This window comes from Dysgonomonas sp., assembly GCF_035323175.1.
GTDB lineage: Bacteria > Bacteroidota > Bacteroidia > Bacteroidales > Dysgonomonadaceae > Dysgonomonas.
This window is the reverse complement of sequence record NZ_DAOKYH010000015.1, coordinates 1-57,671: the sequence shown is the minus strand read 5'-3', so window position 1 is coordinate 57,671 and position 57,671 is coordinate 1. Positions and strand designations below refer to the sequence as shown.

Here is a 57,671-nt window from a genome sequence, read left to right as displayed (position 1 = left end):
GCCGAGGCGGCAAATGAAGCTTGGGGGCCAACTAATGGCAACGGACATTCATACAGCGCTTACGACGTAATCAAGGCTATCCGTGCCCGTGCAGGTGTAGGTACTAATGGAGGAGATGCTTATCTTGAAAGTATTAAAAACGATAAAGATAAAATGCGAGAGTTGATACGTAATGAACGTCGTATTGAACTTTGTTTCGAAAACCGACGTTTTTGGGATTTGCGTCGCTGGAAAGCCAACCTGAATGAGGAAGCCAAAGGTATACAGATAGATAAAGTAGGTGGAGCTTTGGTATATAAAGTAATTCCGGTAGAAGAAAGAAACTACAAAGATTATATGTATCATGGACCTGTGCCTTATAGTGAAACTATAAAATGGAGCAACCTACAGCAGAATCAAGGCTGGTAAATGAATAATCAAAAAATATCTAAATATTGAAAAATATGAAACGATTCAAATTATTGCCTGTATTGTTTGCCGGAATTTTGATTGCATCAATGACATCATGCGAAAATCAAGGTGTTGAATTCCCAAACTATGAAGGCGGAACAACTGTTTATTTTGCCTATCAATATCCCGTGCGTACAATCGTATTGGGAGATGATACTTATGATACTACTTTAGATAATGAGCATCGTTGCGAAATATACGCAACAATGGGAGGTGTATATAAAAACCAAAAGAATATCAACATAGATATTGCCGTCGATAATGGATTATGTGATAACTTATTCTTCGAAGACGGTAGTCCGGTTCAAGCTATGCCATCCAATTACTACACTTTAGCGGGTAGTAAGATTATTCTTGATAAGAAGATTCAAGGATCGGTAGGAGTCCAATTGCAAGATGCATTCTTTTCCGATCCCGACGCTTTGAAAAAAACGTATGTAATTCCATTATTAATGACTAAAGTACAAAATGCAGACAGTATTTTGAGCGGTCGTCACTTGATACAGAACGCACCTCGTACCTATTCAGAAGCGTGGGATATTCAGCCTCAAGACTATGTCTTATATGCACTGAAATTTATTAATCCGTGGCATGCAAAATATCTGCGCAGAGGAGTAGATCTTGTAACCGAGAATGGTGCAACTGCAACGAATGTACGTCGCAAACCACATGTCGAAAATGACGAACTTTGTAGTTTAACGACTGCAAGTTTAAAGGTGACTAAGTTTCCGGTTAAAACTACTGTTTCTGATGGTTTAGGAGGTGTACAAACTCTTACATGTGATTTACTCCTAACTTTTAATGATAATAATGAATGTACTATCTCTACCGATACGCAAGGCTATACCGCTAGTGGCTCAGGTAAATTTGTAAAAAACGGAGAGAAAAATAGTTGGGGTAATAAAGACCGTAATGCTATGTATTTGGAGTACAATATAAACTTCGGATCAAAGCAATATGTGACTAAAGATACTTTGGTGGTACAAACCCGAGGGATCGATTCTGAATTGTTTGTTCCAACTTATAAAACTAATCATTTTTAATTTTACTAAAGATGAATATGATGAAGTATTATAATAAATTCTTGTTGATTATTGTCGCTATGATGGCAATGGTCTCTTGTGTCGATAATTTTGATAGCAACTTTAATGTTGATAAGCCGGCAGATCTCGAGAAATATGAATATCTGAATGAATATGATGTTCTGAAATCGTATGTAGACCGCAAGGCTAATCCAAATTTCAAATTAGGATCGGGCATTACTGTTAGCGATTTTTTGAAGAGAGACATGGTTTATAGTCTTGCCTGTTCCAATTTCGATGAATTAACAGCGGGTAATGCGATGAAATATGGTTCGATTGTAAAAGACGATGGTTCAATGGATTTCTCTCAGGTCGTAAAATTTGTGGATGCTGCTAAAGGTGCAGGTCTTAGTATTTATGGACATACGATATTGTGGCACTCTCAACAAAATAATAAATATCTGAATAATTTGATTGCTGATAAGGAGATTGAAGTAGATCCTAACGATGCAAATAATTGCTTGCATATAAATACAACCGAAGCTAAGGCTAATACATGGGATTGGCAAATTTATTACGAACCGGCAAGCCCATTAACGGTTGGTGTGACATATACATTAAGCATGAGAATTAAGGCATCTGCGGCGGCTACTGTTGACTTCTGGCCTACAGATGGCAGTAATGTTCTTTATGGTTTATCTCTTGCGGCAAGTAAAGAATGGAGTAATGTTACTATTCAGTTTACACCAAGTCATGCGTTTAACAAACTTCAGTTCTGTTTTGGTAAATTTGGTGGCGATTTGTATTTTGACGATATTACTTTGACAGCAGTTAATTCTACGGATAATGTAATCAATAATGGCGCCTTTGACAGTAAAGATTTATCAAACTGGGGAAAACCAAGCTGGCATTCCTATTCCTTCAATATTGAAGCACTTGCAGCAGGTCCAGCTAGTTGGTGGAAAAATCTTGTAAGCAATAGTAATTGTGAAGACAATGATGTATCCTGTTTCTATGCTACTGAAGTATCTAATGGCCCTAAAGCGGCTACATTTAGCGCTGCAGGTACAGGTGCCGGTGGTACGGGACGGGCAATTATTGTTCAGTCAGGCGATAATGCTACTCAGGATTGGGACACACAATTCTTTGTAAAGGTTCCTCACGTATTTAAGGAAGGTGAAAAATATCGTTTCAGTATGAAGGTCAAGGCTAGTAGAAATGTTAGTATTGATTCTCAGGCGCATAAAGAGCCGGGCGGTTATTTGCATTACGCTATGGTGGGCAGTCCTGATGTAACTACAGAATGGCAGGAATATACTAATTCAGGTTCTATCAATTCATCACAAGAAGGAATGAGTACTATAGCTTTTAATCTTGCAAAAAACAAGCTGGCAACTACATTCTATTTTGATGATATCGTATTTGAGATAGAAGAATCAGGCAATACCATTCCTTTGACTCCGGAAGAAAAGAAAGAAGTTTTGACCAATGCGATGGAAAATTGGGTAAAAGGTATGATGGAAGCTTGTGGCGGATATGTGAAAGCATGGGATGTAGTGAATGAGCCTCTGGCCGGTGCTGATAAAGATGGCGATGGTTGGTATGATTTACAATCTGTAAATAATGTATCGGCAGAAGACGCTAAGAATAATTTCTATTGGCAAGATTACTTGGGTGATGACTATGTGCGTACAGCTATCCAACTTACCCGTAAATATGGACCTGAAGATATGAAGTTGTTCATCAACGACTACAATCTGGAATCAGACTGGGATGATAACATGAAACTGAAGAGTTTGATAAATTGGATTGAACGTTGGGAGAAAGACGGAACTAAGATTGATGGTATCGGTACTCAAATGCATGTCTCTTATTATCTAAACTCTGCAACACAAAAGAGCAAAGAAGACCATGTCGTGAAGATGTTTGAACTATTAAAAGCTTCAGGAAAACTCATAAAAATATCTGAGTTGGATATGGGTATAGTAGATGAGAATGGTAATGAAATTAAGACAGCAAACCTTACTTTCGAGCAACAGCTATTGATGTCTGAGTATTATAAGTTTATTGTGAAAAAATACTTTGAAATTATTCCTGTGAGTCAACAATATGGAATTACTCATTGGAGTCCGACAGACAGTCCTGACGACAGCGGCTGGAGAAAAGGGCAGCCTATTGGGCTATGGAGCTTGAACTATAACCGTAAGCCCGTTTATGCTGGATTTGCAGAAGGTTTGAGTGGTAAATAATAATCTAATGTTTTTTAATGATATGAGATAATATCATATAGGCTTTTAGGTGATTCGTACTTTTTTGAGGAGACAGCGAAATCTTTGTATAAGGATTTCGCTGTTTCTCTTTACTATCAAATGATCTTAGAAGTTTCATTTATAGGCAGAGCAGATGTATGCATATCTTTTCACAATATTGTGATAGATATAGAGGGGTAGGAGATGAGGTATCTTTTGTATCTTTATTAGGTTAAATAAGATTAGTTCTCTTGTGTATAAGAAACTGCTTTTAGCTTTTTATAAAAGCTTTTTTGTAAAGTTTTTATATTTAATTGTTTATGATTGTTCTCTTTGTCTGTTTATAAATATAATTAAAGAAAGTTGCATAAACACAGAAGAGGCTGTCCAATAAGACAGCCTCTTGCTTTATTCCTTTATAAAAGTATTCTGTTGTTAAAAATTTATATATAAGTATGTTATTGTTTTACCAAAAGTATATGTAAAATGCAACACAAAGAATTACAACTCCCAGTGATGCGATAACATCCCATTTATTCCAACTCTTGCTAATAAGTTTCTTGTAATCGCTAGAGAAAGTGATAGCATCTATCTGTTGGGCTGTTGGCTTCGGAGTGAAGAACGACACTACTACCATTAACAACATAATGAATACTAATAACCATATTTCAAAAATAAGCCAGTTCGTTTGCCAGAACCAACTTGTGTATTCCCAATACCAGCCCGTCATTGCATCCTTGCCGGTGTTGGTAAATATATTGGTTAATAAGCGTACCATCCCAATAGCGAATCCCACTATCATACCAGCTTCTCCCGCCTTAGGTGTAATTCTTTTAGAAAAGATACCAAGAGCAAATACGGCTACCATAGCAGGAGCGAGTAATGATTGGATCCCTTGCAGATAGTCGTAAAGACTACCAAGGCTCATCATAACAGGTATCCAAACAATACCAAGTATTACTACTACAATTGTCGCAATACGACCTACTAAAACATAAGTAGATTCACTCTTATTTTTGAACATAGGTTTATAGAAGTCTTCCGTAAACAATGTTGCGCAAGAATTGAAGAATGCAGCCAAAGAAGCAATTAAAGCTGATATAAAACCTATGGTAACAATTCCTTTCACACCCGCAGGTAATACAAATTTAACCATTGAACCGAACGCTGTGTCCGGATCATCCAATGTAAATCCGCTATCGGGACGTGCAGCCAATGCCGCTGCTACCATACCCGGTATTAGGAACATAAACACAGGCAACAATTTGAAATAACCAGCAGCAATAGTACCTCTACGAGCACGTTTCATCACTACATCGTTGTCTTCGCCCTTGCGTTGTCCAAGTACACGTTGAACGATATGCTGGTCGGTACACCAATACCAGAAACCTATTATTGAAGCTCCGATAAATACCCAAAAGCCGGGGTAATCATCATATAACGGATCACCGGTATTGAAGTGAAACATGTGGTTTGTACCGTATGCAACACCATCTTCTCCTACATTCAATGTTTTTGCATAGTCGATCATTGCTGTCCAACCCTCAGGGATGCTGCCTCCTCCAAGAGCAGATAATCCTAGGAAAAGCACAAGGAATGAACCTATAATAAGTATCGGTGTTTGGATTGCAGATAGAGTCATAACTCCTTTCATACCACCGAGAACAGTAAAAATACCTGTTAATACTATCAAGCCGATAGCCCCATACCAGAAAGGCAGACCTAGAAGGCTTTCCATAAAGATACCTCCTGTAAATGCGGTTACACTCACTTTGGTAAGTACGTAGGCTATAAGTGTGATGATAGACAACCACGAACCTGTAGCAGGTGTATAACGGTATTTTAGGAAGTCGGGCATTGTGATGATTTTGCCCATCTTGTTATTCATCAGTTGATAGAATGGTACGAATAACCAACCTAAAATAAGTATCATCCAGCCTTGCATCTCCCAGTGTGCCATACCCACTCCGGCTTTAGCGCCTGTTCCGGCAAGTCCTACAAGATGCTCCGATCCGATGTTTGCTGCAAAGATAGCAGCACCTATTATGTACCATGGTTCGCCTTTTCCGAACAGATAGTCTTCGCTACTGGCACCTTGTTGCAGGCGTTTGTCTTTTTGTATCGAACGCCAGACAGCCCATGTTACTGCCAATATCCCAACTGCAATAATCACCCAGTCGAGCCAAATAAATTCGTGTGAATTCCAGTTCATAGTATGATATTATGTTTAAGAGAATAATTCTGTTTCAGTAAATTTTCCTAGTTTTTGATATTTTGCATATATCTGCATATATACCTCGTGTTTCTCCATATTAGGTTTGTATTCGTGAGCAAAACCTTGTCCCATCGCTTTCTGAGCAGCTTTAATATCAGGGTGAACTCCAGCTGCAACAGAAGCAAACATTGCTGCACCAAATGCGCATGCTTGTTCTGATTTAGCAACTTTTATAGGCATTGCCAATACATCTGCCAATGTTTGCATAACCAATGGCGATTTCAGGGAGATACCCCCTATACCAATTACGCTATTGATTTCAATTCCGTTTTCGAGAAAGCGATCTACAATCGCTTTCGATCCAAAAGCAGTGGCCTCTACCAACGCTTTGAAAATTAGAGGAGCAGAACTGGCTAAATTTAATCCTGTTATTGTTCCTTTTACCATTTGATTGGCATCAGGCGTACGACGTCCGTTCATCCAATCGATTGCTAAAATAGAACTTTCTGATACGGGAATTTTTTCAGCTTCTTTGGATAGGGTAGGGATTATCTTGTCAAGAGTTTCGTCTATTAGTTTTTGCTTTGTTTCCTGATCTATTAGTGCCGACCCTTTTAGTATATTCTCCAAAGGCCAAGCCAGCACAGATTTGAACCATGCATAAATATCACCAAAACCAGATTGTCCGGCTTCTAGACCTACCATTCCCGGAATAACAGACCCATCTACTTGTCCGCAGATACCAGGAATTAGTTTTCCGTGCATATCTTCATAAGGAGCAATCATTATATCGCAAGTAGAGGTTCCGATAACACGAACAAATGCTTTCGGTTCTATTTCGGCACCTACAGCTCCCATATGACAGTCAAACGCTCCTACACCAACAGCTACATTTGTTGTTAATCCAAGCCTGCCAGCCCATTCTTCTGTTAGGTTTCCTACTTTAACTTCGCTGGTGTATGTATCGTGAAATAGTCTTTCTCTATACCCTTTCAGTTCGGGTGCTATTTCTACAAGAAAATCTTCTGTTGGCAAGCCGTCCCATTCTTTCAGCCACATGGCTTTGTGCCCTGCAGCACAACGTCCTCTTATTATATCTGATGGTTTTGTTGTGCCTGTAATTAGTGCGGGCATCCAATCACAATGCTCTATCCAACTGTAAGCTTCTCCGGCTACGGCTTTATCTTCTTTCAGAACATGTGCCACTTTTGCCCAAACCCATTCGCTGGAGTATATACCACCTACATAGGCAGTATAGTCGATAGGCCAGCGTTTGGCTACCTCATTTATTTTAGCTGCTTCTTTGATCGCTGTATGATCTTTCCAAAGGACAAACATTGCATTTGGATTTTCTGCAAAATCAGGTCGTAATGCTAACACTTGTCCGTCTTTATCAATCAGGGCAGGAGTAGAGCCTGTAGTATCAAATGACATGCCTACTACTTGCTCTGCTGTACCTGCCGGAGACTTACTCAGAGCCTCCTTTACGGATTCTTCTAAAGCTTCTATATAATCGAGAGGGTGTTGTCTGTATTGGTTTTTTTGAGGATCACAGTATTTCCCCTGTATCCATCTTTTATAATATTTGACTGATGATGCAATTTCCTTTCCTGTTTCAGCTTCTATGATTACTGCTCGGCAAGAGTCAGAACCGTAATCAAGTCCTATTGTATATTTCATATATTTTATTTTTCATAAATAGTATGAAATTCACATTTCATTATAGTTGGCAACTATAGTATATGTTCCTTTCATAAGGTAGTTAACTTTTTAATGATAAAATAAGTATAGGGAATATCACTACTCCCCATACTTGAAACAATCTAACTCAGCTTAACGCTGTATTTAATAAGTAGTATACTTCATTTACTTTCAACTCAAACTTAAAGTTATTTATGGTTGTATTCTTGTCTATAGTTACCAGTTCTATACCAGCTATATCAGCATAGTCTTCCAGCATTTCGGTAGTGACAGAATAAGAGAAGCTTGAGTGATGAGTACCACCTGCCAATATCCATGCAGCGGCACCAATTTCAAGGTTCGGCATTGGTTTCCACAATGCACATGCTACAGGCAATTTAGGTAGTGGTTTTGGTTCTTCTACTACTACTTCATTTACAATCATACGGAAGCGATTACCCATGTCTACAATTGTAGCAGCAACACCTTCACCCTTATGTGCTTGAAATACGAGGCGCGAACAAGTGCGAGCATCGCCAATACCAAGGAAATGAACTTCGATTCGAGGTTTTGTTCCGGTTATATCCGGATTGATTTCCAACATGTGCGATTGCAGAATAGTACTGTTCTCTCCATCGAAATTGAGCGTATAGTCTTCAAGGAACGATTGACCACCGGGCAGTCCTTTTCCCATTACCCACATTGTACGGACAAGGGCAGCCGTTTTCCAGTCCCCTTCGGCTCCGAATCCGTAGCCTTCCGCCATGAGGCGTTGAGAAGCAAATCCCATCAATTGTTTCATGCCTTCAAGTTCATTAAAGCTGGTCGTGAATCCCTTCGCTCCCTTTTCTTGAAGAAAACGACGAAGCCCTATCTCCTGAGCTGCTGCATCACGTACAAATTGATGTTTTTCTCCTCCTTTTTTGCAATCAGCAGCAAAGTCATATACTTTTTCGTATTCAGTAATTAATGCATCTATTTCAGTTTCTTTTACGGCTTCTATATACGGAACTAATGTTGCGATAGGTGCATTGTCTACATGATAACCCAAACGCATTTCGGCTTCTACCTTATCTCCATCTGTTACAGCGACGTTGTTCATATTGTCTCCGAAACGAATGATAAGCATATCCTGAGCATCAGCCCATCCTGCACATACACGCATCCAAGAAGCTAGTTTAGCCTGTACCTTTTCATCAGACCAATGTCCGACAATTACTTTTCTGTTTTTGCGCATACGACTTACCATATGCCCAAATTCACGGTCGCCATGTGCTGACTGATTTAGATTCATGAAATCCATATCGATTTCATTCCAAGGAATTTCTTTGTTGAATTGGGTGTGAAAATGTAGCAGAGGTTTCTTGTAGTTTTTTAATCCCTGTATCCACATTTTTGCAGGAGAAAAGGTGTGCATCCATGTTATTACTCCAATACATTTGTTGTCAGAATTGGCATCAGAAAAAGCCTTTGCTATTTCTTTAGATGAATTGACAGTTCCTTTATAAACAACTTTGATAGGTAGTTTGCCTGAGCCGTTCAAACTTTTTACCATTTGAGTAGAGTGTGAATCCACAGCAACAACAGCATCGCCTCCATATAATAATTGCGCTCCTGTAACAAACCAAATTTCTAAATCTTTAAAATCCATGATATTATTTATTGTTAATGAATTATTAATTAAGTTCCAACATTACAACCGATTTGGATGGTAATGTTATCGATATTTTGTCTTTTGATAATTTTGCACCTTTAAATGCTTTCACAGAAACAACATCGGGAGTGTCGAAGGAATTGTAATCATTTATTTTGCCTGATGTCAATACTTGTCCCGAAACGTTTTTAACTTCTATTCCCCGCAAATCGGCATCTATACTTTGTTCTTTGTTCGGATCTATATTTACCAATGTAATATGAACTTTTCCTGAAGCGTCTTTTGATGCTGATACACTGATGGCATCAATCTTTTTCCCATTCAGCTCGTATTTAGCAGAAGATAGTGAAATAGGAAGCAAAGTTGCATCTTGATGAACTTTATAAAGATAATAGACCCAATAAGTCGGAGTCAATAACATCTTTTCCTTGTCGGTTAATATTACAGCTTGTAATACATTTATTGTTTGCGCTATGTTAGTCATTTTTACCCGATCGCAATAGCTATTGAATATATTCAAATTGATAGCAGCAATAATCGCGTCGCGCATAGTGTTTTGTTGGTAGAGGAATCCCGGATTGGTTCCAGATTCTACGTTATACCAAGTACCCCACTCGTCGGGGATAAGGGCGACTCTTTTTTGCGGATCGTATCGGTCCATAATGTTTGAATGTCTTTTTAACAAATCATTCATTTTTAGCGTTTTTTCTATAGTCACATAGTATTCCGCTTCGTCGAATTGTGTAGCGGAACCTTTGTCTTCCCAATTCTTTGGAATTGTATAATGGTGCAAAGACAATCCCTGCATTTGACGTGCTGCATTTTTCATTAAAGTCTCTGTCCAATTATAGTCGTCTGAATTAGCGCCTCCGGCAATAAGATAGAGTTTGTTGTCGCCATAGTTTCGGCAATAAGTGGAATAACGTTTGTACTGATCTGCATAAAATTCGGCAGTCATATTACCTCCGCAGCCCCAGTTTTCGTTTCCAACTCCCCAGAAAGATACTTTCCAAGGTTTCTCGCGGCCATTTTGACGACGCAGGTTTGCCATTGGGCTTTCTCCATCGAAAGTAATATATTCTACCCATTTAGACATTTCTTCCACCGTGCCACTCCCTACGTTTCCACAGATGTAAGGCTCACAGTTCAACTGTTCGCAGAGATCGAGAAATTCGTGCGTGCCAAAACTGTTATCTTCGACAACTCCTCCCCAATGAGTATTCACCATTTTAGGACGTTTATCGCGAGGACCAATCCCGTCCATCCAATGATATTCGTCGGCAAAACAGCCTCCAGGCCAGCGCAAATTAGGAATTTTGATATCGCGTAAAGCTTTTACCACATCGTTGCGGATACCACGCGTGTTGGGAATGGAGGAGTCCTCACCTACCCAATAGCCTCCGTAAATACAATGTCCGAGATGTTCAGAAAAATGTCCATAAACATGTTTGCTGATAACATCTTTCCCCTGATCGGCATTAATAACCAATTTATTTTGGGCTACTGAAATAACAGCGACACCGCTTAGAAATAGTATGGAAAGAATAACTTTTTTCATGGTATAATATTTAAACGTGTGTAATACTTTTATTGTCCGTAATATGCATCAGGACCATGTTTTCTGAAAAAGTGTTTTTTTATAAGCTCATCATTCATCTTTAGTTGCGGGTTGATGCTATATGCCAAATAAGCCATTTTAGCGACTTGTTCCAATACTACTGCATTGTGAACAGCATTATGCGCATCTTTTCCCCACGAGAAAGGGCCATGATTATTGACAAGAACTCCCGGTGTATAATCCGGATTTAGAGCGGCAAAACGCTCGATAATTACATTACCTGTTTCGAGTTCATATTTGCCTTCAATCTCTTCTTTTGTCATTTGTCTTGTACATGGTATCTCATCTTTAAAGTAATCGGCATGAGTAGTGCCGATATTAGGTATATCACGGCCTGCCTGAGCCCAAGATGTGGCGTAAGTAGAATGAGTATGTACAATTCCCCCTATATTTGGAAAGGCTTTATATAAAGCTATATGAGTTGCAGTATCGGATGAGGGTTTCAATTGTCCCTCTACAATTTTTCCATCTAAATCGAGTACAACCATATCTTCAGCTTTCATCTTTTCATATGATACACCTGAAGGTTTGATTATTACCAGATTTTTCTCTCTATCGATAGCACTAACATTTCCCCATGTGAATATGACTAATCCATGTTTTACCAGATCCAGATTAGCATCGAATACCTCTTTTTTTAATGATTCTAGCATGATATTATATATGGTTTAAAAGCTTATTTAAATCATAAGTGTTTACTGTACACTTATGAGTGCAATGTTAATAATAAGTGTAAATATATACACTTATTTTTGACATGTTTTAAAACATATATTAAGAGTTCTTTTGTCTAATTTGATCTATTTTCAAAAAGGATGGAAAATGAAATCTCGAATCTTTATTTTATATCTTTCGAAATGAAAGCCGACAAGGAGAATATGGTAGTATATTCTGTTGTTTTGGGTTTTATTATTTACGTAGTTTGTGTTTAAGGAATGGTCTTGTTAGGAATCCAAGATTCAATCTTTTAGTTGATATAGGTTAAAATAAGATTATTATAGAAGACTATAGAAATAAATGTTATTTGAATTGCTTTAAATTCTGTTTCTCTATATGTTGTACTCTTAATTATTTAAATAAAGAGTACATGGTAAAATAACTTTATATTGTCCTTTCTCACCAGCTTGTTTGCTTTTTTCCTGAATCTCTCCGAGTAAAATATCTACAGCATTTTTACCTATATCTGCAACAGGCATTTTTGCAATGTTAATTTTTGGTGCTAAAATTTTGAATAAAGATACGCCATGTATGCATGCCAGTTGAAATTGTCGATTAAAGTCGATTCCTTTGTTATCAAAATAAAGGAAGGCTTCTACTGCTAGAATATGTGTGGTGAAGAAGAATCCATCTACATCAGGTACTTTTTCAAATATATTATCTAATACTTTTACAATTTTATTATCATAATCTTCATATTCTATATTTCCCACAAGTGCTGGATTAAATTTGATACCGGAATCTGACAATGCTTGTTTATAACCCTCATTTCTTTCACCCATTGTAGTAAGATGAGAGTTTGTGGTAATAAGTGCAATGTTTTTGCACCCCATACCTATGAGATGTTTTGTTAACTTGTAGCTACTTTCCTTGTTGTCGATAATTATATAACTTGTTTGCAGTTCAGGGAAATAACGGTCGAATGTTACTAAAGGAAATTTTTCAGATATAAGTCGTTCTATTTCAACTTTCGATCGCTTTGTCGGTGCTATAATTATTCCATCTACTCCCTTCGATTTGAACATTTGTATAACAAGGTCTTCTTTATTGAAGTCAGATTCGGAACTTGCTATCATCAGAGAATATCCATGCATGTTGGCTTGGTTTTCTATTTCTCTGGCTATTGAGGAATAAAAATAATCGGATATGGAAGGCAGAATAAGTCCAATCGTTTTGGTCTGCCCAATATTAAGACTTCGAGCTATTAAATTTGGCTGATAGTTCAATTCTTTTGCACAATTCAGTACAATCTCTTGTGTATTTTTACTTATACCTTTTTTCTCTGCTTGTCCGTTCAGTACCCATGAAACTGTGGTTTTAGACAAGTTTAATTTTTCTGCAATATCTTTAAGTGAAACCCTTGTTTTCATATATAATACACAAATTGGTAATTTACTATATTTAACGGTTAAATATTTAATTGATCTGAATGATATATAAGTATATTAGATATTTATATGTGCAATAGTAGGTTTAGTATTATTACCAACTACATCTACATTATCTTAACTCTGATTAGGTTCGGATATCTATAGATAATTGTTTTAGTATTATTTCGCTTCATCTATACATATAAATACCTATTTATGTATCTAAAAGTATATATAAGGATACCAATTCCTTTTTATCATTCAAATATAATATACTATTTATATTTCTACAAATGTATATTATTTTACTTTCTCGTTAAAATAATAATACTTTATTTTTATCTTATATAAGAATCCTCGCTCTTGTTTCTTTCCTAATCGAATGTATATTAGATTCTATTTTATAATTATAATATATTATTAATGAGATGTTTGTTTGTTATTTTAATGTCTCTATTCTAAATGTTCCATTTTTTAACAATGGTTAATTATGAAAGATATTTGAACTTTTTATTGTGGTTTTTAAAATAAGAATTAAATTTGTATTGTTTAACCGTTTAAGTTGTGTTTAAGTATCTTTAAATGAGGTTTTGTTATATGTTTGGATCAATTTAAATAACAAATCCCATTTCTTAGGATAGAGGCGGAAGCATGATTATAATAAAAAAAACGATATTTAAATATAAATTTATTGGATTAATCAATACGGAATAACCAAATTAATATACATGAAAATATAATGAAACCATAATTTTATATGTATGTAATAGTTTGTTAATATGTAGTTTCTACTTTTGCAAACAGCTTTATCGAAAGCTTCTTCTATTTTTTTTGAATATTTTACTAAACCGTTAAAGTTATTCGTGATAAAATAATAATAACCATGCATAAATCTAGATTAACCATAACCATTTTATTATTGACAAGTCTCTTTATTATTCTAGCACAATCATGTGATACAAAGAAAGTCAAGATTAACAACTTAAGATGTGAGTATATGCACAATCCTATTGGAATTGATGCTGTTTCTCCTCGATTTACATGGAATTATGAAGCAATTTCAGGACATGACTTTAAACAAGGCAGCGTTCAACTTCTACTTTCAAGGAATAAGGAAGCTCTTTCAGAAAAGACTTCTAATGATATATGGCGTTCGGGAATAATCTCTACCAAGGAAATGTTCATTACCCCTGATTCCAGTTGTGTGCTTGAACCGCACACTACATATTATTGGCAAGTTACAGTATGGGACAATAATAAAAAGCAGAAGATTGTATCACCTGTCAGTCATTTCGAAACAGCTTTCATGCAACCTTCAGCCTGGCAAGCAAAATGGATATCAGACAATGAGGCAATGGATAGCCCTATTGCACCCATGCTACGTAAATCTTTTGAAATAAATGGTAGTAAACAAATAGCGAAAGCTAGGTTATATATTAGCGCCGCCGGGTATTATGACGTTTCTATTAATGGAAAGTCTGTTGATTCTTCCGCCTTTTTGGCTCCGGGCTACACCCATTATGATAAACGGAATTTGTATAACATCTATGATGCAACGTCATTGGTACAATCCGGTAAAAATGTTATAACATCTATCTTAGGAAATGGGTTTTACAATGCATTTGCACCTGTGGCAACGTGGAGCTTCGAAAAAGCCCGTTGGCGCAACCGCGCTTCTATGATCAGCGAATTACATATCACTTATAAAGATAATACGAAGGATATTATAATATCAGACTCCACATGGAAAGTTTCTTCGTCGAGCCCTTATGTGCAAAACAATATTTACAGTGGGGACACTTACGATGCGAATAAAGAAATTGAAGGATGGGATAAACCTGCCTTTGACGACTCTATGTGGGCTAATGCAAAAATAATGAATGCTCCGTGTAACCGTCTGGTTGCAGAAACAGAGCCCGTAATAAGGAAAGTGAAAAATATAAACCCGATATCACTAAAGTCTTTTGGCGATACTGTTTTTGTCTATGATTTTGGTGTGAATATGACAGGTGGATGTGAACTAAAAATAAAGGGAGAGAAAAATACAAGAGTAGAGATACAATATGGTGAATTACTGAAACCAAATGGGCGATTAGAGATGCGCAATCTCGACATCTATTATAAGCCTCTTCCGGGATTGGCTTTTCAAACAGATGTACTTATCCTTGATGGCAAGGAGTGTGTCTTTACACCTAGATTTTCATACAAAGGATTCCAATATGTAGAAATCCGTTCAAGCCGTCCGATAAAACTTGATGAAACAAATGTAACAGCACTTAATTTTCATTCCGACTTGAAAGAAGTAGGTCATTTCAGCTGTTCTAATGACCTGCTTAATCAGATATGGAAGGCTGCAAATCGGTCATATTTATCAAATGTGATGAGTATACCTACTGATTGTCCTCAACGCGAAAAAAATGGATGGACAGCGGATGCCCATATTACAATGGATTTGGGATTACTAAATTTCGATGGTATCCGATTCTATGAAAAATGGATCGAAGATATGATTGACAACCAGAATTCAGAAGGTCGTATTTCCGGAATTATACCAAGCTCGGGTTGGGGATACGATGACTGGATTGGCCCTGTATGGGATGCTGCGATGTTTATTGTCCCAATGGCTCTGTACGATTACTACGGAGACAAACAAAGCATAAACAGGATATATAACACATGCGAGAGATATCTTGCATATTTGGCAACCCGAGAAGATACTGACGGCTGTGTAACCTATGGTATAGGAGACTGGGTTCCTTACAAAACTCAAACGCCTACCGAATATACTACTTCGTGCTATTATTATCTGGATAATCTTTATATGGCTAAATTTTCGGAAATATTAGGCTACGATGGATCGATTTATAAAGCAAAAGCAAAAAGCCTTAAGGATTTGATTAATAATAAATACTTTGACTACCGAAAAAATATATATGCTAACGGATCGCAAACATCATTGGCCATAGCACTTTATTTAGGAATTGTTCCCGAAGGAATGGAACAAAAAGTAGCCGACAATTTATATCGGTTAGTAAAAGAAAATAACGGATACCTCGATTTCGGAGTATTGGGAAGTAAGACAGTACTGAGAATGCTATCGAAATATGGCTATGCAGATATGGCTTATCAGATGGCTTCAAAAGAAGATGAACCTTCGTGGGGTGCATGGATAAAGAAAGGTTTTAATACAATGCCCGAAACATGGACTTTGTCTCCCGAATTCAGAGATGCATCTATCAATCACATGTTTTTGGGTGATATCAATGCATGGATGTATAATGTTTTAGCCGGTATAAACTTTGATCCTGACAATGCCGGGTTCAAGCATATTCTCATACAACCTCATTTTGTAGAAGGTCTGGATTGGGTGAAAGGAGAGTACAACTCCGTAAAAGGACTTATACGATCTGAATGGAAGCGGCTAGGAGGTAGCATTCAATTAGATGTCGAAATTCCAATCAATACAACTGCTACTGTTCTAGTAGGAGATAAGGCGATTTCTATTGAAGGAGGAAAGCATAAATTCAACTTTTAAATACAACCTAAAATAAATCAATGAAAGGAGGAACGACCATGACAGAATAAGCATTGTAAATGCATAAATATTAAAGGCAAATTACATCACTGAAAATAAATTAAATAATCTTTATCAATGAAAAACAAACTTAATTATTATCAAAAGATATTTTTGATAATGTTTATGTCCCTTTTATTCATAAATATTGTACATGCTCAAAACATACAGACAGATGGCAATATAAAAGGATCCGTTTTTGACCAGAAAGGAGAGCCAATTATTGGTGCAACAATAATGAACAATACGACGAAGGTTGGTACAGTTACAGACCTTGATGGATTGTTTACTATTGCCGCACAACCCGGTTCAATGCTAGTTGTATCTTACGTGGGTTTTAAACCGAAGACAATTCAGATAGGAACTGAAAAAGAATATAAAATAATTATAGAAGAAAATGCTTCGCTATTGGATGAAGTCGTTGTTATCGGATATGCCACACAGAAGAAAAAACTTGTAACAGGTGCTACATTACAAGTTGACGGAAACAGAATAAAGGAGTTGCATACTCCAAATCCACTGACTGCTTTGCAAAGTATGTCTCCGGGTATGCAAATTACAAAGACATCAGGAGAACCCGGATCATCATACAAAGTCTATATTCGAGGAATGGGTACAATCGGCAATGCAGATCCACTTTACATTGTGGATGGTGTACCGGGGAATATATCGAACATAAACCCTGCAGATATTAAGTCGATAGATGTATTGAAAGATGCTGCATCTGCTGCAATCTATGGTGCTCGTGCTGCAAACGGCGTGGTGCTGATAACAACACATCGCGGAGAAGGAGAAGATAAAGTACGCGTTGCTTACGATACATATATAGGGATTTCAAATGCACCTGATTACAAATGGTACGTTGATGCAACAACACAGGCGATGTTGGATGACGAATACTCAAAAAACACTTACGGATATGGAATTAATTTTTCTCAGATGGTTCCTAATTGGGATAAAGTTCTTTCAGGAGAATGGAAAGGCACAAATTGGTATAAAGAAATAAAGAATAAAAATGCACCTACACAAAACCATTCGGTTACCATTTCCGGAGGGAGCAAGAAATCATCTTATTTTACCAGCTTTTCTTATTCATCTCAGGAAGGTACTCTGGGGAAACCTGTTCAAACAAAACAAGATAGATATACTTTTCGTCTCAATGCAGATCAAACGATTTTTTCGGCAAAAGGACGTGACATTGTACGCATGGGAGAGACAATCAATTTTATATATGCCAATAAAGATGGTTCTTTAAGCGGAAGGTCTACCGAAGGACTTGGTGCATTGGGTATGATAATGGGGGGAAGCCCGTTTATGCCGATATATGATGACAATGGAGATTATCATGGGCCGATAGCATATGCTCCATATGCGCCCAATCCTATTGCATATCTTGTCTATAACAGTAATAACAACAAAAAGAATTACCAATTAAATACAAACGCATTCATAACAATCGAGCCTATTAAAAATTTAGTATTTCGCTCAAATTTTGGATTAACAATGGATGCCGAAGAAAGCAGGGCTTATATACCTAAATATAATCTGGCGCCTGAATATACAAGCCAAGAAACAAAAGTAAGTCAGGATATATCATTAGGATTTAGTCGTTTGACATTCGAGAATACGTTGAACTATAAATTCTCATTAGACGAAAACAAGCATAACTTTGATGTGTTGGCTGGTACGAGTGCAGAAAAAGGAGGTTTAGGTTCAAGTATTTCGGGTTTCAATACCAATTCTATTTTCGAAGGTTTTAAATATGCTTACCTTATTAATACTCCAAAAGTTAGTGAAACATCCACTCGCTTAGGGGGCTCACCATGGAGTCGATCAGCATTACTTTCATATTTTGGTCGTGTCAATTACGACTTCAAAGAAACCTATATGTTATCTCTTATTGCGCGCTCGGATGGCTCGTCAAACTTTGCTCCGGGAAAACGTTGGGGATTCTTCCCTTCTGTTTCTGCCGGTTGGGTTATTAGTAATGAGTCTTTTATGGAATCTTTTAAGACCCATCTCAATATGTTTAAACTGAGAGCAAGTTGGGGACAGAACGGAAATCAGGCGATTTCACCATTTCAGTATCTCGCAAAAATGCGTGTCGGAGGTCAGAACTCAGGAGATTATTCAAGTGTAGAATATAGCTATTATTATCCGGGAGTAGATAAAAACAGTTATACAATTGCTTCATATCCGATTAATCTGCCTAATACGAATATAACTTGGGAAACCTCAGAACAGTTAAATGTGGGTTTTGATGCTTTATTGCTCAAGAACAGATTATCATTCAACTTCGACTGGTATCGCAAAACAACCAAAGATTGGCTTGTAGCAGCACCAGTTCTTGGTTCATACGGAGCTAATGCTCCCGATATAAACGGAGGAGATATCAGAAATACCGGTGTGGAACTGGCTGTAGTATGGAGAGATCAGATAAGCGATTTCAGCTATGATATAAATGTCAACTGGGCTTATAATAAAAACAGGGTGACTCGTATCGCTAACCAGGAAGGAATTATTCATGGTAGTGCTCGAACTGTAGGAACATGGAGTCCCGAGTTTTACAGAGCGCAGGTAGGATATCCTATCGGTTACTTCTGGGGATTGAAAACCGATGGCGTATTCCAAAATCAGGATGAGATAGATGCTTATCGCAATTCGAAAGGAGAACTTGTTATGCCAAATGCAGTACCGGGCGACATCAAATATGTAAATCAGAACGACGATGGTGAAATCAACGAGCAAGATCGTGTATTTATTGGTGACCCTAATCCTGATGGAATATTTTCATTTTCATTCGGCGGGGCATGGAGAGGTTTTGATTTCCGCGCTTCGTTCTCGGGTGTATATGGTAACCAGATATACGGAGGACAACATGATCCGATGGATCGTTGGCATGGAGAAGGCACATCTAATAAATGGCCAAGACTGGGACAATCGTCTTATACCAACATTGTTTCCGACCTTTACTTGCAAGATGGTGACTATATCCGCTTGAATGACCTTACTATTGGTTATGATTTTGCAACCTTGCTAAAGAAACAAAATATCTTTTCTCAAGTACGTTTTTATATTACCGGACAGAATCTAATTACTTGGACAAAATACAAAGGGCTTGATCCCGAAATTGGAGCAGGGCCTACAGGATGGATGAGTGGTATAGATTATGGATTTTATCCAAACTCCCGTACATTCTTATTTGGTCTTAATCTCAAATTTTAAAAATCTAAGGCAAAATGAAAAAGATAATTATAATATTAATTTCTGTTTTTACAGTTAGTTGTTCCGATTTTTTGGATACAGATCAATTAACGCAGAAAGATTCATCAAATTACCCTCAAACTCCTGAAGAAGCATATACGTCTCTTATGGGTGTGTATAATGCTTTTGGATCACGTGTGGGTGGGGGCGAAACAGAACATTCTTTTATTGTTCTCAACCTCATGGCAGATGATATGCTGGGAGGTGGAGGGAAAGACGACCTCACTTCTCATGCTATCGATTTGTTCAAGCTTACATCAAGAACGATGTACACCGATCTATGGGAATGTACATGGCGTTCGGTTTATCGGGCAAACTTGCTGCTTGGTTCTTTGGATAATATAAAGTGGCCAACTACCGAGTCAAGAAACAAAATAGAGGGTCAGGTACTTTTCTTACGCGCTTTTACCTATTTCCGTCTGTGCTCTATGTTTGGACCCGTACAGCTGATTACTACTCCCGAACCTGTAAACCTTCCTCGTGCTTCGGCAGAGGATGTATATGCACAAATGGGGGCCGATCTGAAGCGTGCAATTGAAATATTACCCGCTACTAAATTTCAGGATATTCCTAAAAGTGAGAATGGATTGGCTACACGTTGGGCTGCTCAGGCTTTAATGGCTCGTATATTTTTATTCTATACTGATTACTACAAGCAAGCCCAAATGGGTGATATTACAAAAGAGCAGGTAGTAGCATGGGTTGACGACTGTATAGCTAACAGTGGACATGATTTGATTCCTGATTTCAGAAACTTGTGGCCATATTCGATTGTAATGTCAGGAAAAACAAAATCTGATTACAAGTACGCAGCGGATAACAATTTAAAATGGATAGGGGAAAATGGAGATAATAACGAAACTATGTTTGCTATCAAATGTTCCACTGCTGCTCAAGGAAATAACTATGATCGTAGAAATACGGTGAACTTACACTTCGGATTTAGAGGTAATCAGGATTTATTGCCTTTCGGGTCAGGTTGGGGAAAAGGACCTGTCAATAGTAAATTCTATAACGAATGGCCTAATAATGATCTACGCAAACGCGGTTCGGTTCTCGATGTGTCTGATGCAACACACGAAGGAGAAGGTTCTACCTCAAAATATAAATGGGGACAAGCTTACCAATGGAATGAAACGGGTTATTGGTCAAAGAAATATATGCCGGTGAATGTGTATGACGACAAAGGAAATATTGTATCGTACAGTTCTATCTTATGGAATATGCCAAACGATCCTCAGTTTAATAGCACTCAGGATATAGTGCTTATCCGTTTTGCTGACCTCCTTTTAATGGGTGCGGAGTTAGGTGGTTCTAAAGCTCAGGAATATATGGATCGGGTACGTAAACGTGTAGACCTACCATCAGTTCCGGCAACATTGGAAAATATCAAGAATGAGCGTAAATACGAACTAGCATTTGAAGGTATAAGATGGCTCGACGTATTGAGATGGGGAGATGCTGAATCTACTGTTAACGGAATGAACGGTATAACCTTGAAGAATAATAGCCAGAATGCTACCTATAAGATAAAATTCCGTCCCGAAACCGGAGGATTCTTACCTATTCCGGAAGCCGAAATAACATTGTCTAATGGAGTCTTGACTCAAACACCGGGTTGGAATACCAATGATGCTATGTTGCAACCGGGTGAATAAGAAAGAGAAGAATTATGACTATAATTAAATATCGATTATTAATCTTATTGACCTCAGCCCTATTTCTGGGAAATATAACGGCTTTGTCAGGGAATATTTCTTTGAATGGGAAATGGCAGCTCTCCTACTGGAAACAGCCTTCTAAGCCGGTTGTTACTCCACAAGCTATCAAAGATATGCAAGTGGAAAAAATAGACGCTTCTGTTCCCGGAAATGTTGAATTAGACTTGATGGTTGCGGGCTTGATTCCCGACCCAATGATAGGTAGTAATGTGAACGCATTACGAAAGTATGAAAACTATCAATGGTGCTACACAAAAACATTCGAAGCTCCATTAGTCCAAGAAGGCCAACGGGTCGAATTGTTTTTTGGAGGAATAGATTGTCTTGCTGATATCTGGCTCAACGGAGAGAAAGTGGGAGAGGCTGCAAATATGTTAATCGAGCATAAATATGACGTGACAGATTTTCTGAAAAGAGGAGAAAATACTTTGCAAGTAATTATCCGTTCGGCTGTTATGGAAGCTCAGAAACATACACTTGGTACGATTAGTATTGGTAATTTTCCGGCAGAGGAGGCTGTTTATATTCGAAAGGCTCCGCACATGTATGGATGGGATATTATGCCGCGTTTGGTCAGTGCCGGATTGTGGAGAGATGTTGAACTTCGGGTACTCAATCCTACTCGTCTCAAAGATGTAAATTGGATGACCATCAACATCGATACAACGGCTCATACTGCACGTATTTTTACAGATGTACAGATGGTTATCCCCTTTGATAAGTTTGACAAAGTGAAGGCTCAATTTACCCTTCGTCGTAAAGGAAAAATCGTATATCAGAATTCGCAGATTGTAAGCACTCCGGCTTTTCGTCATATATTCGAACTTAAGAATGTTGATTTCTGGTGGCCTAGAGGCTACGGTGAAGCTGCGCTCTACGATGCAAGTGTGCAATTGATAGATTCGGATGGAAAAGAGCTGGATGTCAACAATTGTAAAATTGGGGTTCGCACTGTAAAGCTGGATATGGATGATATCAATCTCCCCGGAAAACCCGGACAATTTCGATTCATCGTTAATAATGAACCGATCTTTATTCATGGCACTAACTGGGTACCAATGGATGCATTGCATAGCAGAGATAAATCTCACTTGAATACGATGATCGACATGGTCGTAGACATCAATTGCAACATGATTCGCTGTTGGGGTGGCAATGTATATGAAGACACCAACTTTTTTGATCTTTGTGATCAAAATGGAATTCTTGTATGGCAAGATTTCGGTATGGGGTGTACATTCTATCCACAGCGTGATGATTTTGCAAGGATGATTGAAGAAGAGGTTACGTCTGTTGTGCTTAAGTTTCGAAATCATGCTTCTTTGATTCTCTGGTCGGGCAATAATGAGAACGATTTGGCTATGCGTTGGACGCTGCAACCACTGAATATCAATCCAAATAAGGATGTGATAACTCGTGAAGTTATTGCTAGAGTACTCTATGAATTTGATCCCACACGACCTTATATACCAAGTTCTCCATATTACAGTCAAGCAGTATGGGAACATGGCGGTGGTGACGAATTATTACCCGAGAATCATCTCTGGGGGCCACGAGGATACTATAAAGAACCATATTATACAAAGGCAGCCTGTTGTTTTGTTAGCGAAATAGGGTATCATGGATGTCCGAATGTCGAAAGTCTAAACAAAATGATGACTAAGGAAGGTGTTTACCCTTGGACTAAAGACAAAGAATGGAACGATGAGTGGGTTACAAAGTCGACACGTAGGTTCCCTTCTCAAGGAAAAACTTTCGATCGCAACAATCTAATGTTGAATCAGGTGAATTTGCTTTTTGGCGAAATACCAACCAAACTTGACGATTTTGTTTTTGCATCACAGGCAGTGCAGGCCGAGGCTATGAAGTTTTTTGTAGAGTTGTGGCGTGGGCAGAAGTTTAGTCCTAAAACAGGAATAGTGTGGTGGAATCTTCGTGATGGCTGGCCAATAATTTCGGATGCTATCGTAGATTACTACAACTCAAAGAAAATGGCGTATTATTTCATTAAAAATGCACAAACAGACCTTTGTGTACTCATAAATGATCCTGTAGATAATGGCTATCCTTTAATTGTTGCCAATGACACCCGTAATCTGCAAAAAGGACAGGTGATTGTGTCTGACATGGCATCTAATAAAGAAATATACAAAGGAAATTTCGAGGTTTTGGCAAATGGTATGAACAAGATAGCTTCATTACCTCTGCAAAAAGGGCAAGGGGTACTTCTCATCAAATATAAAGTGGGGCAAAAAGAATATAGCAATCATTATTTATATGGAGAAGCTCCTTTCAATTTGCAGGAATATAAAAAGTTATTAAAAAAGACAGGATTGTATCCTAGTATTAAATAGGAATATGAAAGATAATTTATTAGGAATTGACATAGGGGGCACTAAATGTGCCATCGTTTACGGAAAAAGAATAGGCTCTGATTTGCAGATAGTTGATAAAACAAAAATAGAGACTACTACAGTTGAAGAAACGATCAGAAATATAATGAGTGAAGCAAAAAGAATGATGGCACGCTTCAATCTTACCGCTCAAACAGTCCGTGCTGTAGGTATTAGCTGTGGCGGACCGCTCGACAGTAAGTCGGGAACGGTAATGTCTCCACCCAATTTGCCGGGCTGGGATAATATACCTATCGTGAAAATCATTGAGGAAGAGCTTGGTGTAAGAGCCGGATTACAGAATGACGCCAATGCGTGTGCATTAGCCGAGTGGAAGTTCGGTGCCGGGAGGGGAACTCAAAATATGATTTTTCTGACATGTGGAACAGGACTTGGTGCGGGAATAATTCTTAATGGTTCTTTATATTCGGGAACGAACGATAATGCCGGAGAAGTTGGGCATATTCGTCTAACAGATGACGGACCGATAGGGTACGGTAAAGAAGGCTCTTTTGAAGGATATGCCAGTGGTGGCGGAATAGCTCAATTGGCTCGTAGTTTAGCTGCAGAAGAGATAAAAAAAGGAGGCCATGTTTCATGGTGTCCATCTCTCGATGATATGGAAAATGTAAATGCGAAGCTCATTGCAGAAGCTGCCGGAGCAGGAGACAAACTTGCCCTGAAGGTGTACGAAACATCAGCTACTTATTTAGGGAAAGGCCTTGCTATGCTAATAGATATTCTAAATCCGGAGCTTATTGCTATAGGCAGTATATATGCCCGCAACAAGGATATGATGGAACCTTATGTCTTGGATCAGATATCGAAAGAAGCTCTGGAAGGAGCAAGAGATGTTTGCAAGATAGTTCCTGCGGCTCTTGGCGAAAATATTGGAGATTATGCTGCTCTTTCTATAGCTGCCAATCTAATCGATTAAAAACAATATTATGAAAAATTTGATAAGAGAAAGCTCGCAAGCAATATTAAAAGAGGTCGATAGTTTTTGGAACAATCCAGAAACAATAGAAGTCATTGAACGGGCTGCTATATTACTCTCCGATTCATTGAGGAAGGGGAATAAAATTATTAGCTGTGGCAATGGAGGATCTCTTTGCGATGCTACGCATTTTGCAGAAGAATTGACGGGACGCTATCGTAAAAACAGAACGTCTTTACCAGCCATTTCAATAAATGATCCGGCATACATAACATGTGTTGGAAATGATTTTTCGTTCGACGAAATATATTCCCGCTATGTTGAAGGTGTGGGATGCGAAGGTGATGTATTATTGGCTATCAGTACCAGTGGTAACTCTAGCAATATAGTGAAGGCAGTTGAAAGTGCCCATCTAAAAAAAATGAAAGTTTTAGCACTAACCTCTACCGGCGATAATCGTCTCTCTGCATTGAGTGATGTTGTAATTGCTGCACCGAAAGTTCATTTTTCCGATCGGGTGCAAGAGATACATATTCAAGTAATACATATTTTGATTCAAGCGATAGAGAAACAACTAGGTTTTGAATAATTGGATTTTATAAAAAAGTTAATCAATGAAAACACTGAAATATTTCAAACAAACATTTGTTATCGTGCTTCTTTTTAGCATGATGACTATTTCTAGTGCCTGTTCCAATATAGATGAAGGTTATAACCGTATTCCATCCAATTTTTACCCCACTCAGGTAAAAGAATCTACAGGTGTGAAATTGGTAGGGATAGGAGTCGAACTGGATCCTCATTTCTTCTCACAAAACTTAACCCGTCCAGAAGACGGATCTAAGGCTGAAGATTGGAACATCGTAAAAGAGCGTGTAAAGAAAATGGGTGTCCAAAATTTCCGGGTAATGGTACAACCGCATTGGTGGGAACCACTAAATGATAATGATGACCCGAATGTTGCGGATATGAGCAAGTTTACTTTCGATTCGCAGGAAATGCAATCATTATATAAAGTACTGGAATTAATACAGGAAAATAATGGAGAAGTAACACTTGTACTATGGGGATGTCCTGTAAACATGGATTTGATAGCAGGAACACCAACAGGGAAGCATTTTCTTTGCGATAGCAGACCGAATGCTCCGTGGGTATGCGGAACGGATAAGTATGAAGAATTTGCCGAAAACTTCTCGGTATTGGTCAAATATCTGATCGAGACGAAAGGTTTTACATGTGTAAAAGCAGTAACTCCATTCAATGAGCCTGATAGCCATACCCCCAATTATGGTAGAACGATGTGGCAAGGAGAGCCTGACAGCCATCCCGATCAGTATGCACCTATGGTAAAGTCTTTGGATGCAAAATTTAAGGCAATGGGACTTAGGGATAAAGTAGAGTTCAATCTATCTGACAATACAGATGGTAGCCCTAACTATTTAAAATCATGTGCAGAAGCTCTACAAGCAGAAACAAATTTACTGAATACTCATACTTATAAGTTTGGATACACTACTTCGAATGCCGATATCGTTAATTGGGAAAAAAATAATGTGACTCTATCGAGCGGGAAGAAACACTTTGTAGGGGAGTTCGGCTCTAATCAAACTTCGGGTTCTTCACGTCAGTTAGATATCGATAAATACGAACGAGGAGTCCTCTTGACTCGTATTGCTATCAACTTGCTTAACGGAGGTGCTGCTGGTGTAAGTTACTGGTCGTTGATAGATCAATACTATAGCAGAAATGGAAGTTATTCGGAAATGCAACAGCTCGGCTTATGGAAATATGTAAAAAAAGCATATGAGCCTGATCCGGAAATTTATAATGCAATAAAGGAAGACTATGAGGTCAGACCTCATTACTATGCATATAGTATGTTGACTCGTTTCATCAAAAAAAATGCAGAAGTATTTCCATTAGATTTGAACGAAAATCTTGTTGCCGGAACAGCCATTCTGAATGAAAATAATAAATGGGTCTACATCTTTGCAAATGGCTCGGAGCACAATAAACCTGTAGAAATTATCAATGACAAGTCTCAGGCAAATGGAGAATATGAGGTTTACAAATATGTAGAAGGAAATCTTCCTACCGGGGATAATCTCATTCAATCTACAGAAACTATAAATATTAAGGATAAAACTTCGCTTAGCATTTCGCGTTCGAGTGTCTTAATATTAGTTCAAAAATAAACAGTAATTAAAGCCTAATAAAATGAATAAGTTTAAATTATTAATATTATTGGTTTCGCTAACTTGCTTCTGGAGTTGCGATGATGTGACTGAGTATGATTTATCATTTGGTATATCCGGCGTTGTTATACCTAAATATGAAGAAGGTATCCAAGGAACGGAAGTTAAAATACAAGGACGGGGTTTTCAGTCTACCGACCACCTGCATTTACGTCCGTTACTGAAACCTCTGGACGGTTCTTTTGATATAGATGTTGAAATAAAAGAGGTTACATCTTCTTATCTCTCATTCTTGTTTCCTCTCAATGCAAAAGAGAGTGGCTATTCCTTGGTTCTTCTCAGAGGCGACAAAGAGATATCACTGGGTAGTATGCAGCAATGGTTACCTAAGGGATGGGTAGCAGATATAAATTTGCGTAATACACTTAAAGTAATCGGACCTCAGCTATTTGATGCTCAGGATAGTTTGAAACTTTCTGTAGCAGCTGATTTCGAATTCGAAAATGGAACGTTGAATATTTCGGGTAAAGGAATTACTAATTTGAGTGGTTTAGAGAAATTCCCTAAATTGAAAACTCTTTGGGCTACAGATAATAATCTTGGCAACATTGAACTAGTGGGAATGGATGGTATTGTCAGCATCTTTGCATGGAGTAGCAATATTACAAGTATGAATATACAGTCTAAAACATTGCAAACTTTATACATGGGCAATAATCCTCTCACAGAACTAGACTTGAGCAAATGTCCGGCATTACTAAACATTGTATTGGATAATATCAAATTCCGTAAATTAGATATCAGCAACTGTATGTGTTTTGGCTCGTTTGATAATTTCAAGTTCGATTTCGATACAAATCAGGAATGTCAGTTACTAGTGAGCAATATCTGGTTCTGGCACATGGATATGTTCAACAGATCGAGTGCTGTAAGAACAGCAGGTCTTTCGGGAGTGAAGGTAACTACAATAGGTCTTGACAAAGAAGTTGTATTTGATAAAATTAATTGGACTAATGCAGGTACAGCATCCATGCCGGATGCAAATCTGCGAGCCATAATGAAAGGTTATTGTCCTCAGGCTTTCAGTGGAAATGACATCATAATCAGTGAAGCCAGAAATGCTAAATTACCAACTAATCTGGCTAATAAGCTCGATCTTTCGGACAAAAATATTACATCTTTAGATGGTTTGAAATACTTCGATGATGTTTGGTATCTGGTATGTGATAACAATAACATAAGTGAGATTGATATGACAGGCTGGTACAATCTAACAACGATATCAGCGAAAAATGCAGGACTAACTTCTTTCAAAACGAAGGATCAACCATGGTTGAGAGATATAGATCTAAGTAACAATACTTCATTGAAATATATTGACATGCGGGGTATTTCATTACTTAGCAACTATAATATTCGTTTCATTGCTACAGGATGTCCGATAGAGTATCTTGATCTACGTAATGGTTATGCTTGGTCTACATGGGGACAAAGTGGAGATAAGTTGGCATTCGACTTTACAGCCGATACATCTAAATCACGGACGCTGAAAGTAGAAACTGCAGAAAACGGAGGTTGGAGTAGTGTTTGGAACTCAGGTGTAAACCCTGTTCAGAAAGCAATTGAAGCAGGTGTTCGTGTAGAGTACTATAACTGGACAAATGCGGCTACGGGTAACTATGGAGAGTTATTAAAAACGGTCAACTAAAAAGGATTATTAAACACAGTAAGCTATCCCGGATTAGGGTTCGGGGTAGCTTTAATCAAACGAATTTGTAAAGGATGAAAAATAATACTTCCGCCATAAAAATATTATCAGTGATGTTTGGATTTTTCATCATGGGATTTGTAGATATCATAGGGATTTCTACTAATTACGTAAAAAATGACTTTAGTCATCTTACCGATTCCATGGTAAATCTGGTATCACTATCCTGTTTTTTGTGGTTTCTTATCTTATCTATCCCCACCGGGATGCTGATGAATAAAATAGGCCGAAAAAAAACAGTGTTAATTAGTTTTGCATTCCATGTATTAGCTATGTGCTTGCCTCTGGCAACCTATGACTTCACCACTGTTCTAATTATGTTTGGGCTGATAGGGATTGGCAATACATTGTTACAAGTATCGCTCAATCCGCTCGTGGCAGACGTAGTAGGCTCGGGCAAACTAACAGGCACTCTTACTTTAGGTCAATTTGTGAAAGCGATAAGCTCCTTTGTTGGTCCTATTCTCGCAGCGTCGGTAATCGGTACTACACTGGGATGGAGAATGATATTTCCGATATATGCGGCACTTTCTCTTCTTGCTTTTATTTGGTTGAGCTTAACTAAGATAGAAGATAAACGAAATGACACTTCTAATATTTCAATTAAAAATACTCTTGAACTTTTCAAGGATAAGTATATCGTAGCCTTTTTTATCGGAATATTGGTGTTAGTGGGTGTTGATGTAGGAATGAACATGACATTTCCTAAGTTATTGATGGAAAAGGCCGGACTTTCGGTAGAAGATGCAGGTATGGGCAACAGTGTATATTTTCTGTCTCGTACCGTGGGGGCATTCTTAGGGGGTATATTGTTGATGAAGAGCTCCGAGTCGAAGTTCTTTACCTACAGTGTGTGGATAGGATTAGTAGGACTGCTTTTACTGTGCATCAATACGAATGTTTGGATAACGCTGGCTTGTGTTGCAATATTTGGTTTAGGTTATGCCAATTTATTTTCTATCATATTTTCGTTGGCATTAAAACGCATTCCTGAGAAAGCAAACGAAATATCGGCTCTGCTGATTGTCGGAGTTTCGGGTGGTGCTATACTGCCTCCTGTGCTTGGCGTTGTTACCGATATTTTCAAAACGCAGATATCAGCAATTGTTCTCATCGCTGCTATATGGTGCTACTTATTGTGGCTAATAAGCATTGTCAGAAAAACAAGTAAATAAAAACATTGAAACCTATATTAAAGCATTGCAGATTTCTTGTAATAAAATAAAAGTTCTATGATAAAAAATATTTGCAGTAAAGCAATCATCACGTTTCTTATTTTCATCTGTGCGACAATGAGTTCTCGCGGGCAAACTGTTACTAAGATGACCAAAACACCGGTAAATGTAGAAAATCAGATATCAACACTATTTGCCAAAGGTAAAACTCCTCCGTTTTCGTTTGTATACGGTGGTGTTTCTTCAAAAGAATTTATTCGCAAATGGAAACATACTATTGAGAAACAAAAGGTAGAAGAATCGGGAGTTGTCAGATATCTTGCGACTTATACCGAAGCCGGGACAGGGCTGAAAGTGGAATGTGAAATAAAAGGATATCCGGATTTCAAGGCTTTGGAATGGACGATTCATTTCACAAATATGGCTACTGCCAATTCGAAAAGCCTGAAACAGGTAAAAGCCATAGATATGGAGATGGATTATCCTGTCGAAGGCAATTTTAATCTGCATTATGCAGATGGTAATCATATATCCAAATACGACTTTCATCCTCGTACGCTTACTTTGAACCCCGGTGAAAGTAAATTGATGGAGCCAATAAACGGGCGTTCATCCGAAGGCGATTATCTGCCAATATTCAATATCGAATCAGCTTCATCCCAAGGTGTTTTTGTGGGCATCGGGTGGAGCGGTAGCTGGTATGCAGATATCAGCTGTAAAAATCAAAAAAGAATATCCATAGAGTCGGGAATGAAAACGATGGATCTCTACTTGTATGGAAAAGAAAGTATACGCACGCCAAGCATTACACTAATGTACTGGAACGGCGACGACCGAATGGAGGGACACAATCAGTTCCGTCGCTTTGTGCTGAATCATAAGACACATAAAATAAATGGGAAAAATGCTCCTTATCCATTAGCTACAGGCTTCAATTATAAAGACCCTGCTCCTTATACTGAGTATTCGGGTTTGACTGAAGAATACGCAATTGCGATGATGAAACGTTACAAGCAATTCAACATTATGCCTGAAGTATTCTGGTTAGATGCCGGATGGAATACCGGAGCTGCAGATTGGGAAAAGGGTAAAAGTTGGGCTAACACAGTTGGTAACTGGACGGTAGATACAACACGCTTTCCTCGTGGATTAAAGCCTATCTCGGAAGAAGCACATAAGCTAGGAGTAAAATTTATGGTGTGGTTCGAACCCGAACGAGTAATCAGAGGTACGCAATGGGCTGTAGAGCACCCCGAATGGATGCTGGATATTCCCGAACATAACGATGATACTTATCTCATGTTTGATCTCGGAAACACTGAAGCTTGCGACTGGCTGTGTAAATATATCGGAGACATGATAGAAGAAAACGGAGTAGATCATTATCGTCAGGATTTTAATATGCATCCCGATATTTATTGGGCTGCGAACGAAGAAGAAGGACGAGTAGGGATGAAAGAAATACGCCATATCGAAAATTTGTATAAGTTTTGGGACTATCTGCTCAAGCGTTTCCCTAATTTGTTTATAGATAATTGTGCCAGTGGAGGAAAACGGATCGATATGGAAACGATCCCAAGAAGTGCTCCTCTATGGCGAAGCGATTACTATCATTACGATGATCCTGATGGCTATCAATGTCATACTTATGGATTAAACTTTTTCCTTCCTCTGCATGGTACCGGAATTTTACAGACCGACCCGTATGCGTTCCGTTCAAGCATGAGCACCTGTTTGACCTGCAACTGGAAAATAACAGACAAAAGTTTTTCGATATATGAAATGCAAGCCCGATTAAATGAATTTCAAGATATCCGCCCTTATTATTATGAGGATTATTATCCATTAACGGGGATAGACGATACAACTCTCGATAATATCTGGTTGGCATATCAACTCAACCGACCTTCTGATAACAGCGGGGTTATAGTTGCTTTCCGTCGAAAGGCTTGCGAGAAAAACACTATTGAAGTGAAACTCTCCGGCATCAAACCCGAAAAGAAATATAAAGTAACAGATCTGGATAAAAACGAATCCATTATTATATCGGGAAGAGAGCTTGCCGATAGATTTGTCTTGACTTTGGATAAGCCAAATCAATCGCTGCTGATAAAATATAAGGCAGTGGAGTAGGGCAGATATATGAAAAGCAGAATACTTTATCTATAATAATACTAGAATAGCTTTTAACTGATAGTATAGAAAAAGTGACAGAAATAAAAAGTGTAAAAAGGTGTTACTTTTGTCACCTTTTATCAATGATGTTTTGATAATCAATAAATTGATAAAAATATATAATGAAAAAAAACATAGTTTATCTAATCCTACTGTTATTGGGATCTTTGTCTGTCGCAGGGCAGTCGACGGTACAAATAACAGGTAATAAAAATGATATCGGCAAATGGATTTCCGCTAATTTCAGAAAGGGAGTTACTCCTCCATTTTCGTTTGTATATGGTGGAAAACATTCGAGCACATTCATTAAGAATTGGAGCTATAGTGTGAAAAATATAACGGAAAGTGATCCTTCCGTTATTAAGCGTATCTATTCTTACAAAGACCCGGTGTCGGGGCTCACTGTAGAATGCGAAGTAAAAGGCTTCAATGCTTATAACGCCGTAGAATGGGTGCTTCGTTTTGTGAATACAGGAAATAAGAATACTCCCGAGATCTCATCTGTGAATGCCTCTGATATTACATTCACATATAAAGAGGGCGGAGCCTTGAAAATGCATTACGCGGACGGTAGCCATGTGTCAAAAGAAGACTTCCATCAAAGGCTAAAAGTGATGCAGCCTCACGACAGTCTGTATATGGAGCCATACGGAGGGCGTTCTTCTCAGAATGCTTTTCCATTCTTTAATATGCAAGCACCCAAAGGGCAGGGGGGCGTATTAGCAGCCATAGGATGGACTGGAACATGGTTTGCCAAAGTAAAGGCAGAGACGAGCAAGAGTACAAATCTGAAATCGGGTATGGTAAATCTTAAAACATACCTGTATCCAAAAGAGAGTATCCGTACACCAAAAGTATGCTTATTGTTCTGGAATGGTGAGAACCGCTTTGTAGGACACAACGCCTTCCGGCGACTTGTTCTCGAACATTATACATGGAAACAGAATGGTAAGCCTACGGTATATCCCGTATCTACCAGCTTCAATTACGGAGATCCTGCGCCATGTAATGAATATACATGCATGACAGAGGATTATGCTATCGCTCTTATCAAGCGCTATGCACAATATAAACTGGTACCTGATGTTTTCTGGCTTGATGCAGGGTGGTATATTAAAGCTGCAGATGTTGCCGGTAAAAAAAACTGGGCTAACACTGTCGGTAACTGGACTATCGATCCTGAAAGATTTCCTCGTGGATTTCGTCCTATAGCGGATGAGGTACACAAACAAGGGGCTAAATTTATGGTGTGGTTTGAACCTGAACGTGTTATGAAGAATTCGGATTGGGCGAATCAATACCCGCAATGGATGCTCGATGCAAAAGGATCAGTGAAACAGGAAGAATGGCAGAAAGATGGTGATCATGATGCTGTACTTTTCAATCTGGGAAATGCGGAAGCTTGTAAATGGCTTGGAAAATTTATAGGTGATTTTATGGAAACGAACGGAATAGATTATTATCGTCAGGATTTTAATATCGAACCGGCCGGCTTCTGGTATAATAATGATGAGGAAGGACGACGTGGTATTTGCGAGATACGCTACATCGAGGGTCTTTATAAATTCTGGGAATATTTATTGAATAGGTTTCCGAATACAATAATTGATAATTGTGCAAGTGGCGGACGTCGTATCGACTTGGAAAGTATATCCAGAAGTGCCGCATTGTGGCGTACAGACTATAATTATGGCGAACCTAACGGATCTCAATGTCATACTTACGGACTCGAACTCTATTTACCTCTACATGGTACAGGTATTCAGCAGGCTGACTCCTATACCTTCCGCTCAGGATTGGGAACATCTGTTATTTATAACTGGAAAGTAACAGAAGGAAACTACAATGTAGTTGATATGCGCAACAAACAGGCTGAGTTTAACGAAGTACGTCCTTACTTTTATGAAGATTATTATCCATTAAGTGGATCGGGTGATGTGGATATTACAGCCGATAATATATGGATGGTATACCAATTATATCGCCCGTCCGATGACAGCGGTTATATCGTTGGATTTCGTAGAGCTAATTCTCCCGACCAAACTTATCAGGTAAAGTTGCAAGGGTTAAAGTTGGATAGAGAATATACATTAACAAATAAAGATACAGGAGCTGTCCTTGTGAAAAAGGGAAGTGAGCTTGCCAAAGGCTTCGAGATTACGTTAGATCAACCTCGCTCTAGCCTTTTAATGAAGATTGAAATAAAGCCTTAATATTTATTGCAAAAGATAGTACCGGAATAATTGTTATTTGATAATGATTCATGATGGTACTATCTTTTTATTTCTAATTAAAGAATACTACTATGTATAAGAAGTTCTCTTCAATATGTAAAATGCTATTAATCTCTTTATTGCCCTTTTTTTTCTTATCGAATACTTATTGTTCAAAATCAATTAAACCTGATACCGGTAAAGAAGAAAAAAGGAAAACAATCGAGCTTACTCTGTTACAGCTTAATATTTGGGTAGAATGTACCAAAGTGCCCAATGCGGTTCAGGGACTAATAGATCAGATAGCAGGATTGAAACCCGATGTCGCCACATTCTGTGAATTGTATAAAGGGGAGGAAGATGATCCCGTTATGCCTCAATTGATAGACGCGTTAAAAAAACAAGGGCTTAATTATTACAGTGCGCGTATAGATGGTAGAGCTATTATAAGCAAATATCCGATTGTAGAACAGCAGCGGATCAACAAATGGCAGTTTAAGGCTGTGCTGAATGTAGACGGTAAACGTGTTGCGGTTTATCCCGCCCATTCCGAGTATAGATACTACACTTGCTACTACCCGAGAGGTTATAACGATGGCAGTAAAGACTGGAATAAATTAAACTCGCCTATTACTGATGTGGCTACAATATTGAAAGTATGTAACCTTTCGGGACGTATAGAGTCTGCTCAAGACTTTATAAATGATGCTAAAACCGAAATGAGCAAAGGTGGATTAGTTATTTATGCCGGAGATTTCAACGAACCGTCTCATCTCGATTGGCAAGCTGGAACAGCTAATTTATTCGATCATAATGGATGCGTGGTAAATTGGGGTGTATCGTCTTTATTATATGAGAATGGATTTAAAGATGCATACCGAGAGACATATCCCGATGTAGTAAAATACCCGGGATTTACATTTCCGGCTAACAATAAAGATGTTGTCCCGAATGCTATTACTTGGACTCCAGATGCAGATGAGCGAGAACGTATTGATTTTGTATACTATTATCCAGATAAACGGTTGACGGTAAAAAGAGCAGCGTTATTTGGACCAAAAGGCTATATAGTAAGGGGAAAGAGAAATGAGGATAAAACAAAAGATCGGGTTATTAAACCATTCAAGGATGTTTGGCCGACTGACCACAAAGGAGTTTTTATTACTTTCGAAATAAAATAGACTTTAATATTTATACACAGTCTAATACCTATTAAGTGTTTTTTTCCACATAAGAGAAAAAGATAATCCAGAGGAACATGGATTTGAGTATATGCGCTTTTATCTTCTTCAGGGCTACCGAAATATGTTTTTCCACCATCTTTTGGGATATACCTTCTTGCTCTGCAATTTGAGTGTAGCTCATACGGCTATAGCGACTGAGTTTAAATACAGTTTTGCATTTTGGAGTTAGACTTTCAATGGCTGTTTCTATACTTTTTTCAAATTCAGTCCTGTCTACGCAATCGTATGCTTCATCCAGTTCTTTTTCTTCAGATATCCATTTGGCGAGCAACTCTTCGTGAAGTTTTATATCTCTAAAATAGTTTAATATACGGTTACGGGCAGCGGTATAAAGGTATGCTTTTATATCATCTATTTGCAGCAATTCTCTATTTACCCATAAGCTACAAAATACATCTTGGGCAATATCTTTGATAACATGCTCATCTTTAGTATAAAGATTTAGGAAATAACATACTGGTTCATAATATGTGTTGAATATTTCCTCAAACTCAGACTCTATATAACTACGCATATCTTATATTCTTATTTGTAGAAGGAGTCACTATTCTTTCTGATAAATACGTACATAATCAATATCGAAGTAATGCGGAAACAACGTATTGTCTACACCTTTTATACCACCTAATCCTCCGCCTATGGCAAGGTTAAGCAATAAGTGAAATGGTTGATCGAAAGGCCATGCGTCTATTCCCTCTTGTTTGCTGAATGTAAAATAATGAATACCATCGATATACGATCTGATCTGATGCTCGTTCCATTCCATAGTATAAACATGAAACCTATCGGTAACTAGCGGAGCGTGAATTGATTTTCCTACCTGTGTACCTTTCGTATGGTTATATGTTTCGGTATGAACTGTAGAAAACACACTGTCTGGTGAAAAACCTACATGTTCCATAATGTCTATTTCACCACATCTGGGCCAACCACCGTATTTACTCTCTGTAGGCAACATCCATATTGCAGGCCAACTACCTTTACCTGTCGGTAGTTTTGCACTTACTTCTACCTTTCCGTATAGCCAATCTCCTTTCCCTTTTGTCCTTAGTCTTGCAGAAGTATATTGTTTACCATTAGACTCTTCTTTCACGGCAGTGATTCTTAATACACCGTTACATACACGAGCATTGTTTATATTTCTGTCGGTATACCATTGTAACTCGTTGTTTCCCCAGCCATATGAGTTTCCATGTGTATCGAAACTCCATTTTGTAGAGTCAGGTAGACCTCTATATTCAAACTCATCAGACCATACTAATTTCCAGTCACCGCTTTGAGAGGATAACGATTTGGGTAAAATAAATAAAATTAAGGCGATTAAGATTATTCCTTTTTGGATATAATGATTCATTTCTTTAATTTTTTAGTTATACTTCCTTTCTCCACTATAAGATTTTTTACTCGTCGTACTAAATCTTTTTTTTAGCGAATATATGTATCTCTATGGTTTCCTTTATCACAATCTTCTTTAGTCTCGTTTGATAACTATAAGAAAACCATAGAGCACATAATAATTATAGATGAAGATACAAAAACAAGCTGGATAATTGATAAAGTTTATAACAATTGTATGTTATTTAAGCAACCACATCAATTTATTGATTTCGTCATAGCCTTCGTACTGTTTATCCAGTGCTATTTTTAAATTATCACGATTGTAATTTGTTTCTGAACTTGGATACAACCAACGCATAGGTAATCCGTTTTTATTATTCTCATTCAAACTTGTTTCAGGGTTGATAGGGAAGTCAGGATAGTTATTACGTCTGTATTCAAAGAAACTACTTTGAGCTTCTTGCATAAAGTTAAGAATGTAGCGTTGCATCCATATCTGTTTCAATTGCTCGTTGGTAGAGCCTTTGAATTCTGCGTCACCAGTAAAGTAATTGTCAATATAACTCTGAGTAATGGCTTTACCGTGCGCATATTCAGCCTTAGTCGCCATAATAGAGGCAAGAGCAGATTTTACACCGCTTTCGTAATAAGATTTTGCATCACCTGTTGTTATCCAGCCTCTTACTCTTGCTTCTGCAACGATTAGTTGTTGCTCGGCATAAGTTAATACCATGCGTGGTTCACAAGCATCTTCTTTTAAGTAACGCTTGTTTAATAGCGAATATTTATTGGCGCTATGACCTGCATTCATTGCAGAATAATCCATTGAAACATCAACGCCTATATAGGCTTCTTCGTCCGATTCTGTTTTACCTGCAGCGATAGCTGCTCCTGCAGGTTCTGCAAAGTAGAATAATCTTCTGTCTCCTAAAGATTTCAAATTGTCGATGAGTAAAGAACTTACAATTGTTTTACTGGTAAACAAATCATTGGTACTTGATAGTGGGTGTCTGTTTAGACTTGAATAATTAAGCCCGAAAAATCCTGTTGAGGCTTCCAGTAGGTTGCCACTATTAACGATTTCAGCAAAACGTTTCTTTACTTCCAAAGATGCCACATTCTCTTTTTTGCTCAATGTTATCAAGACTTTTAGTGCGAGTGCATTTGATGCTCTGCGCCATTTAGCAGGATCACCATTATACGGAGTTGGGTCTCCATCGAAGTTTGTTCCGTCCGCAAAGAACTGATCTGCCTCTTTCAACTCGTTTAAAATACCTTTGAATACATCATCTTGTGTGTCATAACTTGGCTTGTAAACACCAGATGCACCTTTATTCGATTCACTATACGGTATATCCCCTAATTCCATTGTTAGTTTGAAAAATGCAGCTGCGCGAACAAACTTTGCTACACCTTTGTATGAGTTCTCCATCGGACTGCCTTGCGCATAGCCTAGCATTTTATCTATGTTAGGTAGTACTGTCAGTATTTCGAAGCTGCTACTTCCTATTGTGTTGTATTGCGTACTCATTTGTCCTTCGTTAGCATAGCCTACATATTTGGATAATGCGTTATCGGAGATCATTACCTTTGCGTCTCGTCCATCAAATCGGGCTACACGTAACACTACATTTGTGCATAGCAAAGATGCACTAACCTGAGATGTAGAGTCGGGGTTAGTATTCAAATCGTCGAAATTGCTACATCCTATAAATATTGATAAAAGAAGGATGCTTGCTATAATCGTGAATTTATTTATGGTTTTCATTTCGTTTCAGTTTAAAGTTTTAAAAATCTATTTTCACATTAAATCCAATATAACGCTGAGACGGGTCGCTAAAATTATCTATACCTCCGTCTGGGTCTGAATATTTAAAATCTTTAGCCCATAATAGCATATTTTGCCCTACAGCCGATACTGCAATATCTCTCGCTCTTAGTTTAGCCGATAGTGTTTTTGGAAGATTGTAGGTCAGAGCAATTTCTCGGATTTTGAAGAATGTGGTGCTGTAAGCATCCAACGAAGAAGGAGAACCTCCCCATGCTGTTCCTTTATGTAGATTTTCGATATATGTTTTGTAAGTAACGGCTACATCATTAGCAGCATATTCGCGAGTGTCGCTTGTAATGTTTCCGTATGTATCGTACGTTGCTTTCCCCGATATTACTTTTACACCTTGCCCTGTATAGTTTTTCGTTCCAGGCTGGGTTGCATCCAGATAACGTTCAGGAACTACTGAGTTAGGATGTGATCCGGCACGCCACATATACATTTCGGTAGTTGTTTGAGCAATACCACCTACACGTCCGTCCATCGTCATTCTAAAATGCCAGTTTTTGTACCTTACACTAGTGTTCATACCCCAAATCCAATCAGGATCGTAATTCCCAAACTTAGAATCGTATGCCGAGTAGAGTGGTAGTCCATTGCTATGTATTATATTACCTTGTGGATCTTTTTGATACTCTCTGATTATATAATGATCTACTCTCTCTCCAACTTTTACCCAAGGTTTATCTTGCGAAAATGTTTCATCCAGTTTTGTATAATAGCGGGCATATTTCGACCAATTTAGCGTTACATCCCATTCCCAGTCTTTTGTTTTGATTGGTGTTACAGTAGCTGTAATTTCAAAACCTCTACGTGTGATTTCTTCTCCCGAATTGATATAGTTGCTTTTATAACCAGAGGCTGGGCTTATAGGCGCTTGTACTATAAAGTCGTACATGCGTTTATTATAATATGCGACATCAAGCGAAGCTCTACCTTTGAAAAAATTGAGAGCTGTACCTACTTCGAATGTTGATGTAGACTCTGCTCTTACGCTTGTACTTCTGATAGATGTAGGATATGTAGCCGAACTTAGATTTCCCCAAGCATTTTGTGTAATCGCATAGTCTGAATTAATATCATATATGTTAGCGGGCTTTTTGGAAGTTGTCCATGATCCACGAAGCTTCCAGAATGATAGCCAATTCACCTCAGGTAGAAGTTCAGAAGCAATAAAGCTACTTGCTACCGATGGATAGAAATAAGAACGTTCTGATTTTGAAAGGGTAGAACTCCAATCGTTACGCATAGTTGCTTCTATATATGCCATGCTTCGCCAAGATGCCCCCACACGTCCGAATACACTGTTTACTTGTTTCTTATACAATCTTGAATTGGTAAGTACAGAATTAATAGATGCCTTCAATGAGTAGAATCCCGGTATTGAGAGTCCGCTTTGTGTGCGGGCTTCCATTCCTTCATCTTGGTTGTAGAAAATAGAACCTCCTACAAATCCGTCGAATCTGAAATCTTTATATGCCTTGTCTGCAGCTAAGATAAGGTCGTTGTTGATGCTGTAACCTCTGCCTACGCCCATATTGAATGAGCCTTTTGCTGATTCGCCCCATATCTCTGTCCCATTTTTTATTACGGTTGATGTACCTCCTCCTGTGAACGAACCTTTGGATATGCGTACATCCTGACGGTCACTATAACTGTCGAATCCAGTTCTTAATGTAGCTTTCAACCAAGGAGTAACATCATAGTTGAGAGAAAGCGTCCCGTTAAAAATATCTCTGTTTAATGTATGCAATCTCTCGTATCTGTCGAAGTATGGATTGTTATTTGCACTTTCATAACTACTATTTTGCTTCTCGTTTTTTATTAGCCAATAGTCTTTATAGTCTCTGATATCGTAGTCTGGAGCCGACCATACCAATAGACTGTACATAGGATCATATCCGGCATATCCATTGAATCCTAGATTGGGAGAGGTTTGTTTGTTGAATCCTAAGCTCGAAGACAATGTAAACTTATCAACTTTCATTTCTCCACCAAGACTATAGGTATATTTATTGAATAAAGAGTTGGGATATTGACCTTTATTTTGTACCCATGTCGCAGATGCTCGTAAACTACTATTTTTAGTTTGTTGTACAACATTTATATTGTTGTTTAGTATATAGCCCTGCACCAGGAAGTTTTTAAAGTTGTCTTTTCCTCTAGCAGTGTATGGCATTGGCGTCATTGTTTTTGAAATAGGGTCCCATTGTACTACTTCTTGCCCCTCCATTGGTACACCCCACGAACCGTCGCCTGTACGTGCATAGGTATTCGTTGCTGTATTCACAACACGTCCGTAAGTTGATTGCATCTCGGGTATGGCAAGATAACCCGCTGTAAACATAGTTCCACTATTTATAGATACAGATAAGCCTTGTCTTTCCGAACCTTTTTTTGTTGTAATCATGATGGCTCCTCCATCACCTTTAGATCCATAAAGGGCAGAAGCGGTAGAGCCTTTTAATACGTTCATAGACTCTATGTCGTCAGCCGGCAAATCGCGCAATGTCATATTTGTATAAGGAACACCGTCTATAACGATTAACGGGTTTTCGCCACGAAGAGTTATTTCGGGGGCAGCTCCAAATTCGGTACTGTTTAGTACATTCAATCCTGCCACTCTACCAGTCAGTGATGTTCCAACATCTAATGGGCGTACAGTCTGCAAGGCTTGTCCCTGTACTCCTTGTACAGCGTACCCAAGAGCCTTTTCTTCACGTTTGATGCCCAATGCAGTAACTACGACTTCTGAAAGTACTCTTTCATCTTCTATCAGAATAATGTCGAATGCAGATTTTGAACCCACCGTTACGGTATTTGTTTGAAAGCCGATGGATGTAATATTAATTTTTGAATCTTCGTTTACTGATAGTTCAAACTTTCCGTTGATATCAGTAATTGTACCATTTGTTGTTCCCACTTCTTTTATCGTGGCTCCAATAATAGGTTCATTGTTTGAATCTAATACGACTCCAGATATTTTCTTTTGAACGGTTTGTTGGTGAACCGTAATGGGTTTCAAAACTATTTGGTTGCCTTTTATTTCGTAGCCAACGCTTTTGTTCTTAAAGACTTCTGTCAATACTTCTTGTATAGACGCATTTTGGACATTCAGGATTACTTTTTGCTTGTCGTCCAAATCACTGTTGCTGTATATAAACGAATAGCCGTATTTTTTCTGGATGTCGCTAAATAGCTCTTTGATGGAGATATTTTTTACACTGATATTAATTGGTTTTTGAGCTAGAATTGCTGAGTGCGCCATTAGACACAAAATGAGTGTAAATAGCAATTTTCTGATTATTGTTTTCATGGTATTAAATAAAATGTTAGTAACTATTTCCCTTTTATTTTCACTGAGTTGTCATATATTTCATATTCTATTGGTGTTATCTTGTTAAATAGGTCGAGAAACTCTCGCAGCGATTCGGTATTCAAAAGGAATGTGTATCTTTTACTTTCATCTAATTGAGAGTAAGAGATATTAACTCCATACCATCGTTCGAGTTTCTTTATTGCAGTATATAGTGTCGCATTATGAATGAGCAATTTATTTGCAGTCCAAAGTTTTGCTTCCTCTGTATCTTCGTTTATTATTTCGTATTTCAGATTGTGTTTATTTATGTGTGCTCGTTGAGATGGTGACAGATTAAACATATGCTTGTTCTTTTTTGCATCTAATACTTCTATTTCACCTTCGATGAGGGATATTTCAAAAAAATCATCACCATCGTAATTGGAAACATTAAAGCTTGTGCCGAGTACGCGGATTTTGACCTTACCGATGTCTACAATAAAGGGTTTATCCTGATCATGAGCAACATCGAAAAAAAGTTCTCCATGCGCTTCGATTGATCTGTTCTCGTCATTGTAGTCGCTAGCAAATGATAGCTCTGACTTAGAATTAAGCCATACTTTTGTTCCATCAGCAAGTATTGCTTGAGACTTCTCGCCCCATTGAGTACTTATATGAGTAAAAGACTTGGGCCTGTAAGCATTATTAATCAAATACCCCGATATAGTGAGCAAAGACAGTATTAATACAGCAGTAAGTGCCCACATAGTATACGGAATAGAATGTTTCTTCCTTATGCCTGTTTCTTTTTCGAGATATTGCTTGTAATCTGTTTTATTACAGATTTGCTTCCATACAGCTTCTTTATCAGGAATAACATATGATGGCTGATTTATGTAAATCCATTCTTTCTGTAAGTCAAGAAAGGTATTTAGGTTGTTGTCATCAGCAGCAAGCCAGTCTTCAATAAATCGCTTTTCTTGGATATTGCATTCATTTTTGCAATATTTGATCAATATTTCGTAAGGAATCTCCATCTTCTAATGTTTTATACAACTATGACACATATGTTGAGGAAAACCCTACCTTAGAATGGAAAATATTTTTTGAATTTGTTTAGGGGAGGGGTTTTTTATTTAGAAAATCAATTGTTTCCATTCATATATGGAGTTAGTCTCTTACCCATTTTCTGCTTTTTTAAGATCAGTATCCCGATTATTTTTTATATATTTACGAACCGGAATCATTTATACAAACGCAATAGCATCCTTTTAGCTGTACCTGTGTTTGCTCCGGATATGATTAGACAAATATCGTTGTGGCATATTTTACAAACAGATAAGACAAATTTTTGAGTCTTATCTAATTTAGCTTAATTATAATTTAAGCTTGTCTTTTTGCCTCTTAACTGATTGTAATTATTCAGCTAGCGATATTTATGTCTCTGCAATATATATTAATGGCCTACGCTTAGATTATCAATAAGTGTAGCTTAAAAACTTAACTATAATATGAATAAATCCCGAAATCAACTAAAAACGTTCACATTACACAATTATCAATCTATACCTCAAATAGCCAATATTCCAAAGGAGTTTGTGAAGGATATTGAAGTTGTAGGAAGAGTACTACCATTCAAAACAAATAATTATGTAATAGATGAATTGATAGATTGGGATAATATCGACACTGATCCGATATTTACATTAAATTTTCCAAGAAAAGGAATGCTTGATAAAAAGCATTATGCGATAGTTGAACAGCTACTAGATGACAATGTTGAAAAATCTATTATTGAAGATAAAATACACAAAATCCGCCTTTCTCTGAACCCAAATCCTGCGGGGCAGGAGCACAATGTTCCGTCTTTAGGAGAAGTAAAGTTGAAAGGTATTCAACACAAATACCCCGAAACGGTATTGTTCTTTCCCAGCCAGGGACAAACTTGCCATGCTTATTGTACGTTTTGTTTTAGGTGGCCTCAATTCTCAGGAATGAGCGAATTGAAATTTGCAATGAAAGAAGTTGATCTGTTACTTAAGTATTTGCGAGTTCATAAAGAGGTTACAGATGTTTTGTTTACGGGTGGAGATCCAATGGTAATGAATGCTGCTATTCTCGGTAGTTACATCAAACCATTATTGACATCCGATTTTGATCATATCCGTTCTATCCGTATTGGAACAAAGTCATTAGCCTACTGGCCATATAGATACCTTACTGATTCTGATAGTGATGATGTTATCCGTTTATTTGAAGAAATTAACAAATCTGGGAAGAACTTATCTATTCAGGCACACTTTAACCATCCAAGAGAGCTTTCTACTGATGCTGTTAAACAAGCGATTTTACGAATAAAGAATACCGGTGCACAGATACGGACGCAATCACCTCTACTAAAGCATATCAATGATAAGCCTGAAATATGGGCGCGGATGTGGCGTAATCAAGTTGATTTGGGCTGTATTCCTTATTATATGTTTATAGCACGAGATACAGGGTCAAAGCAATACTTTGAACTTCCACTCGAAAGATGTTGGAATATCTTTCGCCGAGCATATCAGCAAGTGAGTGGTCTATGCCGGACGGTAAGAGGACCGAGTATGAGTGATCATGCCGGGAAGATACAGGTATTAGGTGTACAGGAAATTAAAGGAGAAAAGCTGTTTGTTCTTCGTTTTATTCAGGGACGTAATCCTAAATGGGTACATATTCCGTTTTTTGCTGAATATGATCCTAAAGCAACTTGGTTTAATCAGCTTAAACCGGCATTCGGTGAAGACAAATTCTTCTTTGAAGAAGACCGTCATAAACTTATCGATACAAAACCATTTTTGTTTGAATAATAAATAAAGTTATAGAGAAATACAAATTTGATAGCTTAGGCCACCTTATGATGGCTTAAGCTATTCATGAATTCTATTACTTTACTCCTGTCACAGTAATGGAATAAATACCGACATTTCCTTTTTTATATTTTTCAATTGTCGATTCATCGAGATGTTCCTGTAAAACATCATCAGGAATGATTACCGTTTTTGTCCGTTCAATTTTTATATTAGTAAAATTAGCTTTTTCAATCTCACCTAAATAATCGTCTTTTTGTATGGCACTGGCTATACAGCCTGCATACATAGAAGCATTATCCGTAAACTCTTTTGGAAATAAACCATTCAGCACCACATCGGAAATACAGAAATGGCCTCCATGTTTCAATACCCGATATATTTCTTTAAATATCTTATCCTTTTCAGGTAACAAATTTAAAACACAATTACTTACTACAACATCTATAGAACTATCGGGTAGAGGCATATTTTCTATATCTCCCTCAATAAATTCGACATTGGTATATCTTCGCCTAGTTGCATTCTTTCGCGCTTTTTCTATCATTTGTGGAGAAAAGTCAATGCCGATTACTCTCCCTGTTTCTCCGACTTCTGCTCTGGCTATAAAACAGTCGTTGCCCGCACCTGATCCCAAATCCAAAATGGTATTACCCTCTTTAATACCTGCATACTCAGTAGTTAATCCACAGCCTACACCCAAATCCGCATCGGCTTCATATCCTTTAAGCCCGCTGTAGTCTTCGCTCATGATTGTAAAGACCTTTTTTGAAGGAGTTGCAGGGTTCGTTCCACAACAGCAACCAGATTTTAGAGCATTACTATTCAATGCTAGTTCGCTATACCTTTGTTTTACTAAAGCTTTCTTTTCTTCGTTCGTGTTCATAATGAAAGTATTGTAGTTATTTTATTTGTAATATTTCTTCTTTAACAAAAAAGCAATGTTCACTAAAAGTATGAGTACAGGTACTTCAACCAATGGCCCCACTACCCCAGCAAAGGCTTGCTCGCTATGTAAGCCGAAGACTCCAATAGCAACTGCAATAGCCAATTCAAAATTATTGCCCGTAGCGGTAAATGCTATCGAAGCATTTTTATCGTAAGATGCTCCCATTAATTTTCCTGCAAAGAAGCTGAGGAAGAACATGACTACGAAATAGATTAATAATGGTATGGCTATGCGTACCATATCCAATGGTATTTGTACTATCAGTTCCCCTTTGAGGCTAAACATTAATACAATGGTAAATAGTAAGGCGATCAAAGTAATGGGTGAGATTGTCGGGATAAACTTTTCTTTATACCATTGTTCCCCTTTAGTTTTTACTAATATCAGACGGCTTAGAATGCCCATCAGAAAAGGAATACCCAAGTAGATAGCTACCGTTTCGGCAATTGTTTCTATGGATATATCAACAATTACACCTTCGAAGCCAAATAACTGTGGTAGCTTTGTTACAAATAACCAAGCATAAAAACTATAAAAGAATACCTGAAAGATACTGTTTAATGCAACCAATCCTGCACCATATTCGGTATTCCCTTCTGCCAGGTCGTTCCATACAAGTACCATCGCTATACACCGTGCAAGACCTATCAGAATAACCCCAACCATGTATTCGGGATAATCGTGCAAAAAGAAAATGGCCAGTAAGAACATTAAGACAGGCCCGATAATCCAATTTAGGATTAAGGAAATAGATAATATTTTAATATTGGAAAATACTTTCGGTAGTTGTTTATAATCCACTTTTGCCAATGGCGGGTACATCATCAGAATAAGACCGATTGCCAAAGGAATGTTTGTTGTACCGCTCGACATAGAATCTATGTAGCTGCTGAAGGTGGGTATAAGATACCCCAATCCTATACCGATAGCTATCGCAAGGAAAATCCAAAGCGTTAAGTTTTTATCTAAGAAATTCATCTTCCTTTTACTCATGACCTTTTATTTTATCAATATATAATTCGTAAAATATTTTTTTGATTTCATCCCTTACCCTGATATACTCGGATTGAATAAATTCAAGTGTTCCCGTAGCTTCGGACGGATCATCAAAACCAATATGTAAGCGGTTCTTTACTTTTCCTAAGAATGTTGGGCAGCTTTCTTTTGCACCTCCGCAAACAGTAATCACATAATCCCACTCATCATTCATGTATTTGTCTACACTATCGGATGTATGGTGCGAAATATCTATTCCTGCGTCATACATGATTTCTATAGCCTTAGGGTTTACTTTTCCGCTAGCTTTTGTCCCTGCCGAGTAGACAGCAAGAGACGGATCAAATGATCGTAAAAAGCCATGTGCCATTTGACTGCGACAACTGTTGCCTGTGCAAAGTATGAGTATCTTCATATTTTATATTTATTGGAAGTTAATCCGTTTGTTATTCGTAAAAATACGAATATAGCAGATAAATTTTTTACTTAGCATTACAATTATCTTCATTGCGAATCTCTATGAAAAATGTTGAAAATAAGCCTTTGGCTTTCTTCCAATTCTCCTTGTTGATGCAATATTTTACAGTAGGTAATGTGATTGTTCCTTGAATTAACCCTACATCTTTTAGTTCGTTTAAATGCTGTGATAGCGTACTTTTGGCAATTGGTAATACCTCGGACATATCGCCATGATAGCAGCATGATTGATTGGCAAGCATTTCAAGGATAGCAATGCGAATAGGGTGTCCCAATGCTTTCGCAAAGCGTGCAAGTTGTTCCTGATCGGCTGTTAATTCTTTTTTTGGCATTGAATTAATATTTTTCATGTTCGCAAATATACGAATGATATTTTAATTCGTATATCTACGAACAATTCTTTTATGCCGATATCAATTTAATTCAGTAATTTTTTAATTTTTGAGTTTTAGAACCCTAAGTCATTGCCAAAAATTGAAAAAATGATGTACCGGGCCATGTCCTTTCCCTATTTTGTATTCTTCGCCGGCTAGTATAGCTTTATTTATATATTCCTTCGCTTTTATTATAGCATCGTTGAGCGAGATACCATGAGCTAGATAAGCCGCTATGGCAGACGAGAAAGTACAGCCTGTACCATGTGTGTTTTGTGTTTTAATTCGCTTAGAACTCAGATGTATAATTTCATCTGTTTCAGCGTTATAAAAAACGTCTACTAACTCATCATTTGTCAAATGTCCGGCTTTTAGAAGTACAGAAACAGATCTGTCAAAAGATAAATCTTTGATAACTAAAGGTAAATCCTCTTGTGTTTGGATTTTTTTTCCTAATATTATCTCCGCTTCGGGTATATTGGGTGTTATTACCCGCACAAAAGGAATAAGCTCATTCTTTAATGTTTGGATGGCCTCATCTTGAAGCAATTTATCGCCTGATGTAGCTACCATAACAGGATCTAATACAATGTTCTTTATATTGTAATACGATAATGTTTCTTTTACAGTACGTATAAGTTCAGAGGAATGTAGCATCCCTATTTTTATAGCATCCGCACCAATATCGTCTAATACAGATTTGATTTGCCCTGCTACAAAGGTAACCGGAATAGGGTGTACACCTGTTACACCAATCGTATTTTCGTCTACTACCGCCACTATTGCTGTTGCTCCATAACATCCGCAAGCAGAAAAAGTTTTGAGGTCTGCCTGAATGCCGGCTCCTCCACTAGGGTCGCTTCCTGCTATAGATAACACTCGCTTATATTGTCTTTTCATTTTCCTTTGCTGTTTAAATTATCCACTTTTCTTGTTTATATGCACTATCCCAAAACATCCATTCCAGTTTGGAGCACATCACAAATGCCTCGGTCATAGCTTGTCTTTGTGATTCGGTACATTGTGCAGCAACCTCATCGCAAATAGAAATAGCTCTCGATACAGATTCTTCGAAACCATCTCCGCCATAAGTGTTTATCCAACTCTGATATGGATTATATCCTTCAGTTTGATTTTTTAATATGTAATCTCCCACTTTCTTATAAATCCAAAAACAAGGTAAAACAGCAGCTAATGCCACTTCAATAGGAGCATGGGCTAATTGTTTATTTAGGAATGATGTATATAGCAAACAGGTAGGAGATGCTTCACTCTTTTCATCTTTTATTTCTTGCAGAAAAGATTCATGCAATGCATTTTCTACATTTATACTGTCGCTGGCAAAGTTGACAAACGCAGTAGTATGTTCTGTTTTGTCCAGTTTTGAGGCTATGCCTATCAATATCTTCCCGTATTCAGCGAGGTATAAGGCATCTTGTCTGATGTAGAATATAAATCGTTCTTTTGTTAACTTTCCGTTTATTAATTCTTTTATAAATGGTAACTCCAGTATCTTATCATAAACAGGTTTTGCGGAAACCCATGCTTCTTCACTCCACTTCATTTGATTCTTTATTTTTTGATTTAATTATAATTTCTAATAATTCCGATGCTGCTAGTCGAGGATTGTTAGCAGACATAATAGCCGATACGACGGAAATCCCATCTGCTCCGGCACGAATAATATCTTGTGTATTTGATTTATTAATTCCTCCTATACCCACACTCCGATGTTTCGATATTTGAGTTATATCACGTACTCCACTTAAGCCTAAAGCTTGTGCGGTATCGGTCTTGGTTAAAGTTCCGAAAACAGGGGATATGCCAATGTAATCTATGTCCAACTTGTTGGCTTCAATAGCATCTTGTATATTCTCTACCGATAGACCAATAATTTTATTTTTGCCTAATATTTTACGTGCTATATGATAGGGAATATCTTCTTGACCGATATGCAGTCCTTCTGCATCGCAAGCTAGTGCAATATCCAATCTGTCGTTGATTATTAGAGGTACATTATACGGTTTTAAACATTTTTTTAATTTCAAGGCTTGGTCATAAAATTCTTTCGAAGAACATGTTTTTTCTCTCAATTGAACCATCGTTACACCTCCTTTTACAGCTTCTTCCACAACAAGTTCTAATGGTCTGTCGAGGGATAATGAACGGTCGGTAACCAAATATAGGGTTAGATCAAAGTCTTTCATAGCCTAATGTTTTTTCTTATCACTTCTTCATTGATATTGAATAATGTATCGAGAAAGTTTACTTGTAAGCTTCCATTCCCTTGCGAGTGTGCAGCGGCAACTTCGCCACATATTCCCATCACCGACATCCCATGTGTAGCAGCTTCGAGCAGATTTTTATTTACAGCTGCAAAGGTTGCAACTATAGCTGTAGCTGTGCATCCCATCCCGGTGACTTTAGCCATCATCGGATTACCGTTTTTTACAGTTTCAACATTTATGCCATCGGTTATATAATCAGTTTCGCCGCTGATTACAACTATTGATTTTGTGTTGCAAGCCAATGTTTTAGCTGAATCTAATGCAGAGTCAGAAGCATTTGTGCTATCTACGCCTTTGGTCTGGGCCTGAGTATCTGACAAGGCTATTAATTCCGAAGCATTACCACGTATAATCGACGGTTTGCATTCTTCTATCAATTGTTTACATACTTTCGAGCGGTATGACGTAGCTCCTGCTCCAACCGGATCGAAGACAATCGGTGTAGATTTATTTAACGCTGTCTTCCCGGCTATAAGCATAGCCTCTACCCACAGAGCCTCTAATGTACCGATATTGATAACCAGTGATGAGGCTATATTTGTCATCTCTGCCACTTCGTCCACAGAATGTGCCATTACAGGAGATGCACCTATAGCCAGTAAGGCATTGGCTGTATTGTTCATTACTACATAATTAGTTATGTTATGTATAAGCGGTGATTGTTTTCGGATCAGATCCAGATCTCGTATAAGAGATTCGATATTTATCATAATTATTTATTTTATGTATAGATATTTTGTTTTTTACAATAAAAAAGCCGCTTCATATCTATGAAACGGCTTGATTAATACTCTATATATAGTATTATTAATATCTTTTATTCATTCCGTTTCCCTACGACGCCAATTACAGCATATCAGGTTCAAGGGTTTAATCTCAGCTCTTATAAAAAGAACACCCCTAACAGAGATAAAACAAATTTACATATAAATATTGACAATAAAGGATATTCTTGCGACTCATTATGAACTAATCTTTATTTATTTGTTATTTAATGTTATTTATTAAATATATACGAATTATTTCTTTTAGAATTATTTTCTATTGGAAATTATTTGCTATCTTTGTAGCATCATAATATAAGAATAACTAAATATGCAAATTATAAAAAACAATTGGACATACCTTTTAGGTGCTCTCATCGGAGCAATAGGCGGATATATGTACTGGAGGTATATCGGCTGTAGTACCGGTACTTGTCCCATAACTTCATCACCTACTATCAGTACTCTATACGGAGTATTATTGGGTGGTTTATTCGGTGGAATATTTAAAAAGAATAAAGTAAAGAAACAGTAATAAAATAAATAATATGGCAGGATTTCTTAGCAGATTTTTCGGACTAGAGGATAAGGCTGACTTTAAGGCACTCTTAGAGGATGGTGCTATCCTTTTAGATGTTCGGACAAAAGAAGAATATAAACAAGGGGCGGCAATCAATTCAATCAATATTTCGTTAGATAGTTTAAGCAGTAATTTATCTAAACTGAAAAAAGATAAACCGATTATTGCTGTATGTGCGAGTGGCATGCGTAGCCGCAGTGCAGTGACACTTCTAAGAAATAAAGGTTTTCAGGAAGTATATAATGGTGGAAGTTGGTTTAATTTTAAATAAATAACAAAATGAATCGCATATTGAAGAATTGGGGTTTTGCACGGATCGTTCGTTTGATATTGGGAATACTTATGGCTATCTATTCAATGATTTCGCAAAATTATATATTTCTGGTTTTTGGAGGATGGCTACTTTTTCAGGCAATTATGAATATTTCCTGTTGTGGTTCCGGAGAATGCTATACAGATACTAAGTACAAAGAAAATATTTATGGAGATCAGATAAAAAAATATAAACCGGATTAAAAATGAAATATACAGTATTATTCTCACTCGTGGCATTATTGCTTATTTCTTGTAATAACAAGGCAAAAACAAAAAATCAAATAGAAGAAACAATTAAAAAAGAAAATAAAATGACAACAATACATTTAACAAAAGCTGAATTCTTAACAAAAGTTGCTAATTTTGAAACAAATCCTACTGAGTGGAAATATTTGGGGGATAAGCCGGCATTGATCGATTTCTATGCTGACTGGTGTGGCCCTTGTAAGGCTATAGCTCCGGTGTTGGAAGAATTGGCTGCAGAATATGGAGATCGTATATATATTTATAAGATAAATACGGAAACAGAGCCAGAACTTGCAGCTCTCTTCGGAATAAGAAGTATACCATCTTTACTGTTTGTTCCGATGAATGCACAACCTCAGATGGCTGCAGGAGCATTACCCAAGCAGCAATTAAAGGAAGCTATTGATAATCTTTTATTAAAAGAATAACAGTAAATATAAACTTAGACTAAAATGGCAGACAATATAAATAATTCGCAAGTAAAAACATTATGTCAGATCAGAGATGTGTATCGGGCGATTTATGACTTTGAACTAAATTTTCAACAATTATATGATCTTGGACTGAATGAAGGGATGCTGCTATGTTCGCTAAATACTCAAAAATATTCATCAAATGAATTGGCGAGCGTATTGGGGCTGAGTAATTCGAATACATCAAAAGTGATAAAGTCGGTCGAAAAGAAAGGTCTGATCCGCCGTATTGTAGGTAAGGAAGACAAGCGTCAGATGTATTTTGCCTTGACTGATTTGGGCAAGAAAAAGCTTGAATCGATAAAATGTGCTGAATTTGATATCCCCGAAACGCTAAAACCTGTAGTCAATTTATAATCGTAGGCTATGAAGACAATTATAAATGTAGAAAATATACAGTGTAGTAGCTGTGTGCAGTCTATAGGCAAAGAAATCGGTATTGTTCCCGGAGTATATGGTGTGAATGTCGATATTGCTAACAAAGCTATTGTTATCGATCACACAGAAGAAATCACAGAAAAAGAACTTCAGGAAAAATTTGAAAATATATATTGATCTATAAAGTAAACAGAGGCAACGGTGAATAATAACTGTTGCTTCTGTCTTTTATATCTTTTGCCCGATAAAGCGTATTACAGAGGCTTTTCCATTATGTCCTATACCTTCTGCCAATTCTATTTCGATCTCTTCCAATAAATCGATTTTTAAAGATTCAAAAATAGATAAAATCTCTTCCTTCGAATACATCATTTCCACTTGAGGAGGACCTCCCGCCAATGGATTTTGTTGCTGGTATTTTACATGCTCTTTGCTAAATCCTTCGATAATAATATGCCCTCCAATTTTCAAAAAAGGTAATAATGATCTGTGATATTTTGCTTTTAACTGTTCCGGTAGGTGAACATAGGTAAGAGCGATTACATCATAAGAGTCTACAATATAATTTTCAGAGATCTCTTCGAAATCAATCACTTTGAATGAAATATCCACACTATTCTTTTGAGCCAAACGCAAGGCTTTTTCTTTAGCTTGCTGGCTTTGGTCGAAAGCATCTACATTCCAACCCCTTGTCGCTGCATATACACCATTTCGTCCCTCTCCATCAGCCGGAAGAAGAATTTTTCCTATTGGAAGCGTATCGATGATTTGCTTGAAAAATAGATTCGGAGCTTCTCCATAGCGGTATTCTTTCATATTATAACTTTCGTCCCATTTATTATTCATAGTCATTCATTTTTTGTTAATATGCACTGAAGAAATCCGGTTTTATCGTAAATCCTATTCTTACCTGATTTGTATATTTCTTGTAATTCAGCAACCCTTCTCCATAACCGGCATAATAATCCAAAGTTAAGTATTGATTTGAATTTTTAGATACTCTAAATGATAAAGATGTATGTAAATTAGGGTTTATAATTTTATCTCGAGGGATTATATTAAGGCTAAACCACCATAAATTTTCCTTATCAATATAATTGACCGAAAAAATTCCATATCCTTTGTAGCGCAACAAATCTTTATTATTACCACCATCTACATAGGGTAGATATATTTGAGCTTTAGCCGATAATCGCATATTGTAAAAGTATTTAGCTGACAGATTTATATAGTTCCAACTACGGGAATCTTCTTCTGCTTTACCATTCGATTCGTGTTCCAAAGAAATCATCATTGCCCCTTTCAGTTTGTTGTCTTTTATCACATACCTACCTATGCCTATTCCCGGATTATAATTTGTATCGCTGAAAGGACTTGATTCATCGTAAATATCCCAAAATGATTTCTGAGAATAAGTAATGTATAAGAATGAGTTGAAAGGGAGTACACTTCTGGTAACTCTATGACGAATGCTAAATTGAAAAAATGCATCCGCTGTTTTGCGGGTTACAGATTTATTTAAAGGGATTCCGGTTACCATATAATTATCCTTATATACCGCAAAAGGAGCCTGCTTGTCGAGTACTGACCTTACAAGGTCTTCCGAAACTTCAATCGGTTTATGTTTCAATACATTTATTGACTGCATCTCATTCAGATAGTTATTCCGAAGTGAAATACTATCTACCTGTAAGATCGTATTTTCTTGTGAGTAGACCCTAGGGGTGTGTATAATGAGGATAAACAATACGATTATTGTATAAAATATTGTTTTCATATCTAAAAAAGAGAGCAAAAGACGATTTCAGTGTTCGGTTTTGCTCTCTCTAGTTTAATTAATCAATTTACCGTTTAACATTCAGTTTATCGAGCAGGATTTCTAACGGACAAAATTTAGTGAACGAAGACTGTATAAGATTCACACCAACAAATGCAGCTAAGAACAGCCATCCGATAGAAACAAAATAAGCTAGAGAAATGCCTGTTAGTACCATTGTACCCGCTACTATTCGTATAATATATTCACGTTTCATAATCAAATCAGTTTAGAAAAATTCTCTACATCAAGGATAAATGCATGTACAGGAAAAGGATTTTTTGTCTCAATATTACAACTATCAATTTCTACGATAGCCTTGTCTGCTATTTCTTTTGTTACAAAGCTGAAAAGCATTATCGAATTAGTTTTTGCATTACTTCCATTCGCTGCAAACCAGCCCAAGTTTTCTTCCTTCTTTTTATATCCGGTGATATTTGTTACACTAAACCGTTTTACTCCGGCCTCATGGAGCAGACTTCCTACCTGCTCCTGATATTCCTTTATACTTAATACAACTAATAGCTTCATAATCATTTTACTTTCTTTTTCAACATTTTGAAATACAATAACGGCACAACAATCAGTGTCAACACAGTAGAGGTTATTGTTCCACCCATCAAAGAAATTGCCAGACCTTGAAAAATAGGATCGAATAGAATGACGATTGCCCCCAAAACTACGCCTCCTGCAGTCAGTATGATAGGTGTAGTGCGTACAGCTCCGGCTTCAATTACAGCTTGTTTTAATGGAATACCATCTTTGAGCCGTATGTCGATAAAGTCGATAAGCAATACAGAGTTGCGTACCATAATCCCCGCGAGGGCAATAAATCCAATCATAGACGGAGCACTAAAGTAAGCTCCCATAATCCAGTGGCCGAAAATAATACCAATCAATGATAGAGGTATAGCAGCCAGCTGTACTAACGGCGTTATAAAGTTTTGGAACCATGCGACAATGAGTACATAAATAATAATTAATACAAATAAGAATGCTAATCCTAAATCACGGAACACCTCGTATGTTATTTGCCATTCTCCATCCCACTTTAAGGAAAAGTTGTCTTCATATTTTGGTTGCTTACTATATTCTTCAGATAAAGTGTATCCTTCAGGGAGTTTTACCTGAGATAACTTATCCGACACTTCCGTAATAGGATATATAGGGCTTTCTAAACTTCCTGCAACTTCGGTTAATATGTAAACTACACGTTTTTGATCTTTGCGGTGAATGCTCTTTTCCTTTTCTCCTTTAGTGACTTTCACTAAATCGCTAACGGGAATTGCCATACCTTGTTGATTCACAACTTTCATACTTAGTACATCTTCTATACTTGATTTCTCTTTTTCTGATAGTTGAAGTACAATACCTACCTGATTGACAGACGAAGGTTGATGCAATATACCTACAGGCATACCCGATAGAGCCGCTCTCATATTCTGAACAACTTGTGCATTCGGAATTCCCAATTTCATCGCTTTGTCTTTATCCACCTCAAACTTATATTCAGTCTGAGCATCTTCTACCGACCAATCCACATCAACAACATTATCTGTCGCAGTCAGTATATCTTTCACTTGTTTGGCTACAGCTATTTGTTGATCATAGTCTGGACCATATATTTCGGCTGCAATTGTAGACATTACAGGAGGACCGGGAGGTACCTCTACTATTTTTACATTGGCATTGTATTTTTTGCCGATAGCTTGCAAATCGGCACGCACCGATGTCGCTATATCATGACTCTGTTCGCTACGTTCTCCTTTGTCAACAAGATTAACCTGTATATCAGCTACATTGTCACCCATGCGCATGTCATAGTGGCGAACCAATCCATTGAAGCTTATAGGAGCAGAAGTTCCCACATAAGTTTGATAATTGGTTACTTTATCATTTCGGCTGATATACACAGCTAATTCTTTAGCTACGGCGGCAGTACGTTCCAAAGTCGTTCCCTCCGGCATATCTATTACCACTTGAAATTCATTCTTATTGTCGAAAGGCAACATTTTTACCGGAACAGATTTTGTATAAAACAACACAAACGATCCCAGTAAAACGACAGTTAAGCCAATCATAAATGTCCAGCGGCGTTTTCTGCTTTCCAAAAACGGTGTTACTATTTTAGCATATAATTTGTATATTTTCGTTTCGTGCAAATCTGTTTCTTTTTCTTCACTTTCGTGTTCTTCTCCTTTTTTATCTTTATGTCTTAAGAATAAATAGCCGAAATATGGAGTCAATGTCAGAGCTACCAGTAAAGAGAAAATCATGGCTATGGATGCACCTATAGGCATCGGACTCATATATGGCCCCATCATTCCCGATACGAATGCCATGGGCAGTACGGCAGCGATAACAGTCAGCGTTGCCAAGATAGTCGGATTCCCTACCTCATTGATAGCATATAGCGCAGCTTGTAACGGTGGTAGTTTTTTCATCTTGAAGTGACGGTGCATATTTTCCGCAATCACAATGGAGTCATCCACAACAATACCTGTAACAAACACCAAAGCAAACAGTGTAATACGATTGAGTGTATATCCCAAGAAGTAATAAGCAAAAAGAGTGAGGGCAAATGTTACAGGCACGGAAAGAAATACCACCAAACCGCCACGCCATCCCATAGCTATCATTACAAACAGGGTTACAACTATAATTGCAATAGATAAGTGGAACAGTAATTCGGATACTTTATGCGACGCAGTTTCTCCATAATTACGAGAGACTTCCACATTCAGATCCTTCGTGATGACATCTTTTTTCAGGTGATCCACTTTATCAATAACTACTTCTGCCAGCTTCATTGCATCAGCACCTTTTTTCTTAGCAATAGAAATAGTTACAGCCGAATAGTCGTCGGGCATGCCAGCTTTTTTATCGCCTGACGCAGCTCCATATCCAAACGAAACATATTGTTTGGGTACTTCAGGTCCGTCTTCTACTTCTGCTATTTGATACAGGTAAACCGGCTGATTATCATTTGTTCCTATAATCAGATTCTTCACTTAGATAAGAGAATGATAATTTTTTAAGGTCATTCTGAAAGTCTGAAAAAATAGGAT

46 protein-coding genes (1 of these 46 running past the window's edge) are annotated in these 57,671 nt (G+C 37.5%); 22 read left to right on the top strand and 24 right to left on the bottom strand.

Going from position 1 to position 57,671, the window contains the following annotated elements; translation table 11 throughout:
• The 3 genes in view from PKC55_RS14660 to PKC55_RS14650 are tightly spaced (at most 35 nt apart) and all read left to right on the top strand, a layout consistent with a single transcriptional unit that may run on beyond the window.
• Nucleotides 1-408, top strand: the end of a protein-coding gene (locus PKC55_RS14660) for a RagB/SusD family nutrient uptake outer membrane protein (RefSeq protein ID WP_291123965.1). Its footprint begins 1,401 nt before the window's first position; only the last 408 of its 1,809 coding nucleotides appear in the window; its start codon lies off the left edge, out of view; its stop codon occupies nt 406-408.
• Nucleotides 409-443: 35 nt separating this feature from the next.
• On the top strand, nt 444-1,493 hold the full coding sequence (locus tag PKC55_RS14655; RefSeq protein WP_291123967.1) for a DUF5627 domain-containing protein: 1,050 nt from the start codon (nt 444-446) through the stop codon (nt 1,491-1,493).
• Between the two features lie 20 nt (nt 1,494-1,513).
• A complete protein-coding gene (locus PKC55_RS14650) occupies nt 1,514-3,721 on the top strand; it encodes an endo-1,4-beta-xylanase (RefSeq protein WP_291123986.1) in 2,208 nt (735 codons plus the stop codon).
• Between the two features lie 466 nt (nt 3,722-4,187).
• On the opposite strand, the gene PKC55_RS14645 is transcribed toward PKC55_RS14650, so the two are convergent.
• The 6 genes from PKC55_RS14645 to PKC55_RS14620 all read right to left on the bottom strand — a co-directional run bounded on the left by PKC55_RS14645 (nt 4,188) and on the right by PKC55_RS14620 (nt 12,975).
• Nucleotides 4,188-5,933 (bottom strand): sodium:solute symporter, encoded by a 1,746-nt coding sequence (locus PKC55_RS14645; protein WP_306540381.1) that lies wholly within the window; start codon nt 5,931-5,933, stop codon nt 4,188-4,190.
• Between the two features lie 15 nt (nt 5,934-5,948).
• Complete coding sequence (locus PKC55_RS14640) at nt 5,949-7,616, bottom strand: ribulokinase (RefSeq protein WP_291123971.1); 1,668 nt, start codon at nt 7,614-7,616, stop codon at nt 5,949-5,951.
• Nucleotides 7,617-7,764: 148 nt separating this feature from the next.
• A complete protein-coding gene (araA, locus tag PKC55_RS14635) occupies nt 7,765-9,267 on the bottom strand; it encodes an L-arabinose isomerase (RefSeq protein ID WP_291123973.1) in 1,503 nt (500 codons plus the stop codon).
• Nucleotides 9,268-9,292: 25 nt separating this feature from the next.
• Nucleotides 9,293-10,828 (bottom strand): alpha-N-arabinofuranosidase, encoded by a 1,536-nt coding sequence (locus PKC55_RS14630; protein ID WP_291123975.1) that lies wholly within the window; start codon nt 10,826-10,828, stop codon nt 9,293-9,295.
• Between the two features lie 29 nt (nt 10,829-10,857).
• Nucleotides 10,858-11,541: an L-ribulose-5-phosphate 4-epimerase gene (araD, locus tag PKC55_RS14625; protein ID WP_291123977.1), complete on the bottom strand. Its 684-nt coding sequence runs from the start codon at nt 11,539-11,541 to the stop codon at nt 10,858-10,860.
• Between the two features lie 411 nt (nt 11,542-11,952).
• Entirely contained in the window at nt 11,953-12,975 is a 1,023-nt protein-coding gene (locus PKC55_RS14620; protein WP_135104272.1) for a LacI family DNA-binding transcriptional regulator, read from the bottom strand.
• A gap of 883 nt (nt 12,976-13,858) precedes the next feature.
• On the opposite strand from PKC55_RS14620, the gene PKC55_RS14615 reads away from it, so the two are divergent.
• The 12 genes from PKC55_RS14615 (at nt 13,859) to PKC55_RS14560 (ending at nt 35,571) form a co-directional block, all read left to right on the top strand.
• Nucleotides 13,859-16,510 carry a family 78 glycoside hydrolase catalytic domain gene (locus tag PKC55_RS14615; RefSeq protein ID WP_291123979.1) on the top strand — a complete coding sequence of 884 codons (2,652 nt, stop codon included), beginning with the start codon at nt 13,859-13,861 and terminating at the stop codon, nt 16,508-16,510.
• A 117-nt stretch (nt 16,511-16,627) separates the two neighbouring features.
• A complete protein-coding gene (locus PKC55_RS14610; protein ID WP_324373538.1) occupies nt 16,628-19,774 on the top strand; it encodes a SusC/RagA family TonB-linked outer membrane protein in 3,147 nt (1,048 codons plus the stop codon).
• A gap of 14 nt (nt 19,775-19,788) precedes the next feature.
• Complete coding sequence (locus PKC55_RS14605) at nt 19,789-21,471, top strand: RagB/SusD family nutrient uptake outer membrane protein (protein ID WP_291126169.1); 1,683 nt, start codon at nt 19,789-19,791, stop codon at nt 21,469-21,471.
• Between the two features lie 14 nt (nt 21,472-21,485).
• A complete protein-coding gene (locus PKC55_RS14600) occupies nt 21,486-23,888 on the top strand; it encodes a glycoside hydrolase family 2 protein (RefSeq protein ID WP_291126167.1) in 2,403 nt (800 codons plus the stop codon).
• Between the two features lie 4 nt (nt 23,889-23,892).
• Nucleotides 23,893-24,864, top strand: coding sequence for an ROK family protein (locus tag PKC55_RS14595; RefSeq protein ID WP_291126166.1), 972 nt, complete (start codon nt 23,893-23,895; stop codon nt 24,862-24,864).
• Between the two features lie 10 nt (nt 24,865-24,874).
• Complete coding sequence (locus tag PKC55_RS14590) at nt 24,875-25,453, top strand: SIS domain-containing protein (RefSeq protein WP_291126164.1); 579 nt, start codon at nt 24,875-24,877, stop codon at nt 25,451-25,453.
• A 25-nt stretch (nt 25,454-25,478) separates the two neighbouring features.
• Nucleotides 25,479-27,059, top strand: a complete 1,581-nt coding sequence (locus PKC55_RS14585; protein ID WP_291126162.1) for a glycoside hydrolase — start codon at nt 25,479-25,481, stop codon at nt 27,057-27,059.
• A 22-nt stretch (nt 27,060-27,081) separates the two neighbouring features.
• Nucleotides 27,082-28,767 (top strand): leucine-rich repeat domain-containing protein, encoded by a 1,686-nt coding sequence (locus PKC55_RS14580; RefSeq protein ID WP_291126160.1) that lies wholly within the window; start codon nt 27,082-27,084, stop codon nt 28,765-28,767.
• A 74-nt stretch (nt 28,768-28,841) separates the two neighbouring features.
• Nucleotides 28,842-30,002 carry an MFS transporter gene (locus PKC55_RS14575; protein ID WP_414647289.1) on the top strand — a complete coding sequence of 387 codons (1,161 nt, stop codon included), beginning with the start codon at nt 28,842-28,844 and terminating at the stop codon, nt 30,000-30,002.
• Between the two features lie 57 nt (nt 30,003-30,059).
• Nucleotides 30,060-32,135 carry a glycoside hydrolase family 36 protein gene (locus tag PKC55_RS14570; protein WP_291126159.1) on the top strand — a complete coding sequence of 692 codons (2,076 nt, stop codon included), beginning with the start codon at nt 30,060-30,062 and terminating at the stop codon, nt 32,133-32,135.
• A 164-nt stretch (nt 32,136-32,299) separates the two neighbouring features.
• A complete protein-coding gene (locus tag PKC55_RS14565; protein ID WP_324373537.1) occupies nt 32,300-34,390 on the top strand; it encodes a glycoside hydrolase family 36 protein in 2,091 nt (696 codons plus the stop codon).
• Between the two features lie 122 nt (nt 34,391-34,512).
• The gene (locus PKC55_RS14560; RefSeq protein ID WP_291129942.1) at nt 34,513-35,571 is read left to right on the top strand and encodes an endonuclease/exonuclease/phosphatase family protein; all 1,059 of its coding nucleotides are present in this window, start codon (nt 34,513-34,515) and stop codon (nt 35,569-35,571) included.
• Between the two features lie 31 nt (nt 35,572-35,602).
• Here PKC55_RS14560 and PKC55_RS14555 read toward each other — a convergent pair whose 3' ends face one another.
• From PKC55_RS14555 to PKC55_RS14535, 5 genes are all read right to left on the bottom strand, one after another.
• On the bottom strand, nt 35,603-36,148 hold the full coding sequence (locus tag PKC55_RS14555) for an RNA polymerase sigma-70 factor (protein ID WP_291030034.1): 546 nt from the start codon (nt 36,146-36,148) through the stop codon (nt 35,603-35,605).
• 30 nt (nt 36,149-36,178) lie between these two features.
• Nucleotides 36,179-36,988 (bottom strand): glycoside hydrolase family 16 protein, encoded by an 810-nt coding sequence (locus tag PKC55_RS14550; RefSeq protein WP_291129947.1) that lies wholly within the window; start codon nt 36,986-36,988, stop codon nt 36,179-36,181.
• Nucleotides 36,989-37,210: 222 nt separating this feature from the next.
• Nucleotides 37,211-38,740 (bottom strand): SusD/RagB family nutrient-binding outer membrane lipoprotein, encoded by a 1,530-nt coding sequence (locus PKC55_RS14545; protein ID WP_291129949.1) that lies wholly within the window; start codon nt 38,738-38,740, stop codon nt 37,211-37,213.
• Between the two features lie 19 nt (nt 38,741-38,759).
• On the bottom strand, nt 38,760-42,119 hold the full coding sequence (locus tag PKC55_RS14540) for a SusC/RagA family TonB-linked outer membrane protein (RefSeq protein ID WP_291129951.1): 3,360 nt from the start codon (nt 42,117-42,119) through the stop codon (nt 38,760-38,762).
• Nucleotides 42,120-42,142: 23 nt separating this feature from the next.
• Nucleotides 42,143-43,138 carry a FecR family protein gene (locus PKC55_RS14535; RefSeq protein WP_324373536.1) on the bottom strand — a complete coding sequence of 332 codons (996 nt, stop codon included), beginning with the start codon at nt 43,136-43,138 and terminating at the stop codon, nt 42,143-42,145.
• A gap of 474 nt (nt 43,139-43,612) precedes the next feature.
• Here PKC55_RS14535 and PKC55_RS14530 point away from each other — a divergent pair, with 474 nt between their 5' ends.
• On the top strand, nt 43,613-44,947 hold the full coding sequence (locus tag PKC55_RS14530) for a KamA family radical SAM protein (RefSeq protein ID WP_291129954.1): 1,335 nt from the start codon (nt 43,613-43,615) through the stop codon (nt 44,945-44,947).
• A 76-nt stretch (nt 44,948-45,023) separates the two neighbouring features.
• On the opposite strand, the gene PKC55_RS14525 is transcribed toward PKC55_RS14530, so the two are convergent.
• The 8 genes from PKC55_RS14525 to thiM all read right to left on the bottom strand — a co-directional run bounded on the left by PKC55_RS14525 (nt 45,024) and on the right by thiM (nt 50,741).
• Nucleotides 45,024-45,833, bottom strand: a complete 810-nt coding sequence (locus PKC55_RS14525) for an arsenite methyltransferase (protein WP_291129957.1) — start codon at nt 45,831-45,833, stop codon at nt 45,024-45,026.
• Between the two features lie 21 nt (nt 45,834-45,854).
• The gene (gene arsB, locus PKC55_RS14520; RefSeq protein WP_135104291.1) at nt 45,855-46,889 is read right to left on the bottom strand and encodes an ACR3 family arsenite efflux transporter; all 1,035 of its coding nucleotides are present in this window, start codon (nt 46,887-46,889) and stop codon (nt 45,855-45,857) included.
• A complete protein-coding gene (locus tag PKC55_RS14515; RefSeq protein WP_291129959.1) occupies nt 46,882-47,307 on the bottom strand; it encodes an arsenate reductase ArsC in 426 nt (141 codons plus the stop codon). Before PKC55_RS14515 ends, arsB begins: the two co-directional genes overlap by 8 nt.
• A 67-nt stretch (nt 47,308-47,374) precedes the next feature.
• Nucleotides 47,375-47,701, bottom strand: a complete 327-nt coding sequence (locus PKC55_RS14510) for an ArsR/SmtB family transcription factor (protein ID WP_291129971.1) — start codon at nt 47,699-47,701, stop codon at nt 47,375-47,377.
• A 129-nt stretch (nt 47,702-47,830) separates the two neighbouring features.
• Entirely contained in the window at nt 47,831-48,643 is an 813-nt protein-coding gene (gene thiD, locus PKC55_RS14505) for a bifunctional hydroxymethylpyrimidine kinase/phosphomethylpyrimidine kinase (protein WP_291129962.1), read from the bottom strand.
• Nucleotides 48,644-48,656: 13 nt separating this feature from the next.
• Nucleotides 48,657-49,307, bottom strand: coding sequence for a thiaminase II (tenA, locus tag PKC55_RS14500; RefSeq protein ID WP_291129965.1), 651 nt, complete (start codon nt 49,305-49,307; stop codon nt 48,657-48,659).
• Nucleotides 49,294-49,950, bottom strand: coding sequence for a thiamine phosphate synthase (gene thiE / locus PKC55_RS14495; RefSeq protein WP_291129968.1), 657 nt, complete (start codon nt 49,948-49,950; stop codon nt 49,294-49,296). The genes tenA and thiE overlap by 14 nt, the downstream gene beginning before the upstream one ends.
• Entirely contained in the window at nt 49,947-50,741 is a 795-nt protein-coding gene (gene thiM, locus PKC55_RS14490; protein ID WP_324373535.1) for a hydroxyethylthiazole kinase, read from the bottom strand. The genes thiE and thiM overlap by 4 nt, the downstream gene beginning before the upstream one ends.
• A gap of 385 nt (nt 50,742-51,126) precedes the next feature.
• Between thiM and PKC55_RS14485 the strand changes: the two genes are divergently transcribed.
• From PKC55_RS14485 to PKC55_RS14460, 6 genes are read left to right on the top strand one after another with little or no spacing between them, the layout of a single operon-like run.
• The gene (locus tag PKC55_RS14485) at nt 51,127-51,330 is read left to right on the top strand and encodes a DUF6132 family protein (protein WP_135104298.1); all 204 of its coding nucleotides are present in this window, start codon (nt 51,127-51,129) and stop codon (nt 51,328-51,330) included.
• Between the two features lie 13 nt (nt 51,331-51,343).
• Nucleotides 51,344-51,646: a rhodanese-like domain-containing protein gene (locus PKC55_RS14480; protein WP_283687037.1), complete on the top strand. Its 303-nt coding sequence runs from the start codon at nt 51,344-51,346 to the stop codon at nt 51,644-51,646.
• Between the two features lie 8 nt (nt 51,647-51,654).
• A complete protein-coding gene (locus tag PKC55_RS14475) occupies nt 51,655-51,891 on the top strand; it encodes a hypothetical protein (RefSeq protein WP_291128500.1) in 237 nt (78 codons plus the stop codon).
• 2 nt (nt 51,892-51,893) lie between these two features.
• Entirely contained in the window at nt 51,894-52,364 is a 471-nt protein-coding gene (gene trxA / locus PKC55_RS14470; protein ID WP_291128502.1) for a thioredoxin, read from the top strand.
• 24 nt (nt 52,365-52,388) lie between these two features.
• The gene (locus tag PKC55_RS14465) at nt 52,389-52,766 is read left to right on the top strand and encodes a MarR family transcriptional regulator (protein WP_135104302.1); all 378 of its coding nucleotides are present in this window, start codon (nt 52,389-52,391) and stop codon (nt 52,764-52,766) included.
• A gap of 9 nt (nt 52,767-52,775) precedes the next feature.
• Nucleotides 52,776-52,964, top strand: a complete 189-nt coding sequence (locus PKC55_RS14460; RefSeq protein WP_291128504.1) for a heavy-metal-associated domain-containing protein — start codon at nt 52,776-52,778, stop codon at nt 52,962-52,964.
• A 51-nt stretch (nt 52,965-53,015) separates the two neighbouring features.
• On the opposite strand, the gene PKC55_RS14455 is transcribed toward PKC55_RS14460, so the two are convergent.
• The 5 genes from PKC55_RS14455 to PKC55_RS14435 all read right to left on the bottom strand — a co-directional run bounded on the left by PKC55_RS14455 (nt 53,016) and on the right by PKC55_RS14435 (nt 57,614).
• On the bottom strand, nt 53,016-53,633 hold the full coding sequence (locus PKC55_RS14455; protein ID WP_324373534.1) for a class I SAM-dependent methyltransferase: 618 nt from the start codon (nt 53,631-53,633) through the stop codon (nt 53,016-53,018).
• A gap of 16 nt (nt 53,634-53,649) precedes the next feature.
• Nucleotides 53,650-54,564: a phospholipase A gene (locus tag PKC55_RS14450; RefSeq protein ID WP_291128508.1), complete on the bottom strand. Its 915-nt coding sequence runs from the start codon at nt 54,562-54,564 to the stop codon at nt 53,650-53,652.
• A 67-nt stretch (nt 54,565-54,631) separates the two neighbouring features.
• A complete protein-coding gene (locus tag PKC55_RS14445; RefSeq protein ID WP_291128510.1) occupies nt 54,632-54,820 on the bottom strand; it encodes a YgaP family membrane protein in 189 nt (62 codons plus the stop codon).
• 2 nt (nt 54,821-54,822) lie between these two features.
• On the bottom strand, nt 54,823-55,134 hold the full coding sequence (locus PKC55_RS14440; protein ID WP_291128512.1) for a hypothetical protein: 312 nt from the start codon (nt 55,132-55,134) through the stop codon (nt 54,823-54,825).
• Nucleotides 55,135-55,136: 2 nt separating this feature from the next.
• Nucleotides 55,137-57,614 (bottom strand): efflux RND transporter permease subunit, encoded by a 2,478-nt coding sequence (locus tag PKC55_RS14435; RefSeq protein ID WP_324373533.1) that lies wholly within the window; start codon nt 57,612-57,614, stop codon nt 55,137-55,139.
• Nucleotides 57,615-57,671 lie beyond the last annotated feature (57 nt).

Coding starts and splice junctions, on each gene's coding strand:
- PKC55_RS14645 (WP_306540381.1), bottom strand. CDS start 5,933: ATGAACTGGAATTCACACGAATTTATTTGGCTCGACTGGGTGATTATT.
- PKC55_RS14475 (WP_291128500.1), top strand. CDS start 51,655: ATGAATCGCATATTGAAGAATTGGGGTTTTGCACGGATCGTTCGTTTG.
- PKC55_RS14550 (WP_291129947.1), bottom strand. CDS start 36,988: ATGAATCATTATATCCAAAAAGGAATAATCTTAATCGCCTTAATTTTA.
- tenA (WP_291129965.1), bottom strand. CDS start 49,307: ATGAAGTGGAGTGAAGAAGCATGGGTTTCCGCAAAACCTGTTTATGAT.
- PKC55_RS14540 (WP_291129951.1), bottom strand. CDS start 42,119: ATGAAAACAATAATCAGAAAATTGCTATTTACACTCATTTTGTGTCTA.
- trxA (WP_291128502.1), top strand. CDS start 51,894: ATGAAATATACAGTATTATTCTCACTCGTGGCATTATTGCTTATTTCT.
- PKC55_RS14445 (WP_291128510.1), bottom strand. CDS start 54,820: ATGAAACGTGAATATATTATACGAATAGTAGCGGGTACAATGGTACTA.
- thiE (WP_291129968.1), bottom strand. CDS start 49,950: ATGAAAGACTTTGATCTAACCCTATATTTGGTTACCGACCGTTCATTA.
- PKC55_RS14485 (WP_135104298.1), top strand. CDS start 51,127: ATGCAAATTATAAAAAACAATTGGACATACCTTTTAGGTGCTCTCATC.
- araA (WP_291123973.1), bottom strand. CDS start 9,267: ATGGATTTTAAAGATTTAGAAATTTGGTTTGTTACAGGAGCGCAATTA.
- PKC55_RS14535 (WP_324373536.1), bottom strand. CDS start 43,138: ATGGAGATTCCTTACGAAATATTGATCAAATATTGCAAAAATGAATGC.
- PKC55_RS14610 (WP_324373538.1), top strand. CDS start 16,628: ATGAAAAACAAACTTAATTATTATCAAAAGATATTTTTGATAATGTTT.
- PKC55_RS14605 (WP_291126169.1), top strand. CDS start 19,789: ATGAAAAAGATAATTATAATATTAATTTCTGTTTTTACAGTTAGTTGT.
- PKC55_RS14455 (WP_324373534.1), bottom strand. CDS start 53,633: ATGAATAATAAATGGGACGAAAGTTATAATATGAAAGAATACCGCTAT.
- PKC55_RS14440 (WP_291128512.1), bottom strand. CDS start 55,134: ATGAAGCTATTAGTTGTATTAAGTATAAAGGAATATCAGGAGCAGGTA.
- PKC55_RS14460 (WP_291128504.1), top strand. CDS start 52,776: ATGAAGACAATTATAAATGTAGAAAATATACAGTGTAGTAGCTGTGTG.
- PKC55_RS14515 (WP_291129959.1), bottom strand. CDS start 47,307: ATGAAGATACTCATACTTTGCACAGGCAACAGTTGTCGCAGTCAAATG.
- PKC55_RS14565 (WP_324373537.1), top strand. CDS start 32,300: ATGAAAAAAAACATAGTTTATCTAATCCTACTGTTATTGGGATCTTTG.
- PKC55_RS14585 (WP_291126162.1), top strand. CDS start 25,479: ATGAAAACACTGAAATATTTCAAACAAACATTTGTTATCGTGCTTCTT.
- PKC55_RS14510 (WP_291129971.1), bottom strand. CDS start 47,701: ATGCCAAAAAAAGAATTAACAGCCGATCAGGAACAACTTGCACGCTTT.
- PKC55_RS14650 (WP_291123986.1), top strand. CDS start 1,514: ATGAAGTATTATAATAAATTCTTGTTGATTATTGTCGCTATGATGGCA.
- PKC55_RS14595 (WP_291126166.1), top strand. CDS start 23,893: ATGAAAGATAATTTATTAGGAATTGACATAGGGGGCACTAAATGTGCC.
- PKC55_RS14630 (WP_291123975.1), bottom strand. CDS start 10,828: ATGAAAAAAGTTATTCTTTCCATACTATTTCTAAGCGGTGTCGCTGTT.
- PKC55_RS14570 (WP_291126159.1), top strand. CDS start 30,060: ATGATAAAAAATATTTGCAGTAAAGCAATCATCACGTTTCTTATTTTC.
- PKC55_RS14545 (WP_291129949.1), bottom strand. CDS start 38,740: ATGAAAACCATAAATAAATTCACGATTATAGCAAGCATCCTTCTTTTA.
- PKC55_RS14555 (WP_291030034.1), bottom strand. CDS start 36,148: ATGCGTAGTTATATAGAGTCTGAGTTTGAGGAAATATTCAACACATAT.
- PKC55_RS14615 (WP_291123979.1), top strand. CDS start 13,859: ATGCATAAATCTAGATTAACCATAACCATTTTATTATTGACAAGTCTC.
- PKC55_RS14530 (WP_291129954.1), top strand. CDS start 43,613: ATGAATAAATCCCGAAATCAACTAAAAACGTTCACATTACACAATTAT.
- PKC55_RS14640 (WP_291123971.1), bottom strand. CDS start 7,616: ATGAAATATACAATAGGACTTGATTACGGTTCTGACTCTTGCCGAGCA.
- PKC55_RS14580 (WP_291126160.1), top strand. CDS start 27,082: ATGAATAAGTTTAAATTATTAATATTATTGGTTTCGCTAACTTGCTTC.
- thiM (WP_324373535.1), bottom strand. CDS start 50,741: ATGATAAATATCGAATCTCTTATACGAGATCTGGATCTGATCCGAAAA.
- araD (WP_291123977.1), bottom strand. CDS start 11,541: ATGCTAGAATCATTAAAAAAAGAGGTATTCGATGCTAATCTGGATCTG.
- PKC55_RS14525 (WP_291129957.1), bottom strand. CDS start 45,833: ATGAACACGAACGAAGAAAAGAAAGCTTTAGTAAAACAAAGGTATAGC.
- PKC55_RS14590 (WP_291126164.1), top strand. CDS start 24,875: ATGAAAAATTTGATAAGAGAAAGCTCGCAAGCAATATTAAAAGAGGTC.
- thiD (WP_291129962.1), bottom strand. CDS start 48,643: ATGAAAAGACAATATAAGCGAGTGTTATCTATAGCAGGAAGCGACCCT.
- PKC55_RS14620 (WP_135104272.1), bottom strand. CDS start 12,975: ATGAAAACAAGGGTTTCACTTAAAGATATTGCAGAAAAATTAAACTTG.
- PKC55_RS14575 (WP_414647289.1), top strand. CDS start 28,842: ATGAAAAATAATACTTCCGCCATAAAAATATTATCAGTGATGTTTGGA.
- PKC55_RS14480 (WP_283687037.1), top strand. CDS start 51,344: ATGGCAGGATTTCTTAGCAGATTTTTCGGACTAGAGGATAAGGCTGAC.
- arsB (WP_135104291.1), bottom strand. CDS start 46,889: ATGAGTAAAAGGAAGATGAATTTCTTAGATAAAAACTTAACGCTTTGG.
- PKC55_RS14560 (WP_291129942.1), top strand. CDS start 34,513: ATGCTATTAATCTCTTTATTGCCCTTTTTTTTCTTATCGAATACTTAT.
- PKC55_RS14600 (WP_291126167.1), top strand. CDS start 21,486: ATGACTATAATTAAATATCGATTATTAATCTTATTGACCTCAGCCCTA.
- PKC55_RS14465 (WP_135104302.1), top strand. CDS start 52,389: ATGGCAGACAATATAAATAATTCGCAAGTAAAAACATTATGTCAGATC.
- PKC55_RS14450 (WP_291128508.1), bottom strand. CDS start 54,564: ATGAAAACAATATTTTATACAATAATCGTATTGTTTATCCTCATTATA.
- PKC55_RS14655 (WP_291123967.1), top strand. CDS start 444: ATGAAACGATTCAAATTATTGCCTGTATTGTTTGCCGGAATTTTGATT.